Source organism: Parasphingopyxis sp., assembly GCF_052168295.1.
In the GTDB taxonomy this organism is placed as follows: domain Bacteria; phylum Pseudomonadota; class Alphaproteobacteria; order Sphingomonadales; family Sphingomonadaceae; genus Parasphingopyxis.
Map to the genome: position 1 here is coordinate 1 of NZ_JBQLZN010000011.1, position 56240 is coordinate 56240.

At 59.5% G+C, this 56240-nt stretch carries 58 protein-coding genes, 1 tRNA gene and 1 pseudogene; 20 read left to right on the plus strand and 40 right to left on the minus strand.

Features of this window, described 5'->3' with window-relative positions; all coding sequences use genetic code 11:
• From ACTS1Z_RS01410 to ACTS1Z_RS01450, 9 genes and pseudogenes are all read right to left on the minus strand, one after another.
• A pseudogene (locus tag ACTS1Z_RS01410) lies at positions 1–2387 on the minus strand (hypothetical protein); the annotation flags it as partial.
• 52 nt (positions 2388–2439) lie between these two features.
• Complete coding sequence (locus ACTS1Z_RS01415) at positions 2440–2736, minus strand: RHS repeat domain-containing protein (protein ID WP_442622647.1); 297 nt, start codon at positions 2734–2736, stop codon at positions 2440–2442.
• Between the two features lie 26 nt (positions 2737–2762).
• Positions 2763–3098, minus strand: a complete 336-nt coding sequence (locus ACTS1Z_RS01420) for a hypothetical protein (protein ID WP_442622648.1) — start codon at positions 3096–3098, stop codon at positions 2763–2765.
• Between the two features lie 783 nt (positions 3099–3881).
• Complete coding sequence (locus ACTS1Z_RS01425; RefSeq protein WP_442622649.1) at positions 3882–4214, minus strand: hypothetical protein; 333 nt, start codon at positions 4212–4214, stop codon at positions 3882–3884.
• Between the two features lie 303 nt (positions 4215–4517).
• Entirely contained in the window at positions 4518–5006 is a 489-nt protein-coding gene (locus ACTS1Z_RS01430; RefSeq protein ID WP_442622650.1) for a hypothetical protein, read from the minus strand.
• Positions 4999–5418: a hypothetical protein gene (locus ACTS1Z_RS01435; RefSeq protein WP_442622651.1), complete on the minus strand. Its 420-nt coding sequence runs from the start codon at positions 5416–5418 to the stop codon at positions 4999–5001. Before ACTS1Z_RS01435 ends, ACTS1Z_RS01430 begins: the two co-directional genes overlap by 8 nt.
• 23 nt (positions 5419–5441) lie before the next feature.
• Positions 5442–5813 carry a hypothetical protein gene (locus ACTS1Z_RS01440; protein ID WP_442622652.1) on the minus strand — a complete coding sequence of 124 codons (372 nt, stop codon included), beginning with the start codon at positions 5811–5813 and terminating at the stop codon, positions 5442–5444.
• Positions 5814–5867: 54 nt separating this feature from the next.
• On the minus strand, positions 5868–6323 hold the full coding sequence (locus ACTS1Z_RS01445) for a LuxR C-terminal-related transcriptional regulator (protein WP_442622716.1): 456 nt from the start codon (positions 6321–6323) through the stop codon (positions 5868–5870).
• A 207-nt stretch (positions 6324–6530) separates the two neighbouring features.
• The gene (locus tag ACTS1Z_RS01450) at positions 6531–6926 is read right to left on the minus strand and encodes a thiol-disulfide oxidoreductase DCC family protein (protein ID WP_442622653.1); all 396 of its coding nucleotides are present in this window, start codon (positions 6924–6926) and stop codon (positions 6531–6533) included.
• 127 nt (positions 6927–7053) lie between these two features.
• On the opposite strand from ACTS1Z_RS01450, the gene ACTS1Z_RS01455 reads away from it, so the two are divergent.
• Entirely contained in the window at positions 7054–8838 is a 1785-nt protein-coding gene (locus tag ACTS1Z_RS01455; RefSeq protein ID WP_442622654.1) for an SLC13 family permease, read from the plus strand.
• Positions 8839–8848: 10 nt separating this feature from the next.
• On the opposite strand, the gene ACTS1Z_RS01460 is transcribed toward ACTS1Z_RS01455, so the two are convergent.
• From ACTS1Z_RS01460 to ACTS1Z_RS01475, 4 genes are all read right to left on the minus strand, one after another.
• Positions 8849–10021, minus strand: coding sequence for an acyl-CoA dehydrogenase family protein (locus ACTS1Z_RS01460; RefSeq protein WP_442622655.1), 1173 nt, complete (start codon positions 10019–10021; stop codon positions 8849–8851).
• Between the two features lie 49 nt (positions 10022–10070).
• A complete protein-coding gene (locus ACTS1Z_RS01465) occupies positions 10071–10463 on the minus strand; it encodes a VOC family protein (RefSeq protein ID WP_442622656.1) in 393 nt (130 codons plus the stop codon).
• A 30-nt stretch (positions 10464–10493) separates the two neighbouring features.
• Positions 10494–11603 (minus strand): S-(hydroxymethyl)glutathione dehydrogenase/class III alcohol dehydrogenase, encoded by a 1110-nt coding sequence (locus ACTS1Z_RS01470; protein WP_442622657.1) that lies wholly within the window; start codon positions 11601–11603, stop codon positions 10494–10496.
• A 78-nt stretch (positions 11604–11681) separates the two neighbouring features.
• Positions 11682–12155 carry a VOC family protein gene (locus ACTS1Z_RS01475; protein WP_442622658.1) on the minus strand — a complete coding sequence of 158 codons (474 nt, stop codon included), beginning with the start codon at positions 12153–12155 and terminating at the stop codon, positions 11682–11684.
• Positions 12156–12455: 300 nt separating this feature from the next.
• On the opposite strand from ACTS1Z_RS01475, the gene ACTS1Z_RS01480 reads away from it, so the two are divergent.
• On the plus strand, positions 12456–13619 hold the full coding sequence (locus tag ACTS1Z_RS01480) for a GNAT family N-acetyltransferase (RefSeq protein WP_442622659.1): 1164 nt from the start codon (positions 12456–12458) through the stop codon (positions 13617–13619).
• Positions 13616–14458 carry a cupin-like domain-containing protein gene (locus ACTS1Z_RS01485; RefSeq protein WP_442622660.1) on the plus strand — a complete coding sequence of 281 codons (843 nt, stop codon included), beginning with the start codon at positions 13616–13618 and terminating at the stop codon, positions 14456–14458. Before ACTS1Z_RS01480 ends, ACTS1Z_RS01485 begins: the two co-directional genes overlap by 4 nt.
• A 391-nt stretch (positions 14459–14849) precedes the next feature.
• On the opposite strand, the gene ACTS1Z_RS01490 is transcribed toward ACTS1Z_RS01485, so the two are convergent.
• The 3 genes from ACTS1Z_RS01490 to ACTS1Z_RS01500 form a co-directional block, all read right to left on the minus strand.
• Complete coding sequence (locus ACTS1Z_RS01490; protein WP_442622661.1) at positions 14850–16292, minus strand: glycosyltransferase family 2 protein; 1443 nt, start codon at positions 16290–16292, stop codon at positions 14850–14852.
• A gap of 334 nt (positions 16293–16626) precedes the next feature.
• Positions 16627–17250, minus strand: a complete 624-nt coding sequence (locus ACTS1Z_RS01495; RefSeq protein ID WP_442622662.1) for a sulfotransferase family 2 domain-containing protein — start codon at positions 17248–17250, stop codon at positions 16627–16629.
• 44 nt (positions 17251–17294) lie between these two features.
• Positions 17295–18020 carry an FkbM family methyltransferase gene (locus ACTS1Z_RS01500; protein WP_442622663.1) on the minus strand — a complete coding sequence of 242 codons (726 nt, stop codon included), beginning with the start codon at positions 18018–18020 and terminating at the stop codon, positions 17295–17297.
• Between the two features lie 234 nt (positions 18021–18254).
• Here ACTS1Z_RS01500 and ACTS1Z_RS01505 point away from each other — a divergent pair, with 234 nt between their 5' ends.
• Together ACTS1Z_RS01505 and ACTS1Z_RS01510 are read left to right on the plus strand one after the other, a co-directional pair.
• Positions 18255–18980 (plus strand): class I SAM-dependent methyltransferase, encoded by a 726-nt coding sequence (locus tag ACTS1Z_RS01505; protein ID WP_442622664.1) that lies wholly within the window; start codon positions 18255–18257, stop codon positions 18978–18980.
• 51 nt (positions 18981–19031) lie between these two features.
• Positions 19032–20948, plus strand: a complete 1917-nt coding sequence (locus ACTS1Z_RS01510; RefSeq protein ID WP_442622665.1) for an alpha-2,3-sialyltransferase — start codon at positions 19032–19034, stop codon at positions 20946–20948.
• Here the strand turns inward: ACTS1Z_RS01510 and ACTS1Z_RS01515 are convergent.
• The 5 genes from ACTS1Z_RS01515 to ACTS1Z_RS01535 form a co-directional block, all read right to left on the minus strand.
• Positions 20940–22835 carry a hypothetical protein gene (locus ACTS1Z_RS01515; RefSeq protein WP_442622666.1) on the minus strand — a complete coding sequence of 632 codons (1896 nt, stop codon included), beginning with the start codon at positions 22833–22835 and terminating at the stop codon, positions 20940–20942. The genes ACTS1Z_RS01510 and ACTS1Z_RS01515 overlap by 9 nt on opposite strands.
• Positions 22836–22844: 9 nt before the next feature.
• The gene (locus tag ACTS1Z_RS01520; RefSeq protein ID WP_442622667.1) at positions 22845–23780 is read right to left on the minus strand and encodes a glycosyltransferase; all 936 of its coding nucleotides are present in this window, start codon (positions 23778–23780) and stop codon (positions 22845–22847) included.
• Between the two features lie 91 nt (positions 23781–23871).
• A complete protein-coding gene (locus tag ACTS1Z_RS01525; protein WP_442622668.1) occupies positions 23872–24609 on the minus strand; it encodes a phytanoyl-CoA dioxygenase family protein in 738 nt (245 codons plus the stop codon).
• A 162-nt stretch (positions 24610–24771) separates the two neighbouring features.
• Positions 24772–25866: a hypothetical protein gene (locus ACTS1Z_RS01530; RefSeq protein WP_442622669.1), complete on the minus strand. Its 1095-nt coding sequence runs from the start codon at positions 25864–25866 to the stop codon at positions 24772–24774.
• A complete protein-coding gene (locus tag ACTS1Z_RS01535) occupies positions 25854–26645 on the minus strand; it encodes a sulfotransferase family protein (RefSeq protein WP_442622670.1) in 792 nt (263 codons plus the stop codon). Before ACTS1Z_RS01535 ends, ACTS1Z_RS01530 begins: the two co-directional genes overlap by 13 nt.
• Positions 26646–26977: 332 nt before the next feature.
• Between ACTS1Z_RS01535 and ACTS1Z_RS01540 the strand changes: the two genes are divergently transcribed.
• From ACTS1Z_RS01540 to ACTS1Z_RS01550, 3 genes are read left to right on the plus strand one after another with little or no spacing between them, the layout of a single operon-like run.
• Positions 26978–27853: an N-acetylneuraminate synthase family protein gene (locus tag ACTS1Z_RS01540; protein WP_442622671.1), complete on the plus strand. Its 876-nt coding sequence runs from the start codon at positions 26978–26980 to the stop codon at positions 27851–27853.
• A 2-nt stretch (positions 27854–27855) separates the two neighbouring features.
• Positions 27856–29049, plus strand: a complete 1194-nt coding sequence (locus ACTS1Z_RS01545) for a cytidylyltransferase domain-containing protein (protein ID WP_442622672.1) — start codon at positions 27856–27858, stop codon at positions 29047–29049.
• Positions 29046–30002 carry a class I SAM-dependent methyltransferase gene (locus ACTS1Z_RS01550; protein ID WP_442622673.1) on the plus strand — a complete coding sequence of 319 codons (957 nt, stop codon included), beginning with the start codon at positions 29046–29048 and terminating at the stop codon, positions 30000–30002. The genes ACTS1Z_RS01545 and ACTS1Z_RS01550 overlap by 4 nt, the downstream gene beginning before the upstream one ends.
• Positions 30003–30028: 26 nt before the next feature.
• Here the strand turns inward: ACTS1Z_RS01550 and ACTS1Z_RS01555 are convergent, their stop codons facing one another.
• The gene (locus tag ACTS1Z_RS01555; RefSeq protein WP_442622674.1) at positions 30029–33052 is read right to left on the minus strand and encodes a glycosyltransferase family 29 protein; all 3024 of its coding nucleotides are present in this window, start codon (positions 33050–33052) and stop codon (positions 30029–30031) included.
• 302 nt (positions 33053–33354) lie between these two features.
• On the opposite strand from ACTS1Z_RS01555, the gene ACTS1Z_RS01560 reads away from it, so the two are divergent.
• On the plus strand, positions 33355–34980 hold the full coding sequence (locus ACTS1Z_RS01560; RefSeq protein ID WP_442622675.1) for a GSCFA domain-containing protein: 1626 nt from the start codon (positions 33355–33357) through the stop codon (positions 34978–34980).
• 85 nt (positions 34981–35065) lie between these two features.
• On the opposite strand, the gene ACTS1Z_RS01565 is transcribed toward ACTS1Z_RS01560, so the two are convergent.
• Positions 35066–35142: transfer RNA gene (locus tag ACTS1Z_RS01565), tRNA-Arg, on the minus strand.
• Positions 35143–35159: 17 nt separating this feature from the next.
• Positions 35160–36071, minus strand: coding sequence for a phytanoyl-CoA dioxygenase family protein (locus ACTS1Z_RS01570; protein WP_442622676.1), 912 nt, complete (start codon positions 36069–36071; stop codon positions 35160–35162).
• A 62-nt stretch (positions 36072–36133) separates the two neighbouring features.
• Between ACTS1Z_RS01570 and ACTS1Z_RS01575 the strand changes: the two genes are divergently transcribed.
• On the plus strand, positions 36134–36883 hold the full coding sequence (locus ACTS1Z_RS01575) for a queuosine precursor transporter (RefSeq protein ID WP_442622677.1): 750 nt from the start codon (positions 36134–36136) through the stop codon (positions 36881–36883).
• Positions 36883–37197, plus strand: a complete 315-nt coding sequence (locus ACTS1Z_RS01580; protein WP_442622678.1) for a hypothetical protein — start codon at positions 36883–36885, stop codon at positions 37195–37197. The genes ACTS1Z_RS01575 and ACTS1Z_RS01580 overlap by 1 nt, the downstream gene beginning before the upstream one ends.
• A gap of 144 nt (positions 37198–37341) precedes the next feature.
• Here the strand turns inward: ACTS1Z_RS01580 and purQ are convergent, their stop codons facing one another.
• Both purQ and purS read right to left on the minus strand, forming a co-directional pair.
• Complete coding sequence (gene purQ, locus ACTS1Z_RS01585) at positions 37342–38007, minus strand: phosphoribosylformylglycinamidine synthase subunit PurQ (protein ID WP_442622679.1); 666 nt, start codon at positions 38005–38007, stop codon at positions 37342–37344.
• The gene (gene purS / locus ACTS1Z_RS01590) at positions 38007–38252 is read right to left on the minus strand and encodes a phosphoribosylformylglycinamidine synthase subunit PurS (protein WP_442622680.1); all 246 of its coding nucleotides are present in this window, start codon (positions 38250–38252) and stop codon (positions 38007–38009) included. The genes purQ and purS overlap by 1 nt, the downstream gene beginning before the upstream one ends.
• Positions 38253–38474: 222 nt before the next feature.
• On the opposite strand from purS, the gene ACTS1Z_RS01595 reads away from it, so the two are divergent.
• Positions 38475–38624 (plus strand): hypothetical protein, encoded by a 150-nt coding sequence (locus ACTS1Z_RS01595; RefSeq protein ID WP_442622681.1) that lies wholly within the window; start codon positions 38475–38477, stop codon positions 38622–38624.
• A gap of 30 nt (positions 38625–38654) precedes the next feature.
• Here the strand turns inward: ACTS1Z_RS01595 and purC are convergent, their stop codons facing one another.
• A complete protein-coding gene (gene purC / locus ACTS1Z_RS01600) occupies positions 38655–39434 on the minus strand; it encodes a phosphoribosylaminoimidazolesuccinocarboxamide synthase (protein ID WP_442622682.1) in 780 nt (259 codons plus the stop codon).
• A gap of 129 nt (positions 39435–39563) precedes the next feature.
• Positions 39564–39788 (minus strand): hypothetical protein, encoded by a 225-nt coding sequence (locus tag ACTS1Z_RS01605; protein WP_442622683.1) that lies wholly within the window; start codon positions 39786–39788, stop codon positions 39564–39566.
• Positions 39789–39898: 110 nt separating this feature from the next.
• Between ACTS1Z_RS01605 and ACTS1Z_RS01610 the strand changes: the two genes are divergently transcribed.
• The 4 genes from ACTS1Z_RS01610 to purU all read left to right on the plus strand — a co-directional run bounded on the left by ACTS1Z_RS01610 (position 39899) and on the right by purU (position 44680).
• The gene (locus tag ACTS1Z_RS01610; RefSeq protein ID WP_442622684.1) at positions 39899–40837 is read left to right on the plus strand and encodes a LysR substrate-binding domain-containing protein; all 939 of its coding nucleotides are present in this window, start codon (positions 39899–39901) and stop codon (positions 40835–40837) included.
• A gap of 170 nt (positions 40838–41007) precedes the next feature.
• Positions 41008–43239 (plus strand): CHASE domain-containing protein, encoded by a 2232-nt coding sequence (locus ACTS1Z_RS01615; protein ID WP_442622717.1) that lies wholly within the window; start codon positions 41008–41010, stop codon positions 43237–43239.
• Between the two features lie 28 nt (positions 43240–43267).
• Positions 43268–43720, plus strand: coding sequence for a hypothetical protein (locus ACTS1Z_RS01620; RefSeq protein ID WP_442622685.1), 453 nt, complete (start codon positions 43268–43270; stop codon positions 43718–43720).
• A gap of 102 nt (positions 43721–43822) precedes the next feature.
• Positions 43823–44680 (plus strand): formyltetrahydrofolate deformylase, encoded by an 858-nt coding sequence (gene purU, locus ACTS1Z_RS01625; RefSeq protein WP_442622686.1) that lies wholly within the window; start codon positions 43823–43825, stop codon positions 44678–44680.
• Between the two features lie 197 nt (positions 44681–44877).
• Here the strand turns inward: purU and ACTS1Z_RS01630 are convergent, their stop codons facing one another.
• The 5 genes from ACTS1Z_RS01630 to ACTS1Z_RS01650 all read right to left on the minus strand — a co-directional run bounded on the left by ACTS1Z_RS01630 (position 44878) and on the right by ACTS1Z_RS01650 (position 46829).
• Positions 44878–45231, minus strand: a complete 354-nt coding sequence (locus ACTS1Z_RS01630; protein WP_442622687.1) for a hypothetical protein — start codon at positions 45229–45231, stop codon at positions 44878–44880.
• Positions 45232–45239: 8 nt separating this feature from the next.
• Positions 45240–45482: a hypothetical protein gene (locus ACTS1Z_RS01635; RefSeq protein WP_442622688.1), complete on the minus strand. Its 243-nt coding sequence runs from the start codon at positions 45480–45482 to the stop codon at positions 45240–45242.
• Between the two features lie 82 nt (positions 45483–45564).
• Positions 45565–46008: a hypothetical protein gene (locus tag ACTS1Z_RS01640; protein WP_442622689.1), complete on the minus strand. Its 444-nt coding sequence runs from the start codon at positions 46006–46008 to the stop codon at positions 45565–45567.
• Positions 46005–46379 (minus strand): hypothetical protein, encoded by a 375-nt coding sequence (locus ACTS1Z_RS01645; protein ID WP_442622690.1) that lies wholly within the window; start codon positions 46377–46379, stop codon positions 46005–46007. Before ACTS1Z_RS01645 ends, ACTS1Z_RS01640 begins: the two co-directional genes overlap by 4 nt.
• A 6-nt stretch (positions 46380–46385) precedes the next feature.
• Positions 46386–46829, minus strand: coding sequence for a hypothetical protein (locus tag ACTS1Z_RS01650; RefSeq protein ID WP_442622691.1), 444 nt, complete (start codon positions 46827–46829; stop codon positions 46386–46388).
• A gap of 195 nt (positions 46830–47024) precedes the next feature.
• Between ACTS1Z_RS01650 and parC the strand changes: the two genes are divergently transcribed.
• Together parC and ACTS1Z_RS01660 are read left to right on the plus strand one after the other, a co-directional pair.
• Positions 47025–49289 carry a DNA topoisomerase IV subunit A gene (parC, locus tag ACTS1Z_RS01655; RefSeq protein WP_442622692.1) on the plus strand — a complete coding sequence of 755 codons (2265 nt, stop codon included), beginning with the start codon at positions 47025–47027 and terminating at the stop codon, positions 49287–49289.
• Between the two features lie 261 nt (positions 49290–49550).
• Positions 49551–49799: a hypothetical protein gene (locus ACTS1Z_RS01660; protein WP_442622693.1), complete on the plus strand. Its 249-nt coding sequence runs from the start codon at positions 49551–49553 to the stop codon at positions 49797–49799.
• Here the strand turns inward: ACTS1Z_RS01660 and ACTS1Z_RS01665 are convergent.
• From ACTS1Z_RS01665 to ACTS1Z_RS01690, 6 genes are all read right to left on the minus strand, one after another.
• Positions 49796–50167 (minus strand): DUF6768 family protein, encoded by a 372-nt coding sequence (locus tag ACTS1Z_RS01665; protein ID WP_442622694.1) that lies wholly within the window; start codon positions 50165–50167, stop codon positions 49796–49798. The two genes, ACTS1Z_RS01660 and ACTS1Z_RS01665, sit on opposite strands and share 4 nt — an antisense overlap.
• Before the next feature lie 124 nt (positions 50168–50291).
• Positions 50292–50822 carry an RNA polymerase sigma factor gene (locus ACTS1Z_RS01670; RefSeq protein ID WP_442622695.1) on the minus strand — a complete coding sequence of 177 codons (531 nt, stop codon included), beginning with the start codon at positions 50820–50822 and terminating at the stop codon, positions 50292–50294.
• A 257-nt stretch (positions 50823–51079) separates the two neighbouring features.
• Positions 51080–52237 carry a CCA tRNA nucleotidyltransferase gene (locus tag ACTS1Z_RS01675; RefSeq protein WP_442622718.1) on the minus strand — a complete coding sequence of 386 codons (1158 nt, stop codon included), beginning with the start codon at positions 52235–52237 and terminating at the stop codon, positions 51080–51082.
• 35 nt (positions 52238–52272) lie between these two features.
• Positions 52273–52878, minus strand: coding sequence for a CoA pyrophosphatase (locus tag ACTS1Z_RS01680; protein WP_442622696.1), 606 nt, complete (start codon positions 52876–52878; stop codon positions 52273–52275).
• Positions 52875–53450: a DUF1285 domain-containing protein gene (locus tag ACTS1Z_RS01685; RefSeq protein ID WP_442622697.1), complete on the minus strand. Its 576-nt coding sequence runs from the start codon at positions 53448–53450 to the stop codon at positions 52875–52877. The genes ACTS1Z_RS01680 and ACTS1Z_RS01685 overlap by 4 nt, the downstream gene beginning before the upstream one ends.
• Positions 53451–53455: 5 nt before the next feature.
• Positions 53456–53980, minus strand: coding sequence for a GNAT family N-acetyltransferase (locus ACTS1Z_RS01690; protein WP_442622698.1), 525 nt, complete (start codon positions 53978–53980; stop codon positions 53456–53458).
• Between the two features lie 77 nt (positions 53981–54057).
• Between ACTS1Z_RS01690 and ACTS1Z_RS01695 the strand changes: the two genes are divergently transcribed.
• Together ACTS1Z_RS01695 and ACTS1Z_RS01700 are read left to right on the plus strand one after the other, a co-directional pair.
• Positions 54058–54453: a dihydroneopterin aldolase gene (locus ACTS1Z_RS01695; protein WP_442622699.1), complete on the plus strand. Its 396-nt coding sequence runs from the start codon at positions 54058–54060 to the stop codon at positions 54451–54453.
• Entirely contained in the window at positions 54450–55205 is a 756-nt protein-coding gene (locus ACTS1Z_RS01700; RefSeq protein WP_442622700.1) for an SDR family oxidoreductase, read from the plus strand. The genes ACTS1Z_RS01695 and ACTS1Z_RS01700 overlap by 4 nt, the downstream gene beginning before the upstream one ends.
• A 27-nt stretch (positions 55206–55232) precedes the next feature.
• Here ACTS1Z_RS01700 and ACTS1Z_RS01705 read toward each other — a convergent pair whose 3' ends face one another.
• Entirely contained in the window at positions 55233–56066 is an 834-nt protein-coding gene (locus ACTS1Z_RS01705) for a hypothetical protein (RefSeq protein WP_442622701.1), read from the minus strand.
• Positions 56067–56240: the final 174 nt, after the last annotated feature.

Genomic DNA, 56240 nt, shown 5'->3' on the forward strand with positions numbered 1-56240 from the left:
ACGGACAGACGGTTGCCGTTCGCGTCATAGGTGTAGGCCGCATAGGTAATCTGGTCGCTCGTGCCATAGGCGCGCAGAATCGATGTGACCTGACCGGCAGCGTCGTAGTTCGTGTAGGTTATGCGGTCATTGCCCTGCGCACCCGGTGCGCCGAGCGTGCAGGCCGAGGCGGGCAGCGCGCCGCCCGAGATAATCCCATTGCTCGATACGCTGGGGAAGGTCGCGGCGTTCATGCGGACGGCACTGCAGATCGGTCGGCTCAGCAAATCGTAGCTGGTGTGGATTACGGAGTAGGTACCGGCGCTCGTGGCGGATGCGACGATAACGGCCCGGCCCATCGCATCATATTGCGTGGCCGTGCGGTTGAGGCTGGCGAAGGTCGAAAGGCTGGTATCAGTCGGCGTGTTCACCGTTCCCGTGTCTTCGAGAATCACCCGGCCCATATTGTCGTAAACGTTCCGCGTAGCAGGCGGCTTGAGCGGACCGCTGCCATCGGGATCGGGGCCAACGGTCGCGATCAGCTCGCGGTTGTCGTTATAGGCATAGCGGGTGGTGTCGGCAGGGCCGGGCAACGGGCCATCCACGGCGATGAGATTGCCTTGGAGGTCATAGCTGTTAGTGACGGCGGTGCTTACGCTGTTATCGCCTGCTCGCGTGGTGACCGTTTCGGGAAGGACGAGGTCGGTATTGGTCTCGTAACCTATTTCCGTGAGAATTTGCCTGTCGGGTATCGTATCGCAATTTGAGCTGACCCGGCAGGTCTGGCTTACCGACAAAACCCGCTGCCCCGACACGGTGACGAAGCTGTTGTCGGTGGTCCAATTCCGTTCGTTACTGAAGCCTGGATACGGCACGAGCGGCCGCTGAATCCGCGTAGGGGCGCTCGTTCCCGAGTCCTCGTAGCGATATTCATAGTTCGACGACGAGCCACTGCTGTTCATGTTTCCGTCGAAATAGCGTTGCGGCTGGTTGCAGTTGCGCGGGTAGGTTCCTTGGCTGCCGCCGCTGCAGCTGGATAAATAGACAGCAGTCTCGGTGATCGTCGCCCCGGACCTCGGACTAGGAATAGCGCGGCGGGCTGTAATGTTGCCGCGGGAGTCGTAGTCGAATTCTAGGCTGTTTCCTTCCGGGTAGCGGATTCTCGTCAGGTAATGCGTCGTGGAGTCGTGATCGTAGAAGGTTGTACGACCGAGCTCGTCGGTGACTTCGACGATGTAGCCCTTTTCCATATGGGCGCGGACCACCATGACACCGAGGAGCGGGTTGGTGCGGGTGATGGTTCGGTACGTGCCGTCGTTACTATAGCTGTACTGCCACCTTCGGTTGTCTGGATCGAACAGTGTCTCAACGCGATGTTGCGGGGTATAGTCGGTGATCCTAACGACCGTATTGTCAGGTCGCCTAATCTCCGTAATCTCGCTGTTGTTGTTGATGTCAAACTGCCAGACCCTGCCCTCGGGGCCTGTTATCGTCTGCGTGGTACCGCTCGGAAACAGGAAATGGTCGGCGTCATCGCTAATGTCATGATTAGGAGTATTGATGGTTAGGCTCTGAACGGTTTCATTGCCTTGCGCAGTGCGCGCATTGAGAACAACCGTTACGTCACGAGCGTTGGCTGCCCCCCAAGAAACCGTATACGACCCTACACTAAATGGGTCACTATCCGTCGAGTAGCTAACATCACCGAAATATCCAACGGAATTGCCTATTCTAATTAGCGATTGATCCGAAAGATTTGCGAGAACCGCACGTAGATTTCCGTATGGAGCATAGGCATAATCTATAGAGGGTATAGGTCCAGGCGTAGTGAATATGAATGTTACCGCATCGCCGTTGCGAGAGAGGAAACTGCAGTAGTCTGTACCCGGCCCAACTTCGCAGTTCAGTGTATTACCTCTTACCGGAGTGACTTCTGCATAGTTGCGGGAAGAGTCTTCAAATTCTGTAGTCACTCCACCGTGATGGACAGTGTAGAGATTATCGGTGTTATCGAACCAGATGGCCGGCAAATTCGTTATCCAGTTCTGCCCGGCCCATTGCATCGAAAACGGTATGGAATGATCCTCTGTCCCTGCCGAAAGGCTGGGGCCGGAAATTCGAAAATAGCCTGTCGAAAGATCGACGCCATTCTCGTCGATATTGTCTATCAAAGGCAAATCTATGGCTGGTCCATACACAGGAGGATTACTCGATGCGGACTGCGCGGCGGCCTGACTGTCAGGTGGAGCTGTTTCCAGGGCTTGGTCCTCGGTTACAACTGCTTGCGAAACGGGTGTTCCTTCGCTGGTGTCGATCGGCTGGGCGGCCCCCGGTACCGATAGGCAGGCTAGCAGGGCGAAAAATGTGGCCTTGATGGCCATGGCGAAGGAAAATCCTGCCCTTTTCATTGATCGGTCTCCTCACGGATCCGGGCGACATGTGTTCTGTTAATATGCGATATCATGGTATTGGGATTACGACCGGCCGGCCGCCGATGATGACGACAACGACTCTCGGCGTCCCGGCAGTCTCGGTGACGCTGATACGGTTGCCGGCATCGTCATAGGTGATTGTCGAGCTCGCGCTGTCGTTACGCCTTTGTTCGATCAGACGACCAAGCGCATCGTAACAGTATGTCTCGACGCTGCCGGCGCCGCTCGGCTCCGGGCAGGGCTGCTGTGCCCGAACCTCTCCGCCGATGAGCAGGGACGATAGGAACAGAGAGGCGGCGAGCCAGCCGTGGGCACCCGTTTGCACCCGAGTGGCAAAAGGGATGCCGGCGCTCATTGTTCTTGAAACATGTAGCTCACGTAGCATGTGCCCGTGCCGCCGATCATCCGGAAGGTTATTGGCGCCTGCTGGACATACGCCGTGAGCGACATGGCATACCATTCAGCATAGGCGGTGTCGGTCGTGCGAAACTTCAGATACAGGCTTGACCCGGGATCGCAGTCTAACTGTGTTTCGTCGCCGGATGTGCGGATCGAGACATCGCCGTTGTTGGAAACCACCAGCCTTTCAATCGTGACATCGCCGCAAAACACGCCGGAGCAAGATGCCGAGGCGAAGGACGGAATTCCAACTGAAATAGCTGCAATTAGGGAGAGAACATATCGCATATGCAGACGCCCCTATCTGTCTTGAAACAGGTAAAGGACGTAACAAGGGCCTGTCCCGCTTTCCAAGTTCATCGACATTGGAACTTGCTGGACGAAGGCGGTTAGAAGCAATGCATACCAATCCTCATATTGCGGGTCCGTTTGTCGCATCGTGATATAGTCCGTTGGGCGCGGCGCGCAGTCCAGATCGCTCTCTACGCCTGAGGTACGAAAACGCGTTTCCTGATCGACGAGCCACACACGCGTGATTAGGACATTTGAGCACCGTTCTCCCGAACAATTCGCAGATGCGCTAATTGGGATGCCGATCATCAAGCCTACAAGAAAGATGGATAAATATCGCATCAGCACCCTCCCAGTCACAGCTGCCGTTACTCCAATATTACGCTGAAAACCTCATAACTTCGATACTAAAGAATCATCCATTTTGGGTGCTTGTGCACCTCATTCGAGATTTGCCTAGAAATAATTGTTTCGGGATGATTTGAAAATAACTTCAATGCCCATTTCGGTCTTGCCTAGCGAAGAGCCGAAGTTGCTTATTAGGTCGGCCATAATGTTGCCCTTTCGCCAATGAGGCGTAGGAAAGAGGATCAGCGACTTACAACAGTGCCCATTTGGTATCCCAATTATTGGGACATGCCTTTCTAACCCAATTTGTCGGCCAGCTGGGCAAAGCTCCGCCGCCGTTCGCGTAGTATATCCATGGTTGAGAGCGCAGATAGGCGTGCGTTGAGACGGTTGGTTATCGCAGGACATATTGGCTGCATCGGCTGACGGAAACTATTTGCTTTGAAAAATGTACGCGACGTAGCACGTTCCGGTTCCGCTTTCTGTGCGTATAGTGATGGGTTGTTCTTGAACGAATGCGGTCAAGACCAGTGCGTACCAGTCCTCATATTCAACGTCCGAGCGCCGCATCCGGATGTAGTCACCCGTGCCTGGATCGCAGTCGAGCGCGTCGGCATCGCCCGAGGTGCGAAGAAAAGTGTTTGGCCCATTGATGTAGACAACAGTTACGAGCACGTTGTTGCAAAACTCGCCCGAACAATTGGCTGATGTGGCCGTAGGAAGGGTCAGAAAAAACAAGGCGATAAGTGGTAGTAGAATGCGCATGGCGTCCCCCTTTCGCCAAGCAGGCGTACGAAAGAGGATCGGCGATTAACAACAGTGACCGTTTGGTATCCCAAATATTGGGACAAGGCTTTCGTTACGGATTTGCGTCGGCGGCCTGCTCAATAGCAGCCATTGTTCGCCTGTTTAGGTGATGGAGTTGAAACTGGCTTAGCTAACACCAGTGTGACTTGCGCGGAGATCATCACCAAACTCCGGATTTCAGTTATACGTTATACGCGCTTCGATAGTACTAGGCGTTCTCGTGGTTCGGCCTATAGCCGGTCCGTATCGGCGCGGCTTGTCTCAGCCCCGCTCTGGATCGCCGGATACGGACTGGGTCATGCGCTCGAGCCAATGGTTCATGCCGGCGATGGCGTTGGGCGTCAGGGATATGCGGGCTTCCTGCGACCCTTCGTCTTCCAGCGTCCGGGCGACCAGCTTGCGGGCTTCCAATATGCCGAGCCAGCGCAGCCCCGATTTCTCCGGTATCGACACGGCCGGTCCGACCGCGGATTCGAGGACGGGCCTGCCTTCCGATTCCGCGACATATAATTCGAGCAATATGTCCCATGCGGGATCGGAAAACAGGCCCTTGGGGAACTGCCATTCCCGCTCGCGGCGGGCCTGCAGATAGGTCTTCAGGAAGCGGGCGCCGTGCGGACGGATACGCTCTGGTTCAAGCGCATCGTCTGCACGGCCAGCACCTGCAGTTTGCTGCAGCGCCGACTCGGTTTCGGCGAATTCCCCGGGGGAGCCATCGGTATCAAAGGGTTTGCGCGGTTGTTCAGTCATGGTCGGTAATACCGAAGCGGCGGTCGCGAGCCACGCCGATCAGGATGACGAGCAACATGGGAACTGCCCAGAGCGTCGCGAGGCCGAAATAGACCCGTGCTGCAAAATGCGGCGCGACGAGCACCGCAAGATGCGACGTCATGGCGATCAGATGAAATCCCGTCACCCATAAGGGCCACCAGCGATTGGTGCGCATGGCGACCCAGTAGAGCCCCACCAGCACGGCAAAGTCGACGATCATTACCGGCCATGCCACCTGATTCCAGGATTCCTGCAGGATCTGGGCGGGGATGGTCAGCAACGCGCCGGCGATGAATATCGCGGCCACCATCCGGCCGTCGCGACCTCCAAAAACGGCGCCGTAGGTACAGCACAGGATCGTCAACGCCCAAAAGAGTATCGGCAATGCCATGTGACTGGACGACCACGCCGCAACTATTCAGTCAACTTGCGACGATCGAGCGCGTCTTCGTTTGCCGACGGCTTGAGTTGGCGAGCCGATGCGGACGGCGGGTCCCACGGACAACCGAGTGCTTCGGGTGCATCGGGATTTCTTTTCGAGATCGCCTGCATCATGCGCACCGATTTGCGAAGCTGTTCGCGGCCCTCGAGGAGTTTGACCGATCCTTCGACCATGTTGCCGTAGAGGTCCTGCGTTACGTTGATCGGCAGGTTGGCGGTCTTGGCCGTCTGCAGAATCGACGAGAGGAGAACGGCGTTGGTGAGGAGCGCGTCGTCCGCGGCGGCGACGGCGGCCTGCGTGTCGGCCTGGAGGACGGGGATGGATGCTACGTCGAATTTGTACATGATTCTCCTTTCGCGGACGGCGATCCGCGTCGAATTTCGTGCTGCGATGTCGGTTTATTCAAAGACCCAGAGGATGCCCGCAGTGACGAGGGTTATCGCCAATATTATGCTGAAGCCGAAAGCTGCGACCTTGATGATGGCATAGTGTCGTTCGATCCAAGCTAGGTCATTGGCCTCTCCCCCAATCTTCGGAAGATCGAAGAGCCGGCCTGTCGACCCGCTCGCCCGTCCGTCCATTGCATTGGCGGCCAGAGTGCTGGATTTGAACGGTAAAACAACCGTTCCCGATGGTGATCCCAATTTTTGGGACTGTTCCGCATCGACGATTATGCGCGCCGCATCACGGCGGTTGGACGCGCCGACCAGCGGCAATGCGCGCTTTATGTACGTGTCGACGGTATTGTGGGAGAGACCCGTTTCGCGTGCGATTTCTTTGGAGGACATGCCCTGCGCGACGAGCCGCAGGCAGGAAATTTGCCCTTCGGACAGTTCGGAGAATTGATGTGCGATCCTACGCCTCCGTGTGCGCTTGTTCTATTGTTTCAACCTTCCCCCTCTTACCGCAATGATAGGCGAGTTTCGTTAATTGACCAAGCCCGGAGCGCCATCGGATCGCCGGCGAAAATTTTATCGCTCTATTTCAGTGAATTGGCACCATCTATTTGGTTGGAGCTCGCACATAATACCGGAAAAAACGGGTTTGCGCGCGGCAAAATGTTAACGCGCAAGCCGTTTCCTGGACAGTCCGATCAGCGCGTGAAGGCCGGGCCGAATGCGCAGAAAAGCGCGATACAGCCGCTCCAGCAGCCACAGGACCACACGGTTGCGCGCGGCGAGGCCCAGCGGACGCAGTAGCGGGATCTGGCGCCACATCGCGGCAAAGGCCGCCGCGCCGGACAGGATGCGGCCATTCTCTTCCGCGTGGAAACGGGCGAGCAGTGTCTCGCGATTGATCGGGCAGGACGTCTCGGCATCGCTGACATCGACAAAGTCGACCCGGCCACGGCGGTCGAGATTGCGCATCACCGCGATCTCGCGGGCGCAGATCGGGCAGCCGCCATCATACCACACTTTCGTGCGGGGCGATTCGGTGCGGTCTGGTCGTGCGGTCATAGCTTCAGCCATGGCCGGATATTCGCATAAGGAGGCTCGGCCGGCGAGACGGACTTTGGAACAGGCGCACCGCACACATCCGTCGAAGCATATGGCCGTGAACGCCGCGCGCCGCTAACCCGCTGCGATGGACGTGATCGAGCAAGCCCTTGATTCGCAATCGGCCTGGGTCGGTCTGCTCGTGCTGATCGGGCTGTTCGTCCTGTTCATTTCGGAAAAACTGCCCCCGGTGATCATTGCCGTCATCGGGGCGGCGGCGATGCTGATCCTCGGCTATCTGCCGCGCGAGGACATGGAGCAGGTCTTCGCCAATCCGGCGCCGATCACCATCGCGGCGATGTTCGTGCTGTCCGGCGCGCTGATCCGGACGGGCGTGGTGGAGGCGCTGGCGAGCGCGGCCGAACGGCGGGCGGAGGGCCGGCCGACGCGATCGATCGGCGAGGTGCTCGGCGGCGCATTTTTCGCCTCGTCCATCGTCAACAATACGCCGGTCGTCATCGTCCTCGTGCCGATCATGCGGCGGATCGCGGCGGTCGCCGGGACGACGGCGCAGCGGCTGCTGATCCCGCTCTCCTATCTCTCGATCATGGGTGGCACGCTGACGCTGATCGGCACGTCTACCAACCTCCTCGTCGACGGCGTTGCGCAACGCGCCGGCCAGCCCGCCTTCGGCATTTTCGAGCTCACGGCCGTCGGCCTCGTCGCGGCATCGGCGGGCATGATTCTGATGCTGCTGACCGGCTGGTTCCTTCTGCCCAAGCGCAGCAAGGAGGACATGGACCCGCGGCCTGTCGAGGAACGCTTCCTGTCGGAACTGGCGATAGACGAATATCATCCCGATCTCGGCAAATTCTACGCCGAGACCGGTGAGTTCGCACGCTCGGGCATCCGGCCGATCGCGCTGAAACGCGGCGGCGAGCTGATCCGGCACGGCATCGACAGGCTGCTCGTCGAAGTGGGCGACCGGCTGGTGCTCGCCGCCGACGAGGCCGAGCTGCTCTCTCTCGAAGAGACCTATGGCCTCGGCGTGGGCGTCGCCAACCGGCCGCTGCCGCCAGCCGAAACGGACCGCATCGTCACCGCCTCGATCGCGCCGACGCATCCGGCCATCGGCCGCAACCTGTCGCAGATACCGTTTTTGACGCGCACCAATGCGCGCGTGCTCGGCCTCATGCGCTCGCGGCACATGCCCGGACCGACGCTCGGCGAGATCAAGCTGCGCGCCGCCGACAACCTTCTCATCAAAGGCGGTCCGGCCTGCATTGCGGCGATCGAGGCCAATGTGAACCTGATCGCGATCGAGGAGGCCGAGGTCCGCCCCTATCGTCGTCTGCGCGCGCCGATCGCTGTGGGCACGATGCTCTCGATCGTCACGCTTGCGGCGCTCGGCGTCTGGACGATCGAGTTGCTGGCGATCGTCGGCGTCGCGGTCGTGCTGGCGACGCGCTGCATCGATCCGGAAGAGGCGTGGAAGGCGATCGACGGCAATGTCATCGTGCTCATCTTCGGTATGCTCGGCGTCGGCGTCGGGCTGCAAAAGGCCGGGACGGTCGATCTCATCGTGGAGGCGGTTTTGCCGTTCCTCACCTCGGCGTCCCCGCTGTTATTGCTGATCCTGATCTACGCGCTGACATCGGTGCTGACCGAGCTCGTCACCAACAACGCCGTCGCGGTGATCATGACGCCGATCGTGCTGACGCTCGCCGAGCAGCTCGGCATCGATCCCCGTCCGCTGCTCTTCACCGTGATGTTCGCCGCCTCGGCGAGCTTCGCGACGCCGATCGGCTATCAGACCAACACCATCGTCTACGCCGCCGGCGGTTATCGCTTCGCCGACTTCCTGAAGATCGGCCTGCCGATGAATATAGTCGTCGGCCTCGTCACCTGCTGGGCCATCGACCGGATGGTGTGAGGGCAGGGGACTACCGCCCGAAGAGCTGTCGCCCGGCCAGATCGAGCATGATTTCTTCCGATCCACCGCCGATCGCGTTGACGCGGACCTCGCGATAGATACGCTCGACCTTCGAGCCCTGCAGATAGGACGCGCCGCCCAGCACCTGCGCGGCGTCGCGCGCGACGCGCTCCAGCATCTCGGTCGCCTGCACCTTGAGCATCGCGAAATCGGCGGGCTGGCCCTTGCCCTGGCTTTCGGCCCAAGCGCATTGATCGACCCACGCCTGGGTCGCGCCGATCCGCCGCGCCATGTCGGCGAGCTTCACGCGGATGACCTGATGGCCGGCCAATGGTTTCCCAAATGTCTGCCGCTCGCGCGCCCAGTCGGCGGCCTCTTTCAGGCAGACGCGGGCAAAGGCGCAGCAGCTCATCGCCATGCCGAGCCGCTCGCGATTGAAGTTGCGCATGATGCCGATAAAGCCGCCATTCTCCTCGCCGATCAGATTGGCGGCGGGCACGCGGACGTCCTCGAGATAGATCGCCGCCGTGTCCGAACAGTGCCAGCCCATCTTTTCGAGCGGCGTGCGGCTGACGCCCTCCCGGTCCATCTCGATCAACAGCAGCGATATGCCGCCCGCGCCTTCGCCGCCCGTGCGCACGGCGGTCGTCATATAGTCGGCGCGCATGCCGGAGGTGATGAACATCTTCTGGCCGTTGACGATATAGTCGCCGCCATCCCTGACGGCGCGGGTTTTCAGGTTCGCGACGTCGGATCCGCCCGACGGCTCGGTGATGCCGAGCGCGATGATCTTCTCGCCCGCGAGCACGGGCGGGGCGATCCGCTGCTTCAATTCGTCGGAGCCGATCGCGAGGATCGGGGGCAGGCCGATACCGTGGGTCATCAGCGAGGCGCCGAGGCCGCCCGCGCCGACTTGCGCCAGCCCGTCGGTCACCACCATGCCGTGAAAGATATCGAAGCCCTCGGAATGCCCGCCATATTCCTCGGGATAGTTGAGGCCGAGAATGCCGGCCTCGGCCGCTTTCTTGTGGAGCTCGCGGGGCAACTCCCGCTCAGCCTCCCAGCGATCGATATGCGGCTCTATCTCGCGCGCGACAAAGGTGCGGACGCTATCTGCGAGCGCATCATGGGTTTCGTCGTAGAAGGGCGACCGCGCCCGCCAGGCTTCGAAATCATAGGTCATGTTTCACATTCCCGGCTGGGCGCGGCGCTCACCTTCGATCGTCAGCGGCTCAGCCGGCGCGGTGCATCGCGCACAGCTTGTTGCCGTCGGGATCGCGGACATAGGAGAGGTTCATATTGCCCATGCTGGATTCGCGCAGGCCGGGCGGATCTTCGATCGAGGTACCGCCGGCCGCGACGCCGGCATCGTGAAACGCTTTCACCTGTTCGAAGGACTCGCAGGCGAAACCGATGGTCGCGCCATTCGCGCAGGTGGCGGGTTCGCCGTCGATGGGTTCGCTGACGCCGAACACGCCGCCATTATGAATCCAGAACAGGCGTGTATGGCCGCTGTCGCTGACATTCTCCATCGGCTCGCCGGCGCCCAGTGTGCCGAGCACGGCGTTATAGAATGTCTTCGCTTTCTCCACGTCGTTCGTGCCGACCATGATATGGGAAAACATATATTTATCTCCTTCGGTTGAGAGGTGCGATCAATAGACGACGACGCTGCGGATGCTCTCCCCCGCATGCATCATGTCGAAGCCCTTGTTGATGTCGTCGAGCGAGAGTCGGTGGGTGATCATCGGATCGATCGCGATCTTGCCGTCCATATACCAGTCGACGATCTTGGGAATGTCCGTCCGCCCGCGTGCGCCGCCGAACGCGGTACCTTTCCAAACTCGGCCCGTCACAAGCTGGAAGGGGCGGGTCGAGATTTCCTTGCCCGCTTCGGCGACGCCGATGATAACGCTTTCGCCCCAGCCGCGATGGCAGGCCTCGAGCGCCGTGCGCATAACGTCCGTATTGCCCGTGCAATCGAACGTGTAGTCCGCCCCGCCGCCCGTCATCTCGACGAGATGTGTTACGAGATCGCCCGACACGTCGTTGGGGTTCACGAAATCGGTCATGCCGAACTTGCGGCCCCATTCCTCGCGGTCCGGGTTGATGTCGACGCCGATGATCTGGCTTGCCCCGACCAGCTTCGCGCCCTGAATGACGTTAAGCCCGATCCCGCCCAGCCCGAACACGATAACGGTCGCCCCGGCCTCGACATCGGCCGTATTGATCACAGCGCCGACCCCGGTCGTCACGCCGCAACCGACATAGCAGCTCGTTTCGAACGGTGCGTCCTCGCGGATCTTCGCGACGGCGATTTCGGGCAGCACCGTAAAGTTCGAGAAGGTCGAACAGCCCATATAATGGTAGATCGTCTCGCCCTTATAGCTGAACCGGCTGGTCCCGTCGGGCATCACGCCCTTGCCCTGCGTATCGCGGATCGCGGTGCAGAGGTTGGTCTTCTGAGAGAGGCAGCTTTTGCATTGGCGGCATTCGGGGATGTAGGCCGGGATCACATGGTCGTCCGGCGCGACCGAGGTCACGTCCGCGCCGACTTCGCGGACGATGCCCGCGCCTTCATGACCGAGGATGGACGGAAAGATGCCCTCGCTGTCGAACCCGTCCAATGTGTAAGCGTCCGTGTGGCAGATGCCGGTGGCCATCAGCTCGACCAGCACCTCGCCCTCTTTGGGCCCTTCCAGGTCCAGCTCGACAATCTCCAAAGGCTGCTTCGCCGCGAAGGCGACGGCGGCGCGCGTTTTCATGGATGCTCCTCCCCCGAAGATCGAACGAGCGATGGGGATAGCCCCGATCGCCGGGATTGGATAGGGGCCGTTCGCGGCTTACTCCGGCGTGGCGGGCTCCCAGAGCTGGATCGGATTGCCTTCGGGATCGGAGAGGCGCGCAAAACGCCCGTTCGGATAGGTCTCCGGATCGATCTCCACCGCGATATCGTTCGCCCGGAGTTGTGCCGCCATCGCATCGAGATCGGCGACCCGGAAATTGATCATCCACATCTGTTCGGGCCGGCCGAAATATTCGGTCGTCGCGCTGAACGGCCCGAAAACGGTCGGCCCGGCTTCCTGCTGCCAGGGCTCTACCTCGTAGGTTTGCGGGGTGAGGTCGACACCCAGATTGTCGCGATACCAGAGCGCCAGCGCCGCCGGGTCCTGTGCGCGGAAGAAGAAGCCGCCGATGCCGAGCACGCGCTCCATTGCGGCGCCTTCATCGGTCTGCGCCATTGACGGGGTGCTGGCACCCAGCCCGATCGCAAACATCGTGGCGGTTACCGCCGCTATCCGGTTTCTTGCCGCCATTTTCGCCCTCCGATTATGCCCGCATGAACACTAAGCCGTCCCGACGGGCAATGTAAGCCCGCCCCGGCCTTTGACGAACGGCATCGATCGCAAATGCATTTCGCCGGGCGCGATTCTCTGCGCATTTCATTCATCCTGCGGTGCGGACGCGCTGCTCTCCGTTGCTCTCAGCGACGCAGGCAGCCGGTCGGTGGGCTCACCATCGGATCGGTTAACCCGTAATTTCAACACCTTATTAAGCAAATGGTGAAATTAAATTGCTGAAATTCTCGTACGGGCGGATTTCGCAAGGGGAGATTCATGGCGAGCAGGGCGCCAGCAGAACGCGGGGCGATCGAAACTGCCCCTTACCGGGCGTCGTCGATATCGACGGCTGCTTGCGTGCCGTGGCGGCAATTGGCCGAGGAACAGCAGGCCTGGAAGAATCTGGCGGACCGCTCCGCCGATCCCAACCCTTTCTACGAGAGCTGGTATCTTCTCCCGTCGCTGGCCCGCCTGGATGACGCCGGCGATACGGCGGTATTCCGCGCGGTCCGCGACGGCGAACTTGTCGGGCTGCTTCCGATAACGCGGCAGCGCAACTATTGGGGATGGCCGCTCGCCCATCTGGGCAATTGGCTCCATTCCAACATCTTTTACGGCGCGCCGTTGGTCGCAGCGGGCGCCGAGGAATATTTCTGGCGCTCGTTGCTCGACTGGGCGGACGAAAATACGCGGCTGCCGCTCTTCCTGCATCTGAAGCGGATCGCGCTCGCAGGCCCGGTCTATGAGGGACTGAAATCGGTTCTCGCCGACGATGGACGCCCCTGGGGGGTTGTCGAGCGCAAAGAGCGGGCATTGCTGTCGTCTCGCCTCGACGCCGATGCCTATCTGCAGAAATCGCTGTCCGCGCGAAAACGCAAGGATCTGAACCGCCGCTTCCGCCGTCTGAGCGAGGTAGGCGACACGGAGTTCCGATGGGAGACGGGGGCCAGCCGTCTAGACGAATGGATCGAGGAATTTCTCGCGCTCGAGGCGTCCGGCTGGAAGGGTGAAGGCGGTTCGGCCCTCGCGTGCGACGACGCCAAGACGGCTCTGTTCCGGGATAGCCTGAGAGGCGCGGGAACGCATGAGCGGCTCATCCGCCTGTCGTTGCGCGTCGACGGCAAGCCCATCGCGATGCTCTCGACATTTCTCACGCCGCCCGGGGCGTTCGGCTTCAAAACCGCTTTCGACGAAGACTATGCGCGATTTGCGCCGGGGCTGTTGCTCGAGCGCGAGTTCGTCAGCGTGCTGCGACGGTTCGGGATCCGCTGGTGCGACAGCTGCGCCGCCGCGGATCACAGCGTGATGAACCGGATGTGGCAGGAACGCAGACCTGTCGGCCGGATATCTATCGCAATCGGCGGCCGCTTTCGCCGCGCGGTCTTCGCTCCGATCGTTCGCAGAGAGATGGCCGGCATTGTTTCAGGAGCACAAGCATGACGATCTTTCCCGTTTCCGCGCAATCCAGATTTGCCGAGAATTATCCGGAGGTCGCCCACACGCTGAAGCACGGTCTCGACAGCCATCCGCTGCTCGATCTCGAGGCATTGGCCGATCTCTCGGGAAAGCTGCCACTGGATTCGATCGAGTGTAATCGCGGCGACCAGCCGATCGGCGTCGATGGCGTGCCCGAGCAGTTCCGCGAACAGGCGGCCGAAACGATCCTCAACATCGAAAAGGCGGGTTTCTGGGTCTGCCTGCGCAATGTCGAGCAGCAGCCGGAATATGCCGAACTCCTGGAGCAATTGCTGGCGGAGATGCGCCCCCGGATCGAGCCGAAGACGGGGCGGATGCTCAACCTTCAATGCTTTCTTTTCGCCACCTCGCCGGGCGGCGTGACGCCCTATCATTTCGATCCCGAACACAACATCCTGTTACAGGTGCGGGGCTCGAAGGTGATGACCGTGTTTCCCGCCGGCGACACTGCCTGCGCGGCCGACGAAATCCACGAAGCCTATCATCGGGGAGGCCGGCCCGAACTGCCGTGGCGCGAGGACATGGCGCAGCGGGGAACGCCGTTCGCCATCGGCCCCGGAGAGGCGGTCTATGTGCCCGTGATGGCGCCGCATTATGTGACCAACGGCGCAGAGGTTTCGGTTTCGATTTCGATCACATGGCGGTCCGAATGGAGCTATGCGGAATCGGATGCGCGCTGTTTCAACGCCTGGGTGCGGCAGATGGGCCTGACCCCGAAAGCGCCGGCGCGCTGGCCGCACCAGAACCGCGCCAAGGCCTATGGCTGGCGCGCGATGCGCAAACTGCGCCGGGCCGCGGGCTGAGCAGCGGTTGCGGTGCGCAAGATCGCAAAGCCCACCGATCGATCATCACGCTTCCGTTGCAGACTATCAGGCCGGTAGGGCCGGTAGCCGGCAGCGCCACCAAAATCCCGAGTAATGCTGGCGCCGAAATAGTGCAGGCGCCCTTGACCAGTACGGTGTCAGGCTTGCGCGTCGCGAGTACAGTCTCAAGCCCCGTCATCGTGCCGACGGTCACGTCGGTCAACGATTGCTCGGCTTTCATGCCGAGCTGATATCAGATTGAAAAAACCGTGCGCGTTCGATGCCCACCGCTACTCAAGCGTTGAAAACGATCAATGAGGAAGCTTGGCGTTTCGTTTCACCGCGTTTGAAAAAGCAGTTGGTCGCTTTCCTCCAGTTCACGTCAACTGGCTTACGGCGATCGGGTTCTAATTTCCTGTTTCGGCGCGATGCCGAAATCGATGAGAGCCTGTTGTACATGTTTGATCTCATTCTCATAGAGATGATTTTCAACGTCCGGTGAACTCAAGATAGCGGTTCCATATCGCTTCACTTTAGCTGCGTTTCTTCGCCGAATTTCAAAGAACATCAGCATATATAAGCATCTTGGTGTCGTTAGCCCGTGTTCGCGGATAAGCGCTCGCGCGGCCTTGCGGTCGCCCGTATGGAATTCGAGTATCGCCGAGAGTTCGGCAGCTCCGGTTTGATCGCCAGTCGATCGTTGATACTGCGCAATGACAGATCGCGCCTGTCCGCGCCCGCGCATGGCGAATACTTTGGCCCGATTGAACAAAAATTCTTGAGACGAATACACGCAATCAGCAAGAAACTTGAGGCGGTTTTCCCAACGCTGAAAGTTTTGCTCCTGGCGTGCCAACTGACGCGCAATGATCAAGAGGCACCGCGCAATCTCAAATCGGGCCAAGCCCGACTTCTTAAGTGCGCGTAGAGTTTGCATAGGATTCGGCAGATATCTCTCCGCGACGGAGAAGAGAAACTCTTCAATGCCAGCTGTCGTCTCCCCTGACCAAAACTCGCGTCGACCGTAATATGCATCGTCCGCCTCATTGCGGTAAGTTTTTTCCAGCAAACATTTAAGTTGCTCGTTTTCTTTGTGTCTTTCGAGATCGACCGCCTCGGTTCTCGTCTTGATTTTCCACCCGCTGTTAAGATTCCAAATGTGTGCGATGGAAAATTGCGAAGAAAGATCGGGATCCTCTTCGACACCGACGACTCGGTGAACATCGGGCCAGAGTTCGTCACGACCGCGAGGAGCGAGTATCCATTTCGGAGGCTGAACTCGCCGCGGGATTTGTTCGTAATAACCGGTAGCGTGACAGAGCCGATCCGGTTCTGCGAAATACTTAAGCCGTTCAAACCGCGCATACCCACTATTGGCATTGACGCAAGCATCGACGAGGTCGGTATCGCCACCGTCGGAATAAAGCAGTTCGTCTATGTCAGCGTTGAAAATGACCCGCGCTTCCAACAACGCTCGATGATGGCAATGCGCCAACATGCATGGCTGCGCGGACGCCGAGTCTTGATACGCTCCAACCTGAATATCAAGCTGGGGACCGTAGCGAAAAGGCCAATCGACCACATGGCACCCGTCAATGGCTGATAGGCCGTGTCGCAGCTGGTCGGTAGAATAGTCGGAAGAACTATTGTCGTAGATGAGGAAGGAGTCGAAGCCGAAATTTTCTCTATAGTATAAGCACCAATCCCTTATCCACTCTATCTTGTTATCCTTTTGCAAAGTGATGAGGACATTCCGCCCGGAAAAGTACTTGGAAAGATTCGGTTGCGGGGCGATCGCAAATTTTGTTCCGCCGACGGTGAGTTCAATTGTCAAAGTGGTTTTCCGCGGCTCAACGGCTATGATAGTGGTACCGCCGCCTGCGGCCGATGGCGTAACCGCGACGTCATGTTTCAGCTTCTCTCCGGATTGGGCACAAGAGAACGTAAATTCATATGACAATTTCGACAGCCAAGTCAGACGAGGCCCCAGACACAGAATAGTATTGCCGTCTTTGGACCAGAAAACATCGTTGAAGATGGTAAGATAATCGAACTTCTCTTCATAGTCTCTCTGGCGGGCCTCTATGTTCCGGATAGGCTTCCGGAAGAATTCTTTGCCAAAAGCGGAAGAGACTTGGGAAAGGTATATTTCTCCTAAATTCACAATTTCAAAGGCCTGTACTGTCGCTCATTTCCAGTATTTCCATATCGTCTTTATAGAAGTCCCTCACTTTGATAATCATGGACTTGCTTATGTCGAATTCTATGTTGTCCGTCGTCTTCTGTCGGCCCAAGGTAACATTAACACCGTACGCATCGCATAAAGATCCGAAATCATCTTTCAGTTTATCGAACCTTAAAATATGATCGACGATCTGTTTTTTAGTATCAACTCGCGTCAAATATTGACTTTGAGAAGCGAGCAAGCCGGCACCAGAATGAAGAAACGTATCGTAATATTCTTCAACGGTCATTTTTTTAAGATTTGGGTGTTGCTTCGCCAACCTACCGTTATAACGGGATTTACAATGGTATTTATATGACGAAATGAAGCGCCCAACGGGGTCGCGAACGACCGAGAAAGAGGGCATGTCTTCCCAAAGTTTGGTTGCCACCTGGCATGCTTTTACGTGCTTGATAACATTTGATCCAAACAATGCGACTCTTATGGAAGTGCCTGCCGTCTTCGGTACGTGAATATGGATTAGGCCATGTATTGGACTAATTGGAAAAAATGCTGGCGGCAGCTCGTGAAAATAGGCGTCACGCCGGCTTTGCAAAGTTGGGAGCACTCATGCCTCTTAAATTTGCGATACTCAATTTGACTATGCAGGATTTATTTGAAGTAGAAGAGGTTTTCGCCTCTTCTTCCGACTCTCCGCCCGCTCATTGCGGCTTCGACGGCTGCTGAAGATTCAGGTTTGATCCTGTCGTGCGTCTCGGCGATGACAAGCTCCGTTTTATCTAGCCAACCCAAATCACCAAACTTGAAGAGCTCGTACTCGGCACCCTCTATGTCGATCTTGGCGATGTCAAAATGTGATATGCCAAATTTTTCCAATAGGTCGGAAACCGTATATGCCGCACACTGGGCATTGGCGCCTCCGCCCTCACTTTCCGTTGCAACCTGAACACCCCAAGCGCCGAGTTCTTTGCCGGTGTCGTCATTGTAGAGCAGATCGAGCTGGTCAGTTTTGTGCCAGAGGGCCGCATTGACGCAATGGATGTCGTCATAGGCAGCGGTGTTCCGCTGAAGATAGACATAGTTTTGCGGATCAGGTTCGACTGCGATGATCGTTGCCGTCGGATAACGCCGTTTAAACCACAGCGCCGCGAGTCCGATGTTTGCTCCAGCATCGAGAATGAAACTGACCTTTTCCGGCAGGTCGTAAAGATATCCTCGCCTGACAAAAACTTGGCTGAACACCGATTGATCGGATTCGTTCATTCGCAAAGTGACAGGAGATTTTATTCCCTTGACTGCTAACTCTATACTGCTGATCTTCTCGCTATTTAGAATTGCGGTAAGTATCTTGTTATTTTTGAACTCAACGAAAAGCATCAATTCTATCCAATCACGTAGTGTACACGCTTTTTTAGGCGCGGCGACCTGCGTAATAAAACCACTGCGCTACCCGAATTCGAAAGCCGCTGTGCAAGCGTGAGGGTACCTTTTTTCGAGCGAAATCCGATATCAGATAGCCGTGTTGACAGCAAAGAAATAGTCCGACCATAGACGGAAATCTTTTACAGCCCGCACTTTGATGTGGTGCCACACAACTGTCAGGATGGATCATTGAGTAAGGATGTGACGCAACGGGCAATTCGCAAAGTATGGGAAAACCATGACGATGAGGAGTATCGCCGGGATCAATCGCATTGGCGCGGTCATGGGCGCTGGGCTGACGACAAGCTATGGCAGAGCATTGGCAGAAAGTCGATTTCTAGGTTTAATGCGATACTCAACTACTTGCGCAAGGGGCCTCAGACTTGGACGAGCCCCAAGTCCTTTCTCGAATGGGGTCCCGGCGGAGGGGCGAACCTGTTTGCCTTAAGCCGGCTTGCCTCGCGCTATTACGGCATCGATATTTCGAACAAGAATCTCGCTGAATGTCAGCGGATCGCGGATGGCCGAAATTTCACCGGCTTCTCGCCGATCTTGCTTGCCGGAAGTCCGGCAACGGTGATCGATGCGATTGATCGGCCGGTCAACGCCTTCCTGAGTACGGCGGTTTTTCAGCATTTCCCGTCGAAAAGCTATGGCGAAGAGGCTCTACGCACGATTGCTAAAGCGAGCCGGAGCGGTGCGATCGGTTTTATTCAGATCCGTTTTGATAATGGCAATGAGAAATATCGGGGGATCCGGGATATCAGTGAGTATGAGGAGAAACACATTCGCGCGAATTCCTATGCTATTGACGAGTTCTGGGGGCTATGCTCGAAATGTGAATTCGAAGTGCTATATGTTTCCGACGTGTCGTCCGTCGCCAATTACGCGACTTTCAATCTCATGAGAAAATAGGGTTTTACCCCGCTCTTTTGCGAGGAAAGCCTTGAAAGGTGATCATCCGTAATGAGTGATGGCGCAAGGCCTTATGTTCGGGATGTCTTGAATTCGACGGGCTTCGATACGTCGAGACCGGTTTTGATCGTGGGAAACGGTCCCTCACTGCTGTCGTTGGACTATGACGCTATACCAGCAGACGCCTACATATTCCGCTGCAACTGGTTTTTTCTCGAGGACCATTATCGGTTGGGCACGACAGTCGACGCATTTTTCTGGTCGATCTTCAATGAAGGGCTGATGAGGGGCCTCAAGGAAGCCGTGGGCACCGGAGGGTATGAGGTCAAAAGTCGGTTTTCGCCGACCGAGATCGAAGACCGCGGCACCGACAGCACGGACTCATACGCGCTGGTCGACATCCCCCTTTTCAATCACTGGCGGCTGATCGGTCACATCCCGGAACTCGCGCATCTGATGATGATGCGGCCATTACCCACCCAGGGCGTGCAGATGATCGCCACGGCGGTGGCGCTGGGTTTCAAACGCATCTACACGGCGGGTATCGATTTCTATCAATCGACCGATCGCCGCTATGCGTTCGATGTGCCCGATACCGCAAGAAGCTGGTTGCAGGCGAAGGATTACAGCCCCGGCTATGAGAGCAAGCACGACCTGGCTGTCGATTTGCGAGCGCTCGAGATTATCTTCGATACGGCCGAGGGCGTGGAGTTCTACAATCTTGGGCCGGACAACCCGCTTTCCGACCGATATTCCGCTTTGCCCGCGCTCGATAGAAGCGCCGAAGCTACCGGGCTCTTCAAACCGAAACCGCCGCGCTCATTCGACGAACTCGATTCGAAGCCGTCGGAATTGCTGTGGAAGGTCAGGCAGGTCGGCGGCGAGGAACGGCGCTGCGCTTTCGTGACCTTTGCCGACACCAAATTCATGTTCGGCGTCGCCGCGCTCGCGAGTTCGCTGAGCAAGGTATCCGATTATCCGTTGATCGTGATGGTACCGCCGGGCACGGACACCTCTTTGCTTTCGGGGTGTGACAATGTCCGGATATTCTTCGTCGAAGAGGTCGAAAATCCGTTCGACCTCGAAGGCAATCAGCGCCGGTTCGCGCAGACATTCTCGAAGCTGAACATATTCAATCTGGATTTTCTCGACACGGCGGTGTTCCTCGACGCCGATGCCCTGGTTTTGTCGTCGGTCGACGAGCTATTCGATCGGAGTGATTTCGCGGCCGCGCCTGATTTTGGTCTGAAGGCGAGTGGCTCGATTTTCAATTCGGGCGTGTTCGTTTGCCGACCTTCCAAATCCGTGTTCTCTGACATGGTGTCGCGGATCTCCTCGTTGGGATCGTATGACGGCGGTGATCAGGGCTTTCTCAATCAATACTTTCCTGATTGGGAGAGACTGCCGCGCCGTTTCAATACGTTGAAGCGGGTTCATCGCGAATTTCCCGCCGCATTTGATCTCAAGGAGATCGCCGTCCTCCATTATGTCGGGCACAAGCCTTGGCAGTCGCTCGCCGGGCTTAACGAGGCCTATAAGGATCTCAGTCACCTGTGGTTCTCGCATCTTCCCGAAAAAGTGAAGTATGAGCTGTTCCAGTTTTTAAGGAGCGTCCGCCTGGCAGACCAGCTGAGCGAGGAGTTCGTCGAGAACGTCATGCAGGATTCGCGCTTGGCCGCGATGGCGCGCACCCCTCGCGACTATGTGCTGCTTGGCGTACCGACAAAGCACTTCAGCGGAGAATTCTCCTTCGGCGCGAATGCCCGGAACGGGATAGTCGAGATCAAGCCCATACATGCGGCGCGGTGCCTGGTGGAGGCGGAGCGCTACGAAGAGGCAAAGGCGATCAGTGAGGCGTGCCTCGCTGCCACCCCAGGTTCGAGCATGCATCGAAGAATCGTCGAGCTTTGCGACGCAAAACTGCAAGCCCGGCAAGGCGACGCGGAAACGGAAACCGGTTCAGAATAGCCCTTCGAACGTAACGCGTGGAAGGACGTTCAATCGCCCGCCCGCGGTCGCGTTGAAAAAGCCGATTTCATGTTCCGACAACTGGCGGAAGATTTTGCGATAGACTTGGAAGATCGGTCCGCCGTCAGCCCAAATCCTGAATATGCTCGAGGCCTTGGTGGAGCTGGTTTTGTGGTCGGACGGCGCATAAAAATATTTGCGCGGCCCCGTGTCCTCGGGAGACGTTACCCCGTAGTCGCAATCGCATCCGACCATATAGATTTGTGTAATGCCCATATGCACGGCCAACGGGACGCAAAATGTGAGCAAGACCGTGTAAGCGTCGTTCATCGGCAATCCGAGATCATACTGAACGCCGCCAACCTCGTCCGCCATGAATTTCGGCTGGTCGAAGATGAGATAGCGGGAGTCGTAACTGGCCAGCGTATCATTTGCTGTAATGTGGTCGCGGAAGCGGTGGCTGAAAAACATCTCGGGTCGGTGTTGGTGTGCGGTTAGTTTTGCCAGAAAATCGGGATTGAGCTCGGGCGAAGGCTCATCCCAACCGCCGAACATTTCGTGCGATGCGATCGTGTAATAGGTGGGCTGTACGGCATCGAATTCGTCGTGATTCACGAACCAGTTCGCGGCAAAAGTGATCTCGTCCTTAAGCAAAGAGAGATCCTGCGATGTCAGCGACGGCCCGTTACCGATGATGAAGGCGCGTTCGCCGATATGCTTGTCGCGCAGAGCCTCGATGCGGCTTGCTTCGCCATCCGCCTGAAAATCGGCAATTTGCCGCTCGCGCCGCTCCCGCATTTTCTCGGCCTGATTGCTGCTTAGCAACCGACCCTTGCGTACCGGCCGCGCCGGCATCGCGTCGCCGGGCGTGATATTCTTCAAACGGCGTGAGGGGCTAAGGTCCCGGTTGCTGCTGAATGCCAGGGACTGGAAATTCGCGTTCGTATCGAACGGAGTGCTGGCTGTGGAGCCGTTGCCTTCAGAACCGAGCTGCGGCCCATCCTCGCCGTTTATGTCCAGCGCAATCTCTCCAATCTCGATGCTCAACCGATCATCGACAGGCGTTGCAACTTGGCCTTCATATTTTTCGGTCATGAGCGGTACGAGCGCGAGGTCCGGAAAGCCACTTCCGCGAAGCGGCAGCGACAGGCGTAACCAGCCCCAATCCTCACCTAAGTCGGCGAACTCGCAAATCGGCGCACGCACGCCATACCGTTGAGAAAGCGCGCTACCCCAGGGGGCGCTGCTCAGCGCGAGTGTGTTGAAAGGATCCTCGCTCCCGTCTCTATATTGTACGGCAAGGCCGCGATATCCGCCGAGCCTGGCAATGAACGACAGTTCTATCGAACGAAACGGTGGCCGCGACTTTAGCTTGGCAGCCGGCCGGATCAGGATCGCGCGGTGTCTGTCATTTTCGACCGGCGAAAATCTTGCATACTCCTGAAACAGATATTCGCCGATCGGAACCGGACGGTCGATGTCATTTGGAGGTGCATCGCCCACTTCTTGTTCCAGACGCAGCCCGCTCAAGGACAGATTGCTGGAATATCGGATCGAGGCGTTGAGCACCGTCGCAGCCGTTCGGTCGGCGAGCAGGGGGCGCATTGCTCCTGCGAGGGCTAGCGCAGTGCCGGCAACGTCGTCGCTCAAATTTTCGATCAGTTCGGATCGGCTTACGGGCTCCTTGGCCTTAGTTGCCGGCTCGCCGAGCGCGAGCAGCACCATTGCGCGCAGTCGTGCGTTTTGCGCTTCCAGGTCCGCGCCTTGCGATTCCAGTTCCGCTTTTTCGGCGAGCACGGCGTCGAGCGCCGCCTCCAACTTTTGAAGCTGTGCCGTCCCTGCCGCAAGTTCTTTTTTGAGGCTCTTTATCTTCATATCTTTCATCATGTTCGAACCCTAAAGGCTATTTTCCCAGATTGCGTCGACGAATTCCGATTCCATTTGCCGTTGACGCGCAATCGTCAACTTCGCTTGGAATTCAGGCTGCATCGCAATCTGCTTGGCAACGTAAGCGGCGTTGAGATAGTAGTTCTGCAATTCGGCAAGCGTGTCGCGATCGAACAACCTGAAGACTTCGCTCCACCAGATTTTTTCGATCTCGTTATAGGATATTTCGCGCTTCTTGATCTTCGGATTCCACGGCTTCTCGCCAAGATAGTGAAGAATGCGCGCGTCCTGCTCGCGTAGCTGCTCGATCGGGTTTGGCGATTCGGTATCCAAGGCCCGCTTGCTGAAATTGAAGCGCGGGCTCAGATAATGTAGCGGAACGTCCCGCAGGGCGACGTTGAGCACGGCTTGGTCGGCCTTTCCGTGGCTATCGTCTACCTGTGACACCGGCGCGATAGCGTTCAATATATTTTCGAACGTGAGACTGGCGGGCTGATCGCGCCGAATCACCATCGTGCCGGTATTGAAATAGCTAAGCGGCTTGTCGCGATCATAGTCCCAGGCGCGCACGGCCGCAAAAGGAGCCTCGCATTCGAATAACGGATCGAGCCTGCCAAGCACCAGCATATCGCTGTCCAGCGTGACGATATGGTCATAGTCCGATCGAAATGCCTCGAGAATGTAAAACGCCGCCCGCAACCGCCGGGGTGTATTGACGACATTCTCGGCGAAATCAAAAATCGGCTCATAATGCCAATCGTTGACTTGCTTGAATTCGATGATTGGGATCTCCCGGACCATCATCTCTTTGGCTCGAGGCGAGAGACTGGCGTTAAGAGGACTCCAAAGGACGACGATCGGGTCGGAAAAGTCCGGGTGATGGTGAAGAAAGCTCTTGAACGTCGCGATCGCGCCGTAGACAAACGGCTCGCTCACTACCGTCATGATGCACCGGTTCACGATTGCTTACCTCGAATCAAAGATATGGCTGACCCGATCGGTCAGACATCAAGGGTTTGAATAAAGCAAGGATTTGCTAGGCAGAAAATGCGATTGGCCCGGCTGACGTCGTCCATTTCTCCCCCGCCCAACGTTCCACGCCTTCGCTATATTCATAATAATAGCTGGTCATTGCGACGCGCTGACCGGCCTCGATCGTGGTCCCTGCGTGGATAAGACTCGAATCGAACACGATCACCGTACCGCGCGGAGCCGTGGCAAGATATACGTCTTTTTTCACGCGTTCGAAAAAGGGATCCGCGATGTCGGTGACCCATCTTTTGCCGGAATAGTCGAACCCTACCGCGTTTGCATCTGCCAGATATTCTTCGTTCTCAGTTGAGCTACGTGCCAAAATGCTGAACGGACCGTTTTCCGGCTCGACGTCAGTCAAATAGCACATGGCCTTGAATTGGGTGGCACGACTGTCTCGGTGCGGCAGACCACCAGACGCTATCGGCACGCCAGGTCTCGGTTCAACAAGGTTCGCCATCACCATCAAAGTGCGGGTATCGATACCGGTGTAATCACGGGCGACCTGCTCCAGCAGGGCGTCTTTCTTAAACTCCCGAATTTCTTCCGATAGATATTCGGCAGCGAAGATCCTTTTGTCGGTCTCTTCCGAACCCACAACGGACGCAGCTTCGTTTCTTAGGAACTCTTCGATGGTCTCGCGAATCCGATCGCACCGCTTGTGCGAGATATAGCCGTCCAACACCGCAAAACCATTCGTGCGAAGGTCGTTCACGATCTCGGACTTGACGTATCTTCTCACTGACTTGTCTTCATCAATCGATGCATATCAAAAAAAGCAATTCGACACACGCATGATTTAGTCTTTCTGGAGATTATAAATGTTCATGATGTTACATCTGTTATTTCATAAATCGAAATTTGAGATTTATATTCAACATGCGATAGAAAATGCCGTTCATGATCATTTTTTATTGAGCTCGCGCCAAAGTCTTTTGCCGCGGGCATAATTGCTCCGAACCTTAAAGGTCCGGTCAAGATAATTTTGTGCAGTTTTCGGCTTGCCGATTTGTGCCAGTAGTTCAGCGGCGGCATAATTGTAATCGATAATTCTTGGATGTCGATCGGCGATCTCGATTGCCCAATCGACGAGTTCCGAGGCCTCGAGCCCAATTTTCTGGCCCATCTCAACGGTCATAAACTTCGCGGGTGCCCAGTCGCTATGGCCATCCAAGACCGAGCTTAGATAGTCGAAGCAGCCGCGAAAATCGGATTTAAGTGTATAATTCACATATCGATTGACAATTTCTATTCTCTCTTTTGATACAGATAAACCGATAGAATATGGAAGCCCATTAGTGGCTATCTCATCGCGAAACAGCAATCCTCTGAAGAATTTTTCCAACGTGCAGTCGATATCGATCTCTTTTGGGAACATGTGATCTAATGAATCATATTCTATTATCCGAAAATTCGACATTCCCTCTACGTGCTTATGAAGCGCATCCATGTTATATACATCGATGACGTCAAAATTGCCGTAAGCAATATTGAATCGGCTTTTTGATGACTTCAGGAACGGCGCTATATTCTTGGTAAGGATGTTAGTTTTTCTTGTAGGGCCTCTGCTAAATCGAGGATCCACTATGATCTGCGGAGCAATAGCAAGCACGCTTTTGGCTTTCAGGACCGCGCCCACATATAGAGCCGCATAGCCGCCCATGGACGAACCAAGCGTGTAAACCTCCTCATACCGGCCGGAAATCTCGGCAATCTCCTTGCACATGTCGGGCAGCGTTTCCGATTCTCGCAGGCCATGTTGATACCACTGGTTTCCCGCGGGCTCCCTGACGTAGAGGATGTCGGGGCGCATACGGATCGTGTTCCGGTAGAATGTGAAACTCTTTGCGTTCGCCGCCGAAAAAACGATCAGCAGGCGTTTGGCTTCGTTTCTGTCAGACCGATGCAGTTCGAACGCGTCTGGAATTATGCGTTCAACAACGCGAGTGGGTCGATCGTCTTCGCCAGTCTTCATATCGCCTGCGCTTAAGGTCGCCATGCTGCGATTTCCCGACCCAGAAGTGCCTCGACCGCCAAGATCGTCGGTTCGAGAATATTGTACAGTCGGTCCTCTAAGCCGGCCGATATATCGACGGATTGCCGTATCTGTTTCTTGCCAACATTGCTGTGAGGAAACTCTGCCACACCGAGAGGCGGTGCATCGAGCCACGCGAGAAGCGACTCCATATGCGTCAACGGGTCTTTCAACACCTCTTCCAGAATGAGAATGAAATTTTGTTCGGCACCGAACGTTTCGAGGTAGCGACCGAGATGCTTCTCGTATTGCGACCGGTAGATATACGCTTGGGGGCTGTTAACAGCCTCAAGCTCGTCGGCCCTTTCGATAGCTTGCTCAATGCCCAACGAGTCTGGTTTACGCTTCAAGCCATGAAAATAGTTGGAAATTGTGCGCTTGACGGGGTTCCTCAGGATCCAAACGATTTTGGCATCGGGATTATACCGCTGAATTCTGCCCGCGGCCCGCTTGTCCAAGCTGTAGGACGGACTCTTGTCGCCGTACAGGATATCCGGCCCGGATCCTGTAAAGTGGGCATGGTACCAGTCATTGCCGCGATCATATAACTTGTCGTTATCGAAATAATGAATTTCGCCTCGGTAAATGTCGATTGAAGGATGGGACTTCAGCAAGTCTCGCAGAGACGATGTTCCAGATTTCATCGCGCCAACGATGAAAAAATCAACGACGACAGAGCTCCCCTTTTCGCCCAATCCGTTTGACTCTGTTCCCGCTCGGGCAGGTTGCTGTGAAATTGGCACTAGCACACATCCTCACACATTGGATCGCGGATATTCCGGCCAATTATCCACGTCTAGAAAACGATCCACATGACAACGGTCACGGTGAAGGTTCGGCTTCATAAATCTAGTCCTCAAGGGTTGGATGGACGGATCGCGCGGGTGCATATGGCAAAACACGACATAGTCAAACTCGCTATTCGGTGCGCGGTAGGCATATCGAGTTGAGTTGTTGTTCCTGGCATTCCGCGTTTGCCACCACTAAAGTGCTTCATTATAGGGGCTTGGTCCGGGCATCGACAGCCTGCATTGGCTGGGCCCGAATTTCACGTTTCATTCGAAGGAATTGCGTAATGGTCCAGATTATCGCGGAAATCGGCTGCAATCACAAAGGTGACATGGAGACGGCCAAGGAGCTGATTTCCGTCGCGGCGCGGGTCTGCAAGGCGGACGTCGCGAAGTTCCAAAAGCGCAACAATGTCGAGCTGTTGCCGCCCGAGCAGTATGACGCACCGCATCCCGTACCGGCGAACTCGTACGGCGATACCTATGGAGCGCATCGCGAGGCGCTGGAATTCACGCCCGACCAGCATCAGGAGCTGCTTGACCATTGCCGTTCGGAACGGATCGAATATTCGACGTCCGTTTGGGATCTTACCTCGGCGAAACAGATGGCGGCGCTCAATCCTCGGCTGTTGAAAATCCCGTCGGCGACCAACCTGCACTGGTCGCTGCAGGAATGGCTATGTCGTAACTATGACGGTGAAATCCACGTTTCGACCGGAATGACGACCCGCGAGGAAATCGCCGAAATCGTCGATTTCTACGAGAAGTTCGACCGGGCCAAGGACCTGGTCCTTTACTCGTGCACGTCCGGCTATCCGGTCGCCTTCGAAGATATCTGTTTGCGCGAGATCGAAACGCTGCGGGAGCGTTATGGCGACCGCGTCAAGGCGATCGGATTCTCCGGGCACCATCTCGGTATTGCTGCCGATGTCGCGGCGCTGGCGCTCGGCGTGGAATATGTTGAACGCCATTTCACGCTTGATCGCACCTGGAAGGGCACCGACCATGCTGCCAGCCTTGAGCCCGATGGGCTGCGGCGTCTTGTTCGCGATCTCAACCATGTCGAACAGGCCCTGACCTTCAAGAGCGAGGATATCCTGCCGGTCGAACAGGTCCAACGCGACAAGCTCAAATGGCAGGACAGCGCTAGCGAAGCTGCCTGACAATGGGTGTTACGGTCGCGGTTATTCCAGCCCGCGGCGGCTCGAAGGGTATTCCGGGGAAAAATCTGGCCAAGGTGGGTGGATTGCCCCTCGTGGCGCGCGCGATCGAGGCCGCGCAAGCCGCCGCGCGGATCGATCATGTGTTCGTGTCCAGTGACGATGCAGATATCCTCGTCTGTGCGCGAAACTACGGCGCAGGTGCCATCGAACGGCCGGCGGAAATCGCCGGGGATACCGCTTCGTCCGAATCCGCGCTCCTCGATGCGCTTGATCGACCGGAGGTCCAGGCGCTCGAGCCGGAGCGCGTAGTAATGATCCAGTGTACGTCGCCCTTTACGCAGTCCGAGGAGCTTGACGCGCTTGTGACCGCGCTCGATCAAGACGGTGTGGCTTGTGCGCTGACCGTTACCGAAGATCACGGCTTTCTCTGGATGCGGGATGAGAATGGGTTGGGTATCGGTGTCAATCACGATCACCGGACACCTCGCAAACGCCGTCAAGACCTCGCGCCACAGTATCGCGAGACAGGCGCGGCCTACGCGATGGACGTTGCCGCGTTTCGTGCGGCCGGCACGCGCTTCTGCGGGGATCCGGCATTGGTGCAAACCGATGCACCGGGGCCTGAGATCGATACGCCCGACGACCTTAAGGTTGTGCGCGCAATCGCCGCACAGCTTCGCAAACGCCCGCACACAGACCTTGGTAGAGATATTGCGGCTCTCGTTACCGATTTTGACGGCGTTCACACCGATGATCGGGTCATCGTCGACCAGACCGGGAAAGAGGCTGTACTGTGTTCGCGCAGCGACGGCATGGGTGTAGAGCGGCTTCGCAAGGCGGGCATGCCAATCCTGATCCTTTCCAAGGAAACGAACAGCGTCGTTGCACGCCGTGCGGAAAAGCTTGGGGTTCCCGTGATCCACGGCGAAAACGACAAACTGGGAACGCTCCGGGAATGGGCGAAAACGCAGGCGTTGGCACTCGACCAAATCTGTTTTGTCGGCAACGATGTAAACGATGTGGCCTGTATGGAGGCCGTCGGGCTTTCAGTTGCACCGTCGGACGCGCGAGCGGAGGCGCTCGGCGTCGCGGATATCGTGTTGAGGGCTCCCGGCGGCGATGGAGCGGTACGCGAGATATGCGAATATCTGCTTTTGTCCTCTCACGCCGTAAGGCCGGCAGGTGAGACTGAATGACCCGAGCCTGCGAACCGGAGGAATGCGACCGTCGTGCGGCTGCACTCAAGCGGCACCGAAAATTTGCCGATGACCTGCGCAACGAGCCCCTGGCTTTTTGGGATTTGCGGCAGGTCGAGGGGATCTCCTGCGTGTGTTGCGATACCCAAGTCTCGCACGTTTCCGCATATCCGTTCGCGTCCAGCGAACGTTTCGCGCGGCAGATCATCGTCTGGTGCGAGAAGTGCGGTTTCGGCATGGTGCCAGAAACCTCTTTTCCGCTCGAAGACTATTATCGGGAAGAATATGCCCTGCAGAACCGCGGCGACCGCGAGCTGGATCCGGAAGTCTATTTTGAGAGAATGGATTCAGGAAACCCGCCAAGAAATCTCGCGCGCTACATCGGCAGAGCGCGCCATCAGATCGGAAGGATAAGGGAATTCGTGCCGGACATCGGCGCCATGCTCGATGTCGGTGCGGGACCCGGCTACGCTCTGCGCGCAGCAGAAGCGAAAAAGAAGTTCGCGCTCGAACATGATGAATATTCGAAGAAATTCCTCGATCATATCGGCGCCACCACAGTCGGGTGGGAGAGTGCATCGAACCATCGATACGACGTCGTCTTGCTCTCGCACAGCCTCGAACACTTCCAGTATTCAGATGTGCGTGAGCGTCTGCGAATGCTTATGGGAACGCTCAACCCCGGCGGAGTGCTTTATGTCGAAGTGCCTCCTGGAGGGCTTGGCTGGAAGCACTACAGCTACAAACACGAGCCCCATACATTGTTCTTCACCCCGCAGGCGCTTGGCGAGCTGGCCGGCAAGCTGGACGGTGAAATATTGCTCTGCGGACCAACCATTAAGACCTTCGACAAGATCGGCGATCTCGAATTCCCGATCTATGAAGGCGGCGAACCGCCGCATTTCAACGATCCCCGAGGCAGACTGACATTGATCGTGAGAAAACCGAATTAGCTAGCAGCAGAGCCACCGGACCCCGGTCAGGAAAGAAAGGTCGCGTGCCGGCCATGGGGAACGATTAGCTGATTCACCAAGTCCCGTTCGAAATCTATGGCGTGCACTTCGCCCACTTGGAGATGCGTTTCGCCAAGGTCGAAATAATGCATTTCTCCTGACGAGAAGAAATCGAAACCGAACGCGGTAAAGGGGCATTGAACCAGAAACTCGAGAATTTGGATTACCCGGAAACCGCTGCTGGGAAACGGGTATGAGAGATTTTCGCTCATCATCTTCACACACGGTGCCAGATATCCGGCGTTCGCCGGATCCAGTTCGAAACCCAGCCGCCCCCGGCTGAATGCGGCGATATCCGGGAAATGTCGGGCATGCGGCTGCATCATAACGGTTTTCGCATGCGCAACGCTCGCTCGGTGCGGTGATGCCTGCCGATTGGCGGACGAATACCAATAGTCGGTTTTCGTCCCCAGATCCTCCTCATATCCTTCGATGACGAAATCGTTCAGCCGGATCACGGTATCGAAGGCATCGATTGCCGGCCCATGCCCTTGTTTGAGCAGCGAGGGCGAATTGCCGATCAGAGCGTTGGAACCGTGCCCTAGAGCCTTAGTCCAGTTGTCGAAATATCGATGAACATGTTCGGCGATATCGCTAGGATGATCGGCATAGGTCCCGTTGAGCAGGTAGGTGGCGCGTGGATCGCGGGCGATGCCCTCGCGATAGGCCTCCATAACCTTTGCGCACCTCTCGTAGACGGTATCCAGCGCCTTTTTCGCGTCCCCGGCATCTCCGTTTCTGGCGTGCAAGAAGCCGCGCAATGTGTCGGTCCAAACGCTCTCGTCCCGGTCGTCTGCACAATCGTTCAGCCAATCCAGAGCATCCTGTGTACGGTCGAGATATATCAGCGATCGCCCGATCGCCGACCGTGCGCTTTCATCCTCCGGTGCCAGCGCCAGCATTTCGGTAAAATTGTACAGCATCCCGTCATAGTCGCGCTGACGTTCGCATACTTGGCCCGCCTTCTTCCAAAAGGCCGGCACACCCGGAAACTGTTGCTTCATGCGTTCGCACAGTTTGGCCGCTTCTTCGAACTGCCCCGTTGCGAAAACCGCATTCAGCTGTCGGTGATAGTCGTTCGCTTGTTGCGTTTGCTCGGCTACGGCGGCTCTGATTTCTACCGCCGATTCCACCTTGCCGACGGCCAGCTCATGATCCGAAAAAGCCCGGTACAAATTGACATTGTCGGTTTGGACCGCTGCTCGGTCAAACGCGAGCGTTACCGGCTTGCCGGTCTCGAAACCCGTCCGCACCAGATCGCCGGCTACGATGTTGCAGTCGGGAAACCGTTCGGACAGCCGCTCCGCTTCCTCTCCTGCGGCGATCAGCTTGCCTTGCCGCGACAGCATCAAGACCCGGTTTCGAAGCAGGGTCGACTGCTCTGGGTGCTTATCGACAAGATCGGCGATTACCGCATCGGCTTCGTCATAGCGAAGAGCGTCGATCAGCGCGGCGGCGTAGGAGACGAGAACCGCTGGGTGCTGATGACTTTCAGTCAACGATTTCCATATCGAGACCCGCTCCTCGGGGCTCTTGTGACTATCCAGCGCCCGGCCGAACAACAACGCCGCGCTTTGGGACGATTCAACGTAGCCGCTGACCAGCGCGGCCGTCAAAATATCGAAACCCTGAGAGCGGAGCGCTTTGGCGAGGCTCAATTTCAGGCTTTCTGCCGCGTTTTCCAGGCTCGGCAGACTGTAGAGCGCGATCCGCAGTGCACCATTCTCACTGAGTTCTGCCGCCTCGCTCGACAAAAGTGTCAGGCTTGTTTCATGGTTCGTGTCGATTGCGACCGTGAGCTTCACGATCTGCCGCCATCGCGCGAATTCCGCAATCGCCCGCTGGCCGTCATCTGGCGCCGCATCTGCGAAAGCCTTCTGTTCTCTGTAGCGCCGCAGCCACTGATCTATCAGCGAAAGCGCCGCGCCTGCCTCTGGATTTCCTTGGTCGGACATCCTCCGGAGCACGGTTCGCTGCCTTTCTGCGTATCGCGCGACCGTCTCGGGCTCCGCATTGCCATAGCACATTGTGCCGAACAGATGTTGCTGACTTGGACTCTCAGTCTGCCGGTCCGCGGACTCTCTTGCAGCGTGTTCATAATCGATCGCTAGCGCGGGTCTCCGTTTGACGATCAATCTCAAGAACCCGTGGCTCAAGGGATTGGCAATCAGCCAATCGCCAAATTCACTTAGGCCGTTCGCAGACCTTGTGTTCTCGAGAGCTTTGGTGAGCAAACCTGTGCCGATTTGTTGAGCCACGGCGAGGGCCAGCTCCTGATCTGCATCAGATAGACAATCCGGCATACCGCTTTTCGCGAACGCTCGAGCCGAGGACGATCGCACCAGTTTCTTTATTCTGAGTGGCAAGAATTCAGACGCGACGAGCCGTTCGTACAAAGGCGCCAAACTGTCCTGTCCGGGCTGTCCGCGCCCGACGATTCTGGCAGCTGAAAGAAAGTGTGCGGTCGATGATCGCTGTCGATCTGACGACGTGCCGCCGGCGCGATCGACATTCCGACTCCCGTCAAGACGGTCGCCGGTCGCAAAAATTTCGAGCGCCAAGTCATAGGTCGATGCACGATCCGACGCGTGCGAATAGGATTTGGCAAGATTCTCGAAAAGCTCAGCATCGTTCGCTCTGCCAGCCTGGATCAAGATCTTGGCCAGGAGTTTGTGCGCAGTTGGCATGCTCGCCAATACCGACAAGAACGGCCAATTCGGGGCCGTCTCGCCGTTAACAGCGTTCACAAGCTGCCAGGTCGGAATGTACGCGGCTACGGCGCAGATCGAGGCGCGGTTGGAAAGCGGGAGGTCGAAGCCATATCGCATGGCGACCATCGATCGCGCGAGCAGTTCGTCGATTTCGACGCGCGCTCCGTTATCGAACGGGCTCGTGTAGAGAATTAACTTCTTGGCGACCCTTATCCAGAGGTCGTGATCGTTAGACAGCTGCGCAAGCTTCAGAACATCCTTCAGACTATCAATTTGCATCTGTTTTCTGGAGCGCACCGTTCACGAAACGACCAATTGTCACCGTCTGCCCAAATGCTGTTCGCACAGTTGAATGCTGTGCATCGTATCCAAGTCAGACGCCTACAACGCATTGCCGAATTGCTTCGAGAGTATCAACTTTTGAATTTTTGCAGCCGCCCGCTTGATCCATGGCTTCCCGGCGTTTCCTGACTGTTACCGAACAGTTATCGGCTGAACGGACGTTCGTTTTGCTTGCGGTCTTCGCGCCAAGGCATAAATAGCTGCTCATGCCTATCATTGCGTTGAACGGGCCAGAAGCGATGCGTATTCGCAAGGCCAACGATCTTGCCACATGGGGAACCCGGACGACCGAAAATCGCGTCGAACCGGTTGCCAAACCGGCGTTCGATACGCCGTTTCAACTCGAACCGGGCGAAAAGATTTTCACTATAGGTTCCTGTTTCGCCCGCCATGTCGAAGGTGAACTCATCAATCGCGGCTTCAAAATTCCCATGCGCGACCTGTTCCGGAAACGCGCATTCAAAGGCCTGGCGCCTGAGATCGTAAACAATTTCGGGACGCCCTCCATCTATAACGAGTTTGCATGGGCTTTTGGTGAACAGCCATTCGACGAAGACAAGGCGATCGTACAAGTCGGCAAGGACAGATTTGTCGATTTGCATATGGTGAACAGTGTTCGCCCCGGTCCGTTCGAAGAGGTCATCGCCCGTCGCAAGGGACTCTTGAAAGCGACGCGGTCGCTCGCCGAGTGCCGGGTTCTGATCATGACGCTCGGACTGGCGGAAGTGTGGTGGGACGAAGAGGCGCAAACCTATTTGAATACCGCACCCTTACCGACAGTATTAAACGCATCGGCTGACCGGTTCTCGCTGCACGTGCTCGATTTCGCCGAATGCCAGGACTATCTCAGGCGCGCCTTGGACATCGCCTTTGCTTATGGCCGTGACGATCTGCGCGTGATCCTGACCGTTTCTCCTGTGCCGATGATGGCGACGCATCGGCGTACCGACGTGATTACCGCCAACAGCTATTCGAAGTCGCTATTGCGAACCGTTGCCGAGCATGTCGTGCAAGCGGACGACCGGATCACCTATTTTCCGAGCTATGAGACAGTGACTCTAAGCGACCGTCGTCTCGCATGGATGGACGATTTGGTCCATGTGTCCAACGAGATGGTCCGGCTCAACGTGGACAGGATGGTCGATGCGTTCACGGGCAACCCGCATCCCGTCGAGCGCCAGTTGCCCGCCCAGGCCAGTCTTTCGAACGAGAACGCAGCCGCTCTGTTCCTTGCCGATCAGGCGCGCAGCGCACGGGCGCTGGATGATGAAGCCTTTTTTGATGAGCATCACGACGTCGCCCGAAAATCCCCCGCCTTCGCTCTTGAATATGCAAAATTCCTTTATGCAAAGAAGGACCTGGAGGCGGCGCTCGATATCCTCGCCATTGCGGAGGGTGTCGAGGCCGAGCTGCTCCGCGCCAATCTGTTACGGGCGACGGGCGCTTACGACGAGGCAGCTGCTGTTGCGGCGAACGTTTGCCGAACCCATCCCAAGGGACAACAGCAGTGGCGGACTAGGCTAGACATCGCCGTCGCCCGCAAGGACCTGCAGGATATCGCGGCCATCGAACAAGAATGGCTGCAGGCTGTCCCGGCGAGACGGGGAGTCATATTGTCCTTCGTCGGCAGCGCATTTCGCCGGGCCGGCAATGATCGCAAAGCGCTGGATCGGTTGCGCGAATCCGGGATCGATCCCGCCGATGCCGAAGGCTTTGTGGCCATCGAGTGGGCCTGGGCCCTTCTGGGTCAACGAGAATATGGCGAAGCCAGGGGCGTCATCGAAAAATTCGTGCCGCGTTCCGACTGGCAGGTGAATCAGATCAAACAAATCAGAAAAAAAATCGCCGCTGCCGAGGCCGCGTAATACTGCCGGGACTCGAACGATGCGGATCAGTCCGTGGTTTGCCGTGCGATAGGCTAGGCTCGGCGCACAGCGGAGCCGACATAATTGGCGCGCCCGGCAGGAGTCGAACCTGCGGCCTCAAGATTAGAAGTCTCGTGCTCTATCCAGCTGAGCTACGGGCGCGCGCCGGCTTCCTGTAGCTAGGAGCCGATCGGAATAAAAGGCTGGGGGCGGTGATTGCCATAGAGCGACAGCCGGCGTGTGCCGGGCACTGCGTCGCCCCGCCGGTGAAATCCGAAGACATTGGCGACGACCAGCGTGTTGCCGGGCACCGGATAGCTTTGGGGTTCGGACAGGCCCATCGCCGCCATCTCCTCCTCCTCGATCCGGAAGGAGCCGGTCATGCCGCGCCGGTTCTGCTCGATCCGCGCCTCGACCGCGGCCTCGGCCTTCTTCTCTTCCCAGGCGATGCGTTCGGGCGTGAGCTTGTGGCTGCCCGGCACATAGACGAACGGGCCGTCATCTTCGGTCACCGGATCGATGAAATACCAGTATTTCATGCAGTTGAAGAACGTATCTCGGTGGAATTCGCGCTGCTGGTCCGGGATTTCGCCTTCGTCGCCATTGACCGTCTGGTAGATCCAGTTGCGGCGCGGCGACATGGTCTTGCCGGTCACCAGCCGCGCCAGCCGCTTGAAACGCGGGTTGCACGGAAAGGCGGCGGCCAGCGGGCCGGGCTTGATGAAACGGTTGAGCGTACTCCCGTCGAACCGGTCGAACCCCCAATCGTGGCGGTCGCTGTCGCCGAAGCCCCAGACTTCCGGCTTTTCGGGGAGCGGCGTCGCGGCCCGCGCAGCTTGCTCGGCGGCATGGCACTCGTCGCGCAGCGCCGCAAATCCCTCGTCCGGCAGGAAATTCTCGATCGCGACGAAGCCGTGATCCATCAGATGCTGTTCGTCGGCGTCGCGCACGCGCACCGTCTGCGCGCGGCGGAAGTTCGAAATCGCCTGCGCGGCTTTCAGCCGCTTGCGGTGCAGCCCGTATTTGTTGAGCCCCGGATGGCCGACCCAGGGGTCGCTGAACACCTTCATCGACGTAAAAATCGAATACATGGGCGCGCTTTCACGCCAAAACCGGCTGGAATGCAAGATCGATATGGGGCAGGGGGTGCGATATGAGCGACGCGACCGGCGAGCGAACAGGTATCGAAAAAATCGACGCGGCCGACCTTGGCGGGCGGCGGATGCGCTATTTCGACTATGTGATGGTCGCCTTCGTCGTGATCCTGCTGCTCTCCAACGTGATCGGCGCGGGCAAGGTCGCCAATGTCGATCTGCCCGTCATCGGCGCCTATGCGTTCGGCGCGGGCATCCTCTTCTTCCCGCTCTCCTATGTGATCGGCGACGTGCTGACCGAGGTGTACGGTTATGCCCGGGCGCGGCGCTGCATCTGGGCCGGTTTCGTCGCAATGCTGTTCATGGCGCTAATGGCGACCGTCGTCGTCGCGATGCCGCCCGATCCGGACTGGCCGAACCAGGCGGCCTATGAAGCCGTGTTCGGCCAAGTGCCGCGGATCGTCTTCGCCTCGATCATCGCCTTCTGGGCCGGCGAGTTCGTGAACAGCTACGTCATGGCGCGGATGAAAGTCTGGACCCAGGGCAGATATCTGTGGACGCGGACCATCGGCTCGACCGTGTTTGGGCAGGGCGTCGACAGCCTCATCTTCTATCCGCTGGCCTTTTACGGCGTCTGGGAGACGGAGCTGGTCGTGACGGTGATGATCACCAACTGGCTGCTCAAGGTCGCGTGGGAGGCGCTGCTCACGCCGGTCACCTATGCCGTGGTCGGCTTCCTCAAGCGGCGCGAGGGGCTGGACGTGTACGACGCACATACCGGCTTCACGCCGTTCAAGACGAGCGTTTGATGAGCGTTTTCCAGGATTTCAAACTCCTGCTGCTCGATGTTTTCGGTCTCTCAAAGGATGCGCTGCACGTCTATGTCGGGCTGATTGTATATTTCGGCACCGCGCTGCTCTTCCGGTTGCCGCTCCGCGATATCCGGCCCGTGCTCGCGGTTCTGCTCGCCGCGCTGATCGGCGAAGCCTGGGATATCTACGATACGAATGCGATCGGCGCGCCGCAGGTCTATGCGGGCAACTGGCACGATATCTGGAATACGCTGTTCTGGCCGGTTGCGATATTCGCTCTGGCGCGGTTTACGGGTCTAACGGAACGCTAGATTCTGTTTGTCAGAATTTTGCATTTGCAAAATCGCGGCACCGGCCCTCTCCCCCTCCCGGCCTCCCAATGAGGTTACCGTGTGGGAGGCCGGGAGGGGGAGAGGGGCGGTGCCGCGCCTGAGCGTTAGCGAAGGTCTGACAATTTAACCCAAAGCTTCCACTAGCCCGTCGAACAGCCGCTTCCCGTCCGTGCCGCCATGGGCGGGTTCGATCATACGTTCCGGATGCGGCATCATGCCGAGCACATTGCCGGCCTCGTTGACGATCCCGGCAATATCGCGGGCCGAGCCGTTGACGCTCTCGCCATAGCGGAAGGCGACGCGGCCTTCGCCCTCGATCCGGTCGAGCGTGTCGCTATCGGCGAAATAATTGCCGTCATGATGAGCGACGGGGATGGTGATCGCCTCGTCGGCTTCGTAGCGGCTCGTGAAGGCCGTCTGGCTCGACGCGACGGTCAACGCGACGTCGCGGCAGATGAAATCGATACCCGCATTGCGCAGCAGCGCCCCGGGCAGCAGCCCCGCCTCGGTGAGCAACTGGAAACCGTTGCACACGCCCAGCACGGCGACGCCGCGGTCCGCGGCCGCCTTCACCTCGCGCATGATCGGCGAGTTGGCCCCGATCGCGCCCGAGCGGAGATAATCGCCATAGGAAAAGCCTCCGGGCAGCGCGATTAGGCCGAGGCCGTCGGGCAGCTCGGTGTCGCGGTGCCATACCATCTGCGGCTTCGTGCCCGTCGCCTGTTCGAGCGCCACCGCCATGTCGCGGTCGCAATTGGAACCGGGAAAGACGATGACCGCGCTTTTCATCAGGCCGCCTCGCTGTGATCGCGCTCGATCTCGAAATTCTCGATGACCATATTGGCGAGCAGCTTGCGGCACATCGCCTCGATATCTTCGTCCGTCACGCTCTCGTCGAGATCGAGTTCGATCAGCTTGCCCTGGCGCACATCGTTGACGCCCTCGAAACCGAGCGATTCCAGCGCGTGATGGATGGCCTTGCCCTGCGGGTCGAGGACACCGTTTTTGAGCGTCACATGGATACGGGTTTTCACCGGATCGGTCTCCCTAGAGTCGCGCGCTCTATGGGTCGATGGCGCGCCGGTTGCAAGGGGTCGCGGAAGCGCGGTTGTGCACATGCGCCGGCCGCCGGACCGCAGCGCAATGCCTGCCAAATCCCTTATGCGGCGTTAACCGGATTTCAAAACCTCGATCGTTAATCTGATGCTGTCGCATTGTACGCGGCGCGTGGAGTTTTGTCCGGGGAGGCTTCGACCATGGTTTTGATGTCACTGGCGATGTTTATCGCGCTGTTCATTTTCGGCGGCGATATATTGGGCTATCGCGACCCGACCGGCATGGTGCAGCTCGCGCTCGTGGCGACCTTCGTGTTCGGCATCATCTGCGGCAACAAGATCGGGCGCTAAGCTTCTGAACTGCGGGGACTTGAACCCGCATCACTTCCCGCGATTCTTGCGGTGCTCCTCCAGGTCCAGCACTTCGTTGGCCGCGCCTTCGGGCAACAGGCCGAGCCGCCGCGCGACTTCCTGATAGGCTTCGACTTCGCCGCCCAGGTCCCGGCGGAACCGGTCCTTGTCCAGCTTCTCGTCCGACTCCATGTCCCATAGGCGGCAACCGTCCGGGCTGATCTCGTCGGCGAGAAGCAGGCGCGAATAATCCCCGTCCCAGATGCGCCCGAATTCGAGCTTGAAGTCGATCAGGCGGATATTGATGCCGGAGAACAGCCCGCTCATGAAATCGTTCACGCGGATCGCCATGTCTGCAATCTCGTTCATTTCGTCCTGGCTCGCCCAGCCGAAACACGCGATATGCTCCTCCGCGATCAGGGGATCGCCGAGCGCATCGTCCTTGTAGCAATATTCGATCAGCGTGCGGGGCAGGGGCGTACCCTCTTCGACGCCGAGCCGCTTGGTCAGCGATCCGGCCGCGACGTTGCGGACGACAACCTCGATCGGGACGATCTCCACCTGGCGAACGAGTTGCTCGCGCATGTTGAGACGGCGGATGAAGTGATGCGGCACGCCGATATGGCCGAGCCGGGTGAAGATGTGCTCCGAAATCCGGTTGTTGAGCACGCCCTTGCCGCTGATCGTACCCTTTTTCTGGTTGTTGAACGCGGTCGCATCGTCCTTGAAATACTGGATGATCGTGCCGGGTTCGGGCCCCTCATAGAGGATCTTGGCCTTGCCTTCGTAGATCTGGCGGCGGCGGGACATTGGCGTGACTCCCAAAAAAGAAACGCGCCCCGGACGCGGCGCTCGTGTCGCGCGCGGGCCGGGGCGAGTATTGGGCTATAGCGAAAGACGCGGGGCCGCGCAATCGCACGCGGCTGCGCGGGCGGGCCGTCAGGCGGCGCCGACCGGCGTAACCGTCAGCAGGATCGAGGTCCCGCTGACCAGCAGCGCGGCGATCATGATCGTCCCGCGGATACTGGCGTCGCGCAGCTTGCGCAGCAGCGCCGTCCGCGCCGTTTCGACGCAGCGAACGCAATCCTCGCCGATCCGCTTCAGCGCGTCGCCCGCGCCGTCGTGATGGGCGTTCCACAGCCGGCAATCCATTTCGTCACGCATGTTCAGTCTCCTTATGATCATCTGGTGGCAGAGACGGAATTAGGCCTTTGCATGGGGCTTTCCCAACTAAAGGCTCGACATCAACTATAAGTAGGGCTTATGGATAGTGCATGCGCAACCTGCCGCCGCTTGCCGCCATCCGCGTGTTCGAGGCCGCCGCCCGGCACGAGAATTTCACGTCCGCGGCCGAGGAGCTCGGCATGAGCCAGGCGGCGGTCAGCTATCAGGTCAAATCGCTCGAAGCCTGGCTCGGCGCGCCGCTGTTCCGGCGCGAGCGCGGCCGGGTCGCGCTGCTCGACAACGCGGCGCCGCTGGCGACCCAGGCGACGGCGGCGTTCGACCTGTTGAACGAGGCCGTGCAGCGCATCCGCGCGGCGGACGAGGCGCTGCTCACGATCAGCAGTTACGGCACTTTTTCGAACCGCTGGCTCGCGCCCCGGCTCGGCGGCTTCCAGCTCGATCACCCCAATCTCGCCGTCCGGCTCGACGTCAACGACCGGATGATCGACTTCGCGCGCGCCGATGTCGACGTCGCGATCCGCACGGGCCAGGGCGACTGGCCCGGGCTCCACAGCCAGTTCCTCATGCGCGTGCAATATGGGCCGATGGCGAGCCCGGGCTTCGTCGAGACTTACGGCCCGTTCGATACGCCGGAGAGCATCATGACCTCGCGCCTGCTCAGCCCGGACGACCGCTGGTGGAGCCGCTGGTCCCGCCATTTCGGGATCGCCGATGCGCCGCCCGCGCCGGCGATCCGGCTCGATTCCCAGATGGTCGAAGGCAATGCCGCGCTGGCCGGGCAGGGGATCGCCATGCTCGATCCGGCTTTATGGTCGGAGGAACTGGCCGACGGGCGGCTGGAGCAGATCGGCCCGGCGATCTACGGCCAGGCATCGGTCTGGATCGCCTGCCCCGAGCATCAGCGCAATCAGCCCAAGATCAAGGCGTTCCGCGACTGGCTCGTGCGCGAGGCCGAGGCGCATCCGATGCGGGCGATCATCCGGCTGGACCCGGAAGACCCGCGGCGCGAAGTGGGGCCCGGAGACTGAGCCGGATTCCGGACGGGAGTTCGGGACTCGGTCCAAAATGCACAGGATTCCCTTACAGCGCGGTCGCATCGTAAGGGATTCTGCACCATTTCGTCGGAAATCGGATCTTTTCTGTACATGCGAATCTGGCGCGATTCAGATGTTTGTGGGGAAAGGACAGAGATTTGCGTGTGAGTCTTCAAAGGCTGTTCGTCTTTGGCGGATTGCTTGTCGGTCTGACTGCGTCGTTATTCGTTGCGCTGCAATTGTCGCGCGTGAACGATGCGCGCGTCGCCGAGCGGTTCCTGAGTACGTCCGATGCCATTGCCGGCGCCGTCGAGAACCAGATCGAGACGCAGCTGACCCTGCTACGCGGTACCGCCGGCTTTTTCGACGCGACGGACGAGATCACCGCCGCAGAGTTTGCGGCCTATATCGGCCGGCTCGACCTCGAGCGGAATTATCCCGGAGTTCTGGGTATCGGTTTCGCCGTCACAGGGCCCGATCGTGCCGCGCTCGAACAGGTGGCGCGCCGCCTCGATCCGTCCCGCGAGGTCGATGTCGAGGCGTGGCCCGAGGGCGAGCGCGGCACCTACTCTACCATCCTGTTCCTCGAACCGCGCAATGTCATGAACAGAGAAGCGATCGGCTTCGACATGACGAGTGAAGAGACCCGGCGGACCGCCATGGAGGCTGCCGTCCGTTCGGAGCGGACGACGGTCAGCGGTAAGGTGCAGCTCGTGCAGGAAATAGAGCCGGAAAAGCAGCCTGGCTTTCTCGTCTATACGGCCCTGTATCGAGAGACCACCGCCGGATCGCCCGAACATTATGGTTGGGTCTACAGCCCGTTGCGGGCCTATGATCTTTTCGGCTCGATTTTCCCCTATGACGAGCGCGCCGATATCTCGATCAATATCTTCGACGGCCCGCCTTCCGAGGAGAGGCTGCTGTACCGCTCGGCGCCGGCGCCCGAAGCCGCCCGTTACACGACCGTTCGGACGATCGATGCCGGGGGGCGCGAATGGCATATCCAGGTGATCGCGCTGCCCGGTTTTTCATCGGGCATAAACTCTGCCTTGCCGTGGATCGTCGGCGCTGTCGGCGCGATGATCGCGATCTCGCTGGCGGCTTTGCTGTGGCAACAGGTGCGCGCGGCGGAACGGGTGGAGCAACAGGTGCGCCGCCGCACGGCCGAGTTGCAGGCTACCAACACCCGGCTACGGGACGAGGTGAGCGCACGCGAAAAGGCAGAGTCGACGGTGCGCCAGATGCAGCGCGTCGAATCCGTCGGGCAGCTCACCGGCGGTATCGCTCATGATTTCAACAATATGCTGGCGATCATTATCGGCAATCTCGAAATGGCGCTTCGCCGTCTGGACAAGCCCGATGCACTTCAGCGGTTCGTGGAACAGGCGAAGGGCGGAGCCGACCGCGCGGCGGAACTCACCCAGCGCCTGCTGGCTTTTTCCCGCCAGCAGCCATTGTCGCCAACGCGTGTCGACGCCAATGCGCTGATCGCGGACATGAGCGCGCTGCTCGAACGGACGATCGGAAAGCAGGTCGAAATCCGGACCGAGTTTGCGGACGACCTGTGGCCGACTCTCGTCGATCGCGGCCAGCTCGAAAATGCGTTGCTCAATCTCGCGATCAATGCCCGCGATGCGATGGCAGACGGCGATACGCTGACGATCACGACGTCGAACGAAATGCGCGGCATAGCCGAAGGCGAAAACAGTGGCATGATGGCCGAGTTCGTTGCGATCGCAGTGGCAGATTCCGGCTCTGGCATGTCGCCCGAAGTACAGTCCAAGGCACTCGACCCGTTCTTCACGACCAAGGAAATCGGCAAGGGCACCGGGCTCGGGCTGAGCCAGGTGTTCGGATTCGTGCGCCAATCCGGCGGCGACATGGCCGTCGATTCCACCGAAGGCGAAGGCACCACCATTACGCTCTTCCTGCCGCGCTTCCAGGGCGATGAACAGCGGCGGCGGCGACCCTGCGCGGCGGGCGCCGGCGATTCGGCACCGATGGGGATCGCGCAGGAGATCGTTCTCGTTGTCGATGACGAAGAACAGGTGCTCGCGATGACCGTGGAGCTGCTTCGGGAGCTTGGCTACACAGTGGTGCACGCGCCGGACGGTGAGACCGCGCTGAGGACGCTGGAAGACAATCCAGGCATCCGTGTTGTCGTGACCGATATCGTCATGCCGGGCATGAACGGTAACGAACTCGCCGAAAGGGCTCTGGAGACGGCGCCCGATCTTAAGTTCGTCTTCGTCAGCGGGTTCGATACGGTGTCCGACACATCGACGCTCGACAGCGCACACAAGACGGTCAGGCTGCAAAAACCCTTTACGCAACAGCAGCTGGCGACTGCCGTCAGGTCGACCTTCGATGCGGCCGAGGATGCGCTGGGAGGGTGAGATCCGGCGACGACGTATGGAGAGGACGGTGATGGATTTCAGCGATATCGATGCGGTGATAACGGCACTCTACACGGCCATATCCGGGCCGCCGGGCGGGCAGGACTGGGAACTGGAGAGGCAGCTCTATCATCCCGATGCGCGGCTCGTGCGCACCCGGGTGGCCGAGGACGGCACGCCGATACTCTTTTCTTTCGATATCGAGGGCTTCATCGAAGCGACAGTTCCGCTGCTCGAGGGACAGCATTTCTACGAAATCGAGACCAACCGGAAGCTTTTCCGCTTCGGCAATATCGCCCAGGCCTTCAGCGAATATGAGGCGCGCGATGCGGAAGAGGGCGGCAACCTGCTGTTCAAGGGCATGAACATGATCCATCTGTTCTGGGACGGGACCCGCTGGTGGATCATGCACATCATCTGGGACAATGAACGCGAGGGCGTTACTCTGCCCAAAGCCGATTGGTACGAGGCCGATTGGTAAGAGGTTTGAGAAACGACCTAGGCGCCAGGTTATGATGGCAAGGGTGCCATCCGGCGCAAACGGCTATTGGGCGGTAACGGGTCAAATCGGGATGGGCGGGGCATGTCGAATTATATTCTGACGATTACGGCAGAGGATCGGGTCGGCCTCGTCGCGGCGGTGACCGGGTTTCTGGCGGAACGGGACGGCTTCATCCTCGACAGCCAGCAATATGCGGATCTGGACACCGGGCGGTTTTTCATGCGCGTCGAGTTCAAGGGTGCGGGCGCGAAATTTCCGAAAACGATCGAGCAGCTGCAATCGTCCTTCTCCACCGTCGCCGACGAGTATGATCTCCACTGGCAGCTGGATGCCGGCGGCGCCCCGCCGGCCATCGTCATCGCCGTCTCGAAAGCCAGCCATTGCCTGAACGATCTGCTGCACCGCCGGAAGACCGGCGCGCTGCCGGTCGAGATCGCCGCAGTCGTCTCCAATCACGAAAATTGCCGCGAGCTGACCGAATGGCACGATGTGCCCTTTCACCATCTTCCGGTGAGCGACGAAAATCGGGCGGAACAGGAGCAGCGGATTCTCGCGATCATGGCCGGGGCAGACGCCGAAACGCTGGTGCTCGCGCGCTATATGCAGATATTGTCTGGCGGGCTGGTCGAGACGCTGGCCGGGCGCTGCATCAACATCCATCACAGCTTCCTGCCCGGCTTCAAGGGCGCGCGGCCCTATCACCGCGCCTATGAGCGCGGGGTCAAGCTGATTGGCGCGACCGCGCATTTCGTGACCGCCGATCTCGACGAGGGGCCGATCATCGAACAGGCGGTCGAGCGCGTCGACCACCGCGCCAGCGTCGAGGAGATGATCCGGGTCGGCCGCGACATCGAAGCGCAGGTGCTGGCCCGGGCGGTCAAGTGGGTCGGCGAACGGCGCGTGCTGGTCAACGGGACGCGGACGGTCGTCTTTCGCTAGTGAGAGCATGCTGACGCTACGGCGCGTTGGCTTGCCAGTGCAATCTGCCCCGAAATCTGCTATGCGAGTCGCACCACTCGGGGATAAAATCCCGGGCGACATTGACGGGGGCCAAAGTCCCCGCCCAGCCTCCCCGGCGCCGCGCGCGTTACGGGGAGGTTCTCGTTTCAAGACGGTTTCGGCGTCTCGGCCGCCTTCTATTGCGCAGCGATATTGTACAGCCGGATTTCTCCGTCTTCCTCCCGCAGAAAGATGTACCGATTGGCCGAGACGACCCGATAGACGCGTTGTTCGACCGGCCTCTGGCAATAGAAGAAGACGCGGTCGCTTTCGTAGGGGTCATCCCATTCTGCGCCCGGGGTTAGCTCGAAATAATCGCTCCAGCTTTCTCCACGATAGGAGACGCTGCACGACAAACGCTCGCTCGAATTGTTCTTGACGACCACGCCGTCTCCCCTGGCGAGCGACTGAACTACCGCTATACTGGCGTTGGCGATTGTCGGCGACGCTGAGAGCAGGATAGCCAACAAAATCGAATGGACCGATTTCATGCGTGCCCTCAATTCTCTTCTGCTATCCGCCGCAGCGTTACCGGGGCTTGCTCGGAATCCCGCAACAGGCTGTAGCGCTCGCCCGGTACGAGCCGGTACTGGATCTGGTCGACGGGCTGCCGGCAATAGAAATAGCGCCGCTCGCCGTTGAGCACGCTCCATTCGCCTCCGGGCGGGAGGTCGACAAGTTCCCAGCCGGACCGGCCTGCGATCGTCATGCAGGACAGCGGGATGGCGGTGTTGTTCTTCACAACATATCGCCCGGCCGGAACAGCACAGGATGCGAGAGATGCGGCACACAAGGCGGCACAGGCCGTTCGGCACCGGATGAGGTTATTGCGGAGCATCTTTGCGCTCCGCCCTGCCGAGCAAATAGCCGGCAATCGTACCGAAAAATCCGACAACGGGCGCAATCTGTTCGGAATGATAGGCGCTGGAAACCACGAGCAGGGTTCCGAACACCAATATGATGACAACATACATGCGCATGGCATGGATCGAGACCGCTGCATTGTCGGATTTGACGAGCCGGTAAAAGGCGACTAGCGAAAATATGCCAAAGAGCAGAATGACCCAGGTCAGTTCGATCTCGGCCAGCGAGAAAAGCGTACCCGCTTCACTTCGCTCGGCGGCATTGGCCACCGTTTCCGTTTGCGGGTCGGCGACCGGTGTGCCCGGGGGCGGACCCGGCACGGAGTCCGCGCCGGCACTGGCCTCTGCAGGACCCTCGGGCAAGTCCGTTTGCGCCGCCCCGTCCGGAAGGGCTGCCGCAGTCATTCGCTACCCACCGACAGATGCGGTGCTAGGTTGACCCCCGTTCGGTTGTATATAGCCCAGCCCACGACACGAAAGATCGCGTCTGCCAGTTTCTGGGCAAGAACCAGAGTCATGTACGCGGCCAGGTCGAGCAATTGATCGAGGACACGCGCACGGCCCCGCAGAACGGCATCGGCCGTTTCGGCGGAAATACGCCCCTCGGCCAACGCTGCGCCTGTCTGCATTGTCCCCTCGGCCAGCTCGGCGAGATAGCCTTTCATCAATCCAGAATTCTCTTCCCACCAGTCGCCGGCGACCTGGCTCACCTCGCCGATCATCGTGTCGAGTAGCTCGGATACGGAACCGGGATTGAAGGTCGAAAGATCAGGCATGGCATTCTACTCCATCGCATGGGCCGCATGGGCGGCGGCGTTGCAGGAAACGCGCGCGTTGGCGGTAATGCCGGCGTTCGGCGCGATCCCCTCTCGCCGGTGGATGACCGCGAGTTCGCGCATTTGCGTGCGGCATCCCGTCACCTGTCCGACAAGCAGGTCGCGCGCTCTGCGGCTCGCAGCGGTAGGCGCATCCAGCGCGTTGGCGCTCTGCTCGGCGGTCGATAGCTTCGCGTCGATCTCCGCATAGCGCGTCAACGCGCCGTCGAAGCTCTCCGCGCTCTGATAGCGTCCGAATTCCGCTTCCGAGAGCAATTGCCCGACCTGGACATGGGCGTCGTCGACGCGCGCCGCGAGTTCCGGGTCGAAGCGTGGCGCGAAGAGAGTGCAGCCCGATAGCAACGGCAGCAATGCCACGATGATTGTGGCGCGAATCGTTATGGACATCATCGATCCTCCCCTGCTTTCGACAATATCGAGCGTTTCGAAGGCCGGGGCTTCAACCGTCACCGAAACGGAGGAATTCGAGATGCGTATCGTTGGACGTCGGGCCGATCGGGCGCCGGCCCCGACCGGCGCAGCGCGGCCTGAAAATTGTGGAAATCCCACTCGCCGCCTTTGCACCCCGCTGCTAATCCGCACGGCATGACGACCGATATCGTTGATACGCCGGACTCAGACGATCCCTTCGACCGGATCGTCGATGCGCCGTTCGACGAGGCGATCAGCGAGCGCTATCTCGTCTATGCGCTCTCGACGATCACGGCGCGCTCTCTGCCCGACCTGCGCGACGGGCTGAAACCGGTCCATCGCCGCCTGCTCTGGGCGATGCGCCAGCTCAAGCTCGGCCCCGACAGCGCCTACAAGAAATGCGCGCGCGTCGTTGGCGATGTGATCGGCAAATATCATCCGCATGGCGACCAGAGCGTCTATGACGCGATGGTCCGGCTCGCCCAGCCTTTCTCGATGCGCTACCCGCTCGTCGACGGGCAGGGCAATTTCGGCAATATCGACGGCGATAACGCGGCCGCCATGCGTTATACCGAGGCGCGGCTGACCCAGGCGGCGATCGACCTGATGGACGGGCTGGCCGAAGGCACGGTCGATTTCCGCCCAACGTACAATGGCGAGGAAGAGGAGCCGGAGATTTTTCCGGGCCTGTTCCCGAACCTGCTGGCGAACGGCGCGTCGGGCATCGCGGTCGGCATGGCGACCTCGATCCCGCCGCATAATGTCGCCGAGCTGATCGACGCGGCCACCCACCTGATCGACAATCCGAGGGCCGAAGAGGCCGAGCTGATGGATTTCGTACAAGGACCGGACCTACCGACCGGCGGCATCCTCGTCGACAGCAGGGAGATCATCGCCGAGGCCTATCGCACGGGCCGGGGCGCCTTCCGCGTCCGCGCGCGCTGGCATCAGGAGGATCTCGGGCGCGGGACGTGGGAAGCGGTCATCACCGAAATTCCGTTTCAGGTCGCCAAGGGCAAACTCATCGAGCAGATCGCCGCGCTGATCGCCGACAAGAAGCTGCCGATCCTCGCGGACGTGCGCGACGAGAGCGATGAGGAAATCCGCATCGTCCTCGAACCCAGGAGCCGCACCGTTGAGCCGGACGTGCTGATGGACTCGCTGTTCCGCCTGACGGATCTCGAGACGCGCATTTCACTCAACCTCAACGTGCTCGATGCCGACCGCACACCCCGCGTGATGAGCCTCAAAGAGGTGCTCAAGGAATGGCTGACGCACCAGTTCATCGTGCTCGTGCGCCGTTCGGAGTATCGCCTCGGCAAGATCGACGACCGGGTCGAGCTGCTCGACGGCTATATCATCGCCTATCTCAATCTGGACCGGATCATCGAGATCATCCGTTATGAGGACGAGCCCAAACAGGTGATGATGGCGGAGTTCAAGCTGTCCGACCGCCAGGCCGAGGCGATCCTCAACATGCGGCTCCGCAACCTGCGCAAGCTCGAGGAGATGGAACTCCGGCAGGAGCGCGAAGATCTGCTCGCCGAACGCGAAGAACTCGACAAGCTCCTGAACTCCAAGGCGCGGCAGAAAACGCGGCTGAAGAAAGACCTGGCCGGGCTGCTCAAAACCTATGGCGCGGACACCGAACTCGGCCGGCGCCGCAGCTCGCTCGAAGAGGCCGCGCCGCCCAAGGAAATCCCCCTGGAAGCGATGATCGAGAAGGAGCCGATCACCGTCGTCATGTCCGAAAAGGGCTGGATCCGCGCGATGAAGGGTCATGTCGACGCAGCCGGTCTCGCCAAGCTCAAATACAAAGAAGGCGACGGCCCGGCCTTCGATTTTCACGCGCAGACGACCGACAAACTGCTGCTCGCCGCCGACAATGGCCGCATCTACACGCTCGCCGCGGACAAGCTGCCCGGCGCGCGCGGTTTCGGCGAACCCGTGCGGTCGATGGTGGACGTGGAAGACGGTGCGGAGATTGCAGGGCTCGTGAAGGTGGAAGAGGGCGGCCGGCTGCTGCTCGCCAGCACGGCGGGCAAGGGCTTCGTCGCCAAGGCGGAGGAAATCGTCAGCACGACGCGCAAGGGCAAGGTGGTGGCGAACGTCAAGGCCGGGGCGAAGCTCCGCGTCGTTCGCCCGATCCCCGAGGGCGCCGACCATGTCGCGGCGATCGGCGAGAACCGCAAGCTGCTGATCTTCCCGCTCGAAGCCCTCCCCGAAATGGCGCGCGGCCAGGGCATCATGCTGCAGAAATACAAGGATGGCGGCCTATCGGATGCGCTGGCCTTTGTGCTGAACGATGGCCTGAGCTGGGCCATGGGCGGCGACACGGGCCGCACGCGCACCGAGACCGAACTCGGCGACTGGATCGGCAATCGCGGGACGGCGGGGAGGCTGCCGCCACGGGGCTTTCCGCAGGATAATCGGTTTTAGGATTAAATCCTCCCTGCATGAAGTGCGGGGAGGGGGACCGCGCTTGCGCGGTGGAGGGGCCACGCGACTCATTGTCCATTCGTTCACCCGGTTGTGGTGGAAGCTCGGCGCTGCCTCGCTCTCCCCTCCACCACTTCGTGGTCCCCCTCCCCGGCAAAGCCAGAGAGGATTTTTAGCGCGCGCCCATCCGCGCCACTCGGAGTTCGATCCGACTAGGCTTCGCTAGGAACCAACTCACTACCCTGATATTCTTGTGCGATCATGACACCCAAACATCATATCGTTGCCGGTTTAAAAATCGCGCTTTTCGGATTTTGTCTTGGAGCATTGGGCTACGCAGCGCTATTTTGGTTCTACAGTTACACGCAATCCGATTTGCCTGGCTTCGCTTTCCTCGCCATGCCGCTTTTCTTTGTTGGCGCATTGGCCATATTTTTCGGATCGCTGGCGGTATTGCGAGGCTTGTACCGCCTAGCCTTTCTGAAAAGGGATCCGAGCAACCAAGCCTAACCCCGCTCCTCCATCCGCGCCACCCGCAGTTCGATACGCTTCAGCTCGCGCAGCACGGCCATCAGGTTCATCCGCTCGAAAAACCATTGCTTGATCATGCCGGTTGAAATGAGGGCGGCGAGCGCGCCGAGGGCCCAGCCGAAAAATTCGCGGTCCGTTTCCGCGATGCTCACACGGTAGATGGTGTAAAACATCACCATCGCCATCAGGAATGCGATCACGAACACCAGCTTCGCCCAGCCGCCGAGCGGTCCGGTCAGCGTGTCGCCGATTTGCGCGAAGAGGCCGCGCTCGCTGTCCAGTTCCTTGAGGAACGCCTCGTCGTCCGCGTCGAGCGCGGCGCGGAGCCTGTCGTCGAATTCGGTCATTTTTCGTCTCCTTTACAAATTTCGTTCGTCTCAACCCCGTTAGCCCTGAGCTCGTCGAAGGGCGTTTCTCCGACTGACAATCGTCCTTCGACAGGCTCAGGACTAACGGACTCATTCGAAAGCCTCATTTCCCCAGCGCCTCTTTCAAATTTTTGCGCGCGGTGAATATTCGCGATTTCACCGTGCCGAGCGGTACGCCGGTCGCCGCCGCAATCTCGTCCAGCTTGAGCCGTTCGACGAAATAGAGCGTCGCCGTGATCCGCTGGTCGTCGGGCAGCCGGCCAAACGCTTCAGCGATGGCGGCCTGGTCCTCGCCGCGCGGCGAAATGACGGGCGCATTGGCCTCGGTCAGTTCGTCCGAGCGTGGCCGGTGCGCGGCATGCGCCCGGATCCGGTCGGCGCAGCGGCGGCGCAGGATGGTGAACGCCCAGGCCGGGAATTTCGCCGGATCGCCGAGCTTCTTCAGCCCGGCGACAATGCCGATCCAGGCTTCCTGCACGGCCTCGCGCGCCAGCTCGTCATCGCCGGTAAAGCGCCGCGCCGAGCGCAGCAGCCGCGGATGCCAGCGGCTGGCCAGCCGCTCCAGCGCCCGCCGGTCGCCATTCTGGACATGCAGCACGAGCAGCTCGTCAAAAACCCGCCCGCTGCGATCCATCCAGAAAACCTCCCGTTACGAGTATATAGTCGGCGGGGTGCGGGAAAAGGTTCATTGGTTTTTCGGTGTCATGCTGAGGTGTTTCAGGCTCGCTTTTCGAACAGATAACGCCCGTCATCCCAGCGGAAGCTGGGATCTCAGGCGGCAAGCGACGGTGTATGTGGCCGGAGATTCCAGCTTTCGCTGGAATGACGTGATCGCATTTCCACAATGGACGTTCGGAAACAGTTAAGCCTGGAACTCGTTCAGAATAACGGCTAAGTCAGCAATCCTGTCGCAATCTCCCGCACCCGTGCCTCGTCCGGAAAATCCTCGGCGATCCAGGCCTCCTCGATCTCCCGCAGCTTGGCCGCCACTTCCGGCCCCGCTTCGACACCCATCGCGATCAGCTCGCCGCCCTTGATCGGCAGCATGGCCGGCGGCGGGTTGGCGATGAGGTGGGCGAGTGCATCGCCGGTGACGGTATCGTTGGTGGGGCAGAGCAGCAGCCGGTCGATCGCGCCGTCCATGCCATGGCGATAGGCGAGGGCGCGGGGCTCAACCGTGTCGCCGGGGATGCGGGCCGTCGCCGTCGCGAGGCGGGTGCGCTGGGCGCGCGACATCTTGAGGCGCGTCGCGATGGCGCGCGCCGTATCGGGCTCCGGCGGGAGCAGGGCGGCGAGGCGGCGGACCGGATCGCCGGGCTGGGCGAACTTTTCCTCGCGGCGGATCAGCCGGGCCAGCGCGTCGGCGCTAGTTATCTCAGGGAGCGCAGGCGCGAAAATACCTCGGTCGATCATCAGCGCGACAGTCTCGGACGGGTCGGGCAGAGCGAGCATTTTGAGCAACTCGTCCGCGATGCGTTCGCGCGAGAGCGCCATCAGGCTTTTTGCATATTTCGCGGTGGCCGCTAGGCCGTCCGCATCGGGTGCGCCTTCGCCGAAGCGCGCGTGAAAGCGGAAGAAGCGCAATATGCGCAGATGGTCCTCGGCGATGCGCTCCGCCGGATCGCCGATAAAGCGCACGCGGCGGGCGTCGAGATCCGCCTCGCCGCCGAAATAGTCGAAAATCTCGCCGGTCAGGGGATCGGCCGACAGCGCGTTGATCGTGAAATCGCGGCGCGCCGCGTCCTCGCGCCAGTCGTCGCTATATTCGACCTCGGCGTGGCGGCCATCGGTCGCAACATCGCGGCGCAGGGTCGTCACCTCGATCGTGCGCTTCTCCGGCAGTATGGCGGTAATCGTCCCATGCTTGATCCCTGTCGGCACGGCTTTGAGGTCAGCCGCCTCGATCCGCCGCGCGGTTTCTTCGGGCGGGAAGACGGTCGCGCAGTCGACATCCTCCACATCGAGGCCGAGCAGCGCATCGCGCACCGCCCCGCCGACATAGCGTGTCTTCCCCTCCGCCGCGTCGAGCGCGCCCAGCAGCGCGTCCATCCCCGCCCAATGCCGCCAAGGCGCGTCGGGCAGCTTCACGCCTGCACCGCTCGCAGCCGGCGTGAGAGGTTCATGATGATTGAGGCGGTCACGCCCCAGATGCGGCGTTCTTCCCAATACATTTCGTAGTAGCGGCGCATCCGGCCTTCCCATTCGATCTCGCGTTCGTCGTAGTTCGCCGGATCGAACAGCGTATCGAAGGGCACTTCGAAGATCGCCGCGACTTCGCCTTCTTCGGGGGTCAAGTCGAGGCCGGGCGGTACGACGCCGATGACGGGCGTGATGTGGAACCCGGTACCGGTCAGATAGAGATCTGTCGTGCCGACAAGGTCCACCCGCTCGCGGGAGAGCGCGATTTCCTCCTCGGCTTCGCGCAGCGCCGCGGCGACAGGGCCATCATCATGCGGGTCGACCTTGCCGCCCGGGAAAGCGACCTGGCCAGGATGGCTGGGCAGTGCGTCGGTGCGCTGGGTCAGGATGACGGTCGGGCTGTCGCGGTCGACGACGGGAATGAGGACCGCGGCATCGACGGCGCCGCCATTTCCAAGCAGCCGCTCGCCGCGAATATCGGCGTCGAGCACGGGCACGTCGAGCGCCAGAGACTTTTCGAGCATATCGCGCAGGGATGCGGCGAGGTTCACGCGGCCATGCCCTCCGGCGCGAGCGGGAAGAATGTGCCGTCGCTGGTAATCCCGACCGGGTCCTGTTCGAGCGCATGTGCCATCAGCGCATAATAGACGGGCCGGGCGAGCAGCGCCCAGAGATCGCCGCGCACATGGAGATAGGGCAGGGCCTCTTCGCCGTTGCCGCGCAGTTCGAGAGAATGTTCCGGACCTGCAACGATGATATCGCCGGTGTTCAAACGAAATACCGCTCTTTGTGTGTAAACGGGATCGTCAACGAGCTTCATCTCGACCGCGAGAAACGGGGCATCCTCGACCTTGATCGCGAGCTTCTCGGCCGGCGTGACGAGGACATGCCCGCCATCGGGCTCGCGCCGCAGGATCGTCGAGAACAAGCGGACGAGCGCCGGGCGCTCGATCGGATCGCCCTCGTGATACCAAGTGCCGTCGCGCGCGATGCGGATATCGATCTCGCCCTCGCGTTCCGGATGCCATTTCTCGACCGGCGGCAGGCTCGTGTCGTCGGCTAGCGCCGCTATGTCGTCGAGCGAGAGCGGGGCGAGATTGTCGGGAGGCGCGGGCGAAGGCATGGCCGCTAGTTAGGCATTCCCGGCCCGGAGCGCAAAAGGCCGGGGCCGAGCGTGCCTTCGGCTGGCCATTCGCTTGGCGTCGCGGCGCGCAGCAGGATGCGGTGCGGCTCGACCGGGCCGGGCAGCGTCCATTGCGTGGCGGGGCCGGAGCGGAACCCGAAGCTCTCGTAATAGTCCGGATCGCCGATCATCATCGCCGAGAGTCTCTCGATATCCAGCTTCTGGGCGACGACCCGCGTCATATGCTTGCCCACGCCCTGTCCCTGCCGGTCGGGATGAACCGCGACCGGGCCGACCATCACCAGCGGCAGCGTGTTGCCATCCGTCGTGCGCAGCGTCACCGGCCAACTGTGCAGCGAGCCGATCAGCGCATCGCCATCCATCGCGACGAACGACAGGCTGTCGATCGGTCTCGCGCCCGCGCGCACGGCATAGGCCGTGCGCCCGTGCCGATCGGTGCCGAATGCCAGATCGAGCAGCGTCTCGATGGCGTCCGGTGAAACGGCGGACAGGGGATGGAGAACAGTCACGGTGTACCAAGGGCCATTTACGTAGAAGGCCGTGGCGATTAGCGGTTCGCCGGAAAAAGGAAAGCGCGAATCATTCTATGACAGGGCAGACGACAGGGCAGATCGCGGACGCGTTGCGGCTCGAAGTGCGCAATGTGGAGGTCATGATCCTTACCGGAATCTATTCCGAGGAAACCAAGTTGCCGCAACCGCTGCGCATATCGGTCGCGGCCGATATGCAGGCGCAGGACCGTTTCGAGCCGGATACGCCGCTCTCGCAGTCCAAAAACTATATGGACCTCAAACACGCGATGACGGACGCGCTGCCCAAGGACCGGCATTTCACGCTGATCGAGGCGGTCGCCGACCATATCGCGGACACGATTTTCCTGCAGGACGAGCGGGTGCTGCGCGTGACCATCGAGATCATCAAGCTCGCCATCTCCGAAAATGGCGAGGAGATCGGCATAACGATGACGCGGAACCGGCGATGAAGCTGGCGCTCGTCACGGGCGGATGCCGCCGGCTGGGCGCGGCCATATCCGCGCGGCTGGCGCGCGAGGGCTACGCGCTCGCACTGCATGCCTCCGAGGACCCGGAACCCGAAGACGAATTGCGCGCCGCCATCGACGAAGCCGGCGTGCAATGGCGCGGCATCGCGGCCGATCTCTCCGATCCGCTGCAGACCGAGCACCTTGTCGATGCAGTCGTCGATCGTTTCGGAACCGCGCCGGATCTACTCGTCAACAGCGCGGCCATATTCGGCAGCGACCGGCCCGAGACGGTCGATATGGATGCGCTGCTCTCGCACTACCGGGTGAATTGTGCGGCGCCGGCCGTGCTTGCGAAATCCTTCGCCGCGCTTCGCCGCAAGGGGCAAGCGGCGATCGTCAACATCCTCGATCAGCGATTGGCCAATCCGCATGGCGACCAGTTTAGCTATACGCTGTCCAAACAGGCGCTCGCCGGCCTGACCGACATATTGGCGCGCGAACTGGCGCCTGCCATTCGCGTCAACGCGGTCGCGCCGGGGTTGACCATCCCGACGGCCGATTATGACGAGGCGATGCTGGAGGCGACCCGAGAAGCGATGCCGCTGCAAACCCTGCCCGCGCCCGCGCAGATCGCCGATGCCGTGGCATGGCTGGCGCAGGCACAAGCGGTTACGGGGCAGACGATCTTCGTCGATGGCGGCGCGCATCTTGAATCCTTTGCGCGCGATTTTCCGAACCTGTTTTCCGACTGACGGTATCCCGGCAGAGGCCCTGCCGGATCAGCTCCGGTAGCGTGTGCAGGTTCCCAGGTCGCGCATGACCATCGCATAATCCTCCCGCGCCACCGCGACCTGGTTGCGGTCGGTTGTTTCCATGCTGCTGTCCGGCAGGCGGTCGGGAAGGAAGCAGGCGAGGCGATACCATAGCAAGGTGTTGCGCTCAGGCGGCGGCGAGGCGCTTTCGACGATCTCGCTCAGAGACACCGTCCAGCGCGGTTCCTGATTCGGCCGCCGCAGGATGCTCAGCGAGACCGGCCGACCGTCGCTCGTCGCCAGGAATATCTGCGTCTCGCTTTCGCCCGGGAGGGTTCCCGGCACGCTGAACGCGTTGCCGACGCCGGTCACCGTGCCCGGTGCGTTGTCGGACGCCGCTTCGGATAGGAGGGCGCGCACGGTCTGTTCGCGTTCCTCGGTCCAGTCGAGTTGCGCATCGGGCGCGATGAGTTGCAGCTCGCCGCGCCGTCCCGGCACGGGCATGGCGAAAAGGATGACCTCCCGGTCGCGGATACGCGGCCGCCGGCCGTCGGCATCGAGCGGCAGATCGACGAGATAGGTAACGCTGGCGGGCACGGCGCTGGCGCTGCGAATCAGCGTCTGCAAATCGGCCTCGACATAGTAGCGTACATGGCCCGGCCGGAGGCCCGCGGCCCGCTCCTCATCGACTCTGCGCGTGCGGTCGACACGCGCCAGCGCGACGATCGGAGCGCCGAGCGCAAGGTCCGCGATATCCGCGTAGCTGAGTTCGGTTTCCGGCGTAAACTCTTGAGATTCGGCGGGGTCGACGGGAGCGATCATCGCGCCCACGGCCATCAGAATGCAGGCGAATCTGAGCACGGAATTCCTCCTTCGGAACATTATGGCGGCACTATGGACTTGTGTCGTATCCGGCCGATAGGGTAACTGTTGCGTAACGCGATTGTCGATTGTAGGGAATCGCTGGTCGTCGCACAGCAATAATTTGCATCGATGACGCGTCCTTCGCGATGCCAGATGAACTGGCGCTTTATG

Bases quoted from the DNA above. Each gene is read 5' to 3' on its own strand.
- purU (WP_442622686.1), top strand. From the start codon at position 43,823: ATGTCGAATTATATTCTGACGATTACGGCAGAGGATCGGGTCGGCCTC.
- ACTS1Z_RS01500 (WP_442622663.1), bottom strand. From the start codon at position 18,020: ATGCTTTTCGTTGAGTTCAAAAATAACAAGATACTTACCGCAATTCTA.
- ACTS1Z_RS01450 (WP_442622653.1), bottom strand. From the start codon at position 6,926: ATGACCGCACGACCAGACCGCACCGAATCGCCCCGCACGAAAGTGTGG.
- ACTS1Z_RS01480 (WP_442622659.1), top strand. From the start codon at position 12,456: ATGGCGAGCAGGGCGCCAGCAGAACGCGGGGCGATCGAAACTGCCCCT.
- ACTS1Z_RS01670 (WP_442622695.1), bottom strand. From the start codon at position 50,822: ATGGATCGCAGCGGGCGGGTTTTTGACGAGCTGCTCGTGCTGCATGTC.
- ACTS1Z_RS01435 (WP_442622651.1), bottom strand. From the start codon at position 5,418: ATGGCATTGCCGATACTCTTTTGGGCGTTGACGATCCTGTGCTGTACC.
- ACTS1Z_RS01695 (WP_442622699.1), top strand. From the start codon at position 54,058: ATGACAGGGCAGACGACAGGGCAGATCGCGGACGCGTTGCGGCTCGAA.
- ACTS1Z_RS01485 (WP_442622660.1), top strand. From the start codon at position 13,616: ATGACGATCTTTCCCGTTTCCGCGCAATCCAGATTTGCCGAGAATTAT.
- ACTS1Z_RS01685 (WP_442622697.1), bottom strand. From the start codon at position 53,450: ATGCCTTCGCCCGCGCCTCCCGACAATCTCGCCCCGCTCTCGCTCGAC.
- ACTS1Z_RS01455 (WP_442622654.1), top strand. From the start codon at position 7,054: ATGGACGTGATCGAGCAAGCCCTTGATTCGCAATCGGCCTGGGTCGGT.
- ACTS1Z_RS01580 (WP_442622678.1), top strand. From the start codon at position 36,883: ATGAGCGTTTTCCAGGATTTCAAACTCCTGCTGCTCGATGTTTTCGGT.
- purQ (WP_442622679.1), bottom strand. From the start codon at position 38,007: ATGAAAAGCGCGGTCATCGTCTTTCCCGGTTCCAATTGCGACCGCGAC.
- ACTS1Z_RS01640 (WP_442622689.1), bottom strand. From the start codon at position 46,008: ATGACTGCGGCAGCCCTTCCGGACGGGGCGGCGCAAACGGACTTGCCC.
- parC (WP_442622692.1), top strand. From the start codon at position 47,025: ATGACGACCGATATCGTTGATACGCCGGACTCAGACGATCCCTTCGAC.
- ACTS1Z_RS01510 (WP_442622665.1), top strand. From the start codon at position 19,032: ATGAGTGATGGCGCAAGGCCTTATGTTCGGGATGTCTTGAATTCGACG.
- ACTS1Z_RS01465 (WP_442622656.1), bottom strand. From the start codon at position 10,463: ATGTTTTCCCATATCATGGTCGGCACGAACGACGTGGAGAAAGCGAAG.
- ACTS1Z_RS01700 (WP_442622700.1), top strand. From the start codon at position 54,450: ATGAAGCTGGCGCTCGTCACGGGCGGATGCCGCCGGCTGGGCGCGGCC.
- ACTS1Z_RS01515 (WP_442622666.1), bottom strand. From the start codon at position 22,835: ATGATGAAAGATATGAAGATAAAGAGCCTCAAAAAAGAACTTGCGGCA.
- ACTS1Z_RS01595 (WP_442622681.1), top strand. From the start codon at position 38,475: ATGGTTTTGATGTCACTGGCGATGTTTATCGCGCTGTTCATTTTCGGC.
- ACTS1Z_RS01545 (WP_442622672.1), top strand. From the start codon at position 27,856: ATGGGTGTTACGGTCGCGGTTATTCCAGCCCGCGGCGGCTCGAAGGGT.
- ACTS1Z_RS01575 (WP_442622677.1), top strand. From the start codon at position 36,134: ATGAGCGACGCGACCGGCGAGCGAACAGGTATCGAAAAAATCGACGCG.
- ACTS1Z_RS01530 (WP_442622669.1), bottom strand. From the start codon at position 25,866: ATGGCGACCTTAAGCGCAGGCGATATGAAGACTGGCGAAGACGATCGA.
- ACTS1Z_RS01540 (WP_442622671.1), top strand. From the start codon at position 26,978: ATGGTCCAGATTATCGCGGAAATCGGCTGCAATCACAAAGGTGACATG.
- ACTS1Z_RS01645 (WP_442622690.1), bottom strand. From the start codon at position 46,379: ATGCCTGATCTTTCGACCTTCAATCCCGGTTCCGTATCCGAGCTACTC.
- ACTS1Z_RS01665 (WP_442622694.1), bottom strand. From the start codon at position 50,167: ATGACCGAATTCGACGACAGGCTCCGCGCCGCGCTCGACGCGGACGAC.
- ACTS1Z_RS01460 (WP_442622655.1), bottom strand. From the start codon at position 10,021: ATGACCTATGATTTCGAAGCCTGGCGGGCGCGGTCGCCCTTCTACGAC.
- ACTS1Z_RS01520 (WP_442622667.1), bottom strand. From the start codon at position 23,780: ATGACGGTAGTGAGCGAGCCGTTTGTCTACGGCGCGATCGCGACGTTC.
- purC (WP_442622682.1), bottom strand. From the start codon at position 39,434: ATGTCCCGCCGCCGCCAGATCTACGAAGGCAAGGCCAAGATCCTCTAT.
- ACTS1Z_RS01440 (WP_442622652.1), bottom strand. From the start codon at position 5,813: ATGTACAAATTCGACGTAGCATCCATCCCCGTCCTCCAGGCCGACACG.
- ACTS1Z_RS01675 (WP_442622718.1), bottom strand. From the start codon at position 52,237: ATGGACGCGCTGCTGGGCGCGCTCGACGCGGCGGAGGGGAAGACACGC.
- ACTS1Z_RS01630 (WP_442622687.1), bottom strand. From the start codon at position 45,231: ATGAAATCGGTCCATTCGATTTTGTTGGCTATCCTGCTCTCAGCGTCG.
- ACTS1Z_RS01570 (WP_442622676.1), bottom strand. From the start codon at position 36,071: ATGTATTCGATTTTTACGTCGATGAAGGTGTTCAGCGACCCCTGGGTC.
- ACTS1Z_RS01550 (WP_442622673.1), top strand. From the start codon at position 29,046: ATGACCCGAGCCTGCGAACCGGAGGAATGCGACCGTCGTGCGGCTGCA.
- ACTS1Z_RS01420 (WP_442622648.1), bottom strand. From the start codon at position 3,098: ATGCGATATGTTCTCTCCCTAATTGCAGCTATTTCAGTTGGAATTCCG.
- ACTS1Z_RS01425 (WP_442622649.1), bottom strand. From the start codon at position 4,214: ATGCGCATTCTACTACCACTTATCGCCTTGTTTTTTCTGACCCTTCCT.
- ACTS1Z_RS01470 (WP_442622657.1), bottom strand. From the start codon at position 11,603: ATGAAAACGCGCGCCGCCGTCGCCTTCGCGGCGAAGCAGCCTTTGGAG.
- ACTS1Z_RS01660 (WP_442622693.1), top strand. From the start codon at position 49,551: ATGACACCCAAACATCATATCGTTGCCGGTTTAAAAATCGCGCTTTTC.
- ACTS1Z_RS01475 (WP_442622658.1), bottom strand. From the start codon at position 12,155: ATGGCGGCAAGAAACCGGATAGCGGCGGTAACCGCCACGATGTTTGCG.
- ACTS1Z_RS01605 (WP_442622683.1), bottom strand. From the start codon at position 39,788: ATGCGTGACGAAATGGATTGCCGGCTGTGGAACGCCCATCACGACGGC.
- ACTS1Z_RS01560 (WP_442622675.1), top strand. From the start codon at position 33,355: ATGCGTATTCGCAAGGCCAACGATCTTGCCACATGGGGAACCCGGACG.
- ACTS1Z_RS01430 (WP_442622650.1), bottom strand. From the start codon at position 5,006: ATGACTGAACAACCGCGCAAACCCTTTGATACCGATGGCTCCCCCGGG.
- ACTS1Z_RS01555 (WP_442622674.1), bottom strand. From the start codon at position 33,052: ATGCAAATTGATAGTCTGAAGGATGTTCTGAAGCTTGCGCAGCTGTCT.
- ACTS1Z_RS01610 (WP_442622684.1), top strand. From the start codon at position 39,899: ATGCGCAACCTGCCGCCGCTTGCCGCCATCCGCGTGTTCGAGGCCGCC.
- ACTS1Z_RS01650 (WP_442622691.1), bottom strand. From the start codon at position 46,829: ATGATGTCCATAACGATTCGCGCCACAATCATCGTGGCATTGCTGCCG.